Origin of the sequence: Pseudoalteromonas sp. GutCa3, assembly GCF_002836155.1 — a bacterium.
Classification (GTDB): domain Bacteria; phylum Pseudomonadota; class Gammaproteobacteria; order Enterobacterales; family Alteromonadaceae; genus Pseudoalteromonas; species Pseudoalteromonas arctica.
Genome location: NZ_PJBK01000090.1, coordinates 115,343 through 160,379, shown reverse-complemented (window position 1 = coordinate 160,379; position 45,037 = coordinate 115,343). Strand labels below are relative to the sequence as shown.

General features: G+C 38.6%; 43 protein-coding genes and 1 tRNA gene (1 of these 44 only partly in view). 12 read left to right on the top strand and 32 right to left on the bottom strand.

The features are described 5' to 3' along the window. Nucleotides 1-1,016, top strand: a 1,016-nt coding sequence (locus tag CXF64_RS16910) for a hypothetical protein (protein WP_157823675.1), incomplete at its 5' end; no start/stop codon positions are given. A gap of 94 nt (nucleotides 1,017-1,110) precedes the next feature. On the opposite strand, the gene CXF64_RS16905 is transcribed toward CXF64_RS16910, so the two are convergent. The 12 genes from CXF64_RS16905 to rppH all read right to left on the bottom strand — a co-directional run bounded on the left by CXF64_RS16905 (nucleotide 1,111) and on the right by rppH (nucleotide 11,504). Further along, a tRNA-Arg gene (locus CXF64_RS16905) sits at nucleotides 1,111-1,185 on the bottom strand. A gap of 72 nt (nucleotides 1,186-1,257) precedes the next feature. Then, a complete protein-coding gene (locus tag CXF64_RS16900) occupies nucleotides 1,258-1,926 on the bottom strand; it encodes a FlgO family outer membrane protein (RefSeq protein WP_024609029.1) in 669 nt (222 codons plus the stop codon). A 7-nt stretch (nucleotides 1,927-1,933) separates the two neighbouring features. Next, a complete protein-coding gene (locus tag CXF64_RS16895) occupies nucleotides 1,934-2,626 on the bottom strand; it encodes a FlgO family outer membrane protein (protein WP_007583141.1) in 693 nt (230 codons plus the stop codon). 13 nt (nucleotides 2,627-2,639) lie between these two features. Further along, entirely contained in the window at nucleotides 2,640-3,233 is a 594-nt protein-coding gene (locus CXF64_RS16890) for a FlgO family outer membrane protein (protein WP_007583140.1), read from the bottom strand. Nucleotides 3,234-3,281: 48 nt separating this feature from the next. Continuing rightward, on the bottom strand, nucleotides 3,282-3,872 hold the full coding sequence (locus tag CXF64_RS16885) for an SPOR domain-containing protein (RefSeq protein WP_101217580.1): 591 nt from the start codon (nucleotides 3,870-3,872) through the stop codon (nucleotides 3,282-3,284). A 112-nt stretch (nucleotides 3,873-3,984) separates the two neighbouring features. After that, on the bottom strand, nucleotides 3,985-4,668 hold the full coding sequence (locus tag CXF64_RS16880; protein ID WP_024589988.1) for an SPOR domain-containing protein: 684 nt from the start codon (nucleotides 4,666-4,668) through the stop codon (nucleotides 3,985-3,987). Between the two features lie 342 nt (nucleotides 4,669-5,010). Continuing rightward, nucleotides 5,011-5,889, bottom strand: a complete 879-nt coding sequence (gene galU / locus CXF64_RS16875; RefSeq protein ID WP_007583126.1) for a UTP--glucose-1-phosphate uridylyltransferase GalU — start codon at nucleotides 5,887-5,889, stop codon at nucleotides 5,011-5,013. 23 nt (nucleotides 5,890-5,912) lie between these two features. Beyond that, nucleotides 5,913-6,764, bottom strand: a complete 852-nt coding sequence (locus CXF64_RS16870) for a thymidylate synthase (protein WP_101217579.1) — start codon at nucleotides 6,762-6,764, stop codon at nucleotides 5,913-5,915. Nucleotides 6,765-6,774: 10 nt separating this feature from the next. Next, complete coding sequence (gene lgt, locus CXF64_RS16865) at nucleotides 6,775-7,578, bottom strand: prolipoprotein diacylglyceryl transferase (RefSeq protein ID WP_007583122.1); 804 nt, start codon at nucleotides 7,576-7,578, stop codon at nucleotides 6,775-6,777. Nucleotides 7,579-7,591: 13 nt separating this feature from the next. After that, nucleotides 7,592-8,401 (bottom strand): sulfite exporter TauE/SafE family protein, encoded by an 810-nt coding sequence (locus CXF64_RS16860; protein ID WP_024589991.1) that lies wholly within the window; start codon nucleotides 8,399-8,401, stop codon nucleotides 7,592-7,594. A gap of 90 nt (nucleotides 8,402-8,491) precedes the next feature. After that, a complete protein-coding gene (gene ptsP, locus CXF64_RS16855; protein ID WP_101217578.1) occupies nucleotides 8,492-10,756 on the bottom strand; it encodes a phosphoenolpyruvate--protein phosphotransferase in 2,265 nt (754 codons plus the stop codon). Between the two features lie 229 nt (nucleotides 10,757-10,985). After that, nucleotides 10,986-11,504, bottom strand: coding sequence for an RNA pyrophosphohydrolase (gene rppH, locus CXF64_RS16850; protein ID WP_002958704.1), 519 nt, complete (start codon nucleotides 11,502-11,504; stop codon nucleotides 10,986-10,988). 683 nt (nucleotides 11,505-12,187) lie between these two features. Here rppH and mutH point away from each other — a divergent pair. Beyond that, on the top strand, nucleotides 12,188-12,859 hold the full coding sequence (gene mutH / locus CXF64_RS16845; RefSeq protein ID WP_101217577.1) for a DNA mismatch repair endonuclease MutH: 672 nt from the start codon (nucleotides 12,188-12,190) through the stop codon (nucleotides 12,857-12,859). Nucleotides 12,860-13,049: 190 nt separating this feature from the next. Here mutH and eno read toward each other — a convergent pair whose 3' ends face one another. The 5 genes from eno to rlmD all read right to left on the bottom strand — a co-directional run bounded on the left by eno (nucleotide 13,050) and on the right by rlmD (nucleotide 20,548). Further along, on the bottom strand, nucleotides 13,050-14,348 hold the full coding sequence (gene eno / locus CXF64_RS16840) for a phosphopyruvate hydratase (RefSeq protein WP_024589994.1): 1,299 nt from the start codon (nucleotides 14,346-14,348) through the stop codon (nucleotides 13,050-13,052). Nucleotides 14,349-14,460: 112 nt separating this feature from the next. Then, nucleotides 14,461-16,095 (bottom strand): CTP synthase, encoded by a 1,635-nt coding sequence (locus tag CXF64_RS16835; protein WP_101217576.1) that lies wholly within the window; start codon nucleotides 16,093-16,095, stop codon nucleotides 14,461-14,463. Nucleotides 16,096-16,257: 162 nt separating this feature from the next. Then, nucleotides 16,258-17,055, bottom strand: a complete 798-nt coding sequence (gene mazG / locus CXF64_RS16830; protein WP_101217575.1) for a nucleoside triphosphate pyrophosphohydrolase — start codon at nucleotides 17,053-17,055, stop codon at nucleotides 16,258-16,260. A gap of 2 nt (nucleotides 17,056-17,057) precedes the next feature. Further along, a complete protein-coding gene (gene relA / locus CXF64_RS16825) occupies nucleotides 17,058-19,214 on the bottom strand; it encodes a GTP diphosphokinase (RefSeq protein ID WP_007583109.1) in 2,157 nt (718 codons plus the stop codon). Nucleotides 19,215-19,222: 8 nt separating this feature from the next. After that, entirely contained in the window at nucleotides 19,223-20,548 is a 1,326-nt protein-coding gene (gene rlmD, locus CXF64_RS16820) for a 23S rRNA (uracil(1939)-C(5))-methyltransferase RlmD (RefSeq protein ID WP_101164293.1), read from the bottom strand. 109 nt (nucleotides 20,549-20,657) lie between these two features. Between rlmD and barA the strand changes: the two genes are divergently transcribed. Beyond that, nucleotides 20,658-23,432, top strand: coding sequence for a two-component sensor histidine kinase BarA (gene barA, locus CXF64_RS16815; RefSeq protein WP_007583105.1), 2,775 nt, complete (start codon nucleotides 20,658-20,660; stop codon nucleotides 23,430-23,432). A gap of 245 nt (nucleotides 23,433-23,677) precedes the next feature. Here the strand turns inward: barA and pdxJ are convergent, their stop codons facing one another. From pdxJ to rpoE, 10 genes are all read right to left on the bottom strand, one after another. Continuing rightward, nucleotides 23,678-24,409 carry a pyridoxine 5'-phosphate synthase gene (gene pdxJ / locus CXF64_RS16810; protein ID WP_007581734.1) on the bottom strand — a complete coding sequence of 244 codons (732 nt, stop codon included), beginning with the start codon at nucleotides 24,407-24,409 and terminating at the stop codon, nucleotides 23,678-23,680. Nucleotides 24,410-24,431: 22 nt separating this feature from the next. After that, nucleotides 24,432-25,124: a DNA repair protein RecO gene (gene recO / locus CXF64_RS16805; protein WP_101217574.1), complete on the bottom strand. Its 693-nt coding sequence runs from the start codon at nucleotides 25,122-25,124 to the stop codon at nucleotides 24,432-24,434. A 20-nt stretch (nucleotides 25,125-25,144) separates the two neighbouring features. Next, nucleotides 25,145-26,077 carry a GTPase Era gene (gene era, locus CXF64_RS16800; protein WP_007581730.1) on the bottom strand — a complete coding sequence of 311 codons (933 nt, stop codon included), beginning with the start codon at nucleotides 26,075-26,077 and terminating at the stop codon, nucleotides 25,145-25,147. After that, entirely contained in the window at nucleotides 26,067-26,744 is a 678-nt protein-coding gene (gene rnc / locus CXF64_RS16795; RefSeq protein WP_007581728.1) for a ribonuclease III, read from the bottom strand. The genes era and rnc overlap by 11 nt, the downstream gene beginning before the upstream one ends. 2 nt (nucleotides 26,745-26,746) lie before the next feature. Beyond that, nucleotides 26,747-27,682, bottom strand: coding sequence for a signal peptidase I (gene lepB / locus CXF64_RS16790; protein WP_024589998.1), 936 nt, complete (start codon nucleotides 27,680-27,682; stop codon nucleotides 26,747-26,749). 16 nt (nucleotides 27,683-27,698) lie between these two features. Further along, nucleotides 27,699-29,486, bottom strand: coding sequence for a translation elongation factor 4 (lepA, locus tag CXF64_RS16785; RefSeq protein WP_007581724.1), 1,788 nt, complete (start codon nucleotides 29,484-29,486; stop codon nucleotides 27,699-27,701). 275 nt (nucleotides 29,487-29,761) lie between these two features. Beyond that, on the bottom strand, nucleotides 29,762-30,211 hold the full coding sequence (locus CXF64_RS16780; RefSeq protein ID WP_024589999.1) for a SoxR reducing system RseC family protein: 450 nt from the start codon (nucleotides 30,209-30,211) through the stop codon (nucleotides 29,762-29,764). 19 nt (nucleotides 30,212-30,230) lie between these two features. Then, the gene (locus CXF64_RS16775; RefSeq protein WP_007581719.1) at nucleotides 30,231-31,181 is read right to left on the bottom strand and encodes a MucB/RseB C-terminal domain-containing protein; all 951 of its coding nucleotides are present in this window, start codon (nucleotides 31,179-31,181) and stop codon (nucleotides 30,231-30,233) included. A 4-nt stretch (nucleotides 31,182-31,185) separates the two neighbouring features. After that, nucleotides 31,186-31,803, bottom strand: a complete 618-nt coding sequence (locus tag CXF64_RS16770; protein ID WP_101217573.1) for a sigma-E factor negative regulatory protein — start codon at nucleotides 31,801-31,803, stop codon at nucleotides 31,186-31,188. Between the two features lies 1 nt (nucleotide 31,804). Further along, the gene (gene rpoE / locus CXF64_RS16765; RefSeq protein WP_101217572.1) at nucleotides 31,805-32,386 is read right to left on the bottom strand and encodes an RNA polymerase sigma factor RpoE; all 582 of its coding nucleotides are present in this window, start codon (nucleotides 32,384-32,386) and stop codon (nucleotides 31,805-31,807) included. Nucleotides 32,387-32,632: 246 nt separating this feature from the next. Here rpoE and nadB point away from each other — a divergent pair, with 246 nt between their 5' ends. Then, nucleotides 32,633-34,243, top strand: a complete 1,611-nt coding sequence (gene nadB / locus CXF64_RS16760; RefSeq protein WP_007581714.1) for an L-aspartate oxidase — start codon at nucleotides 32,633-32,635, stop codon at nucleotides 34,241-34,243. Here the strand turns inward: nadB and CXF64_RS21010 are convergent. Both CXF64_RS21010 and CXF64_RS16750 read right to left on the bottom strand, forming a co-directional pair. Next, nucleotides 34,218-34,574 (bottom strand): hypothetical protein, encoded by a 357-nt coding sequence (locus CXF64_RS21010; protein ID WP_101217571.1) that lies wholly within the window; start codon nucleotides 34,572-34,574, stop codon nucleotides 34,218-34,220. The genes nadB and CXF64_RS21010 overlap by 26 nt on opposite strands. A 55-nt stretch (nucleotides 34,575-34,629) precedes the next feature. Then, nucleotides 34,630-34,881 (bottom strand): FAD assembly factor SdhE, encoded by a 252-nt coding sequence (locus tag CXF64_RS16750; RefSeq protein ID WP_007581709.1) that lies wholly within the window; start codon nucleotides 34,879-34,881, stop codon nucleotides 34,630-34,632. A 164-nt stretch (nucleotides 34,882-35,045) separates the two neighbouring features. Between CXF64_RS16750 and ygfZ the strand changes: the two genes are divergently transcribed. Next, a complete protein-coding gene (ygfZ, locus tag CXF64_RS16745; RefSeq protein WP_010553210.1) occupies nucleotides 35,046-35,957 on the top strand; it encodes a CAF17-like 4Fe-4S cluster assembly/insertion protein YgfZ in 912 nt (303 codons plus the stop codon). 12 nt (nucleotides 35,958-35,969) lie between these two features. Next, entirely contained in the window at nucleotides 35,970-36,455 is a 486-nt protein-coding gene (locus CXF64_RS16740; RefSeq protein ID WP_007581704.1) for an FKBP-type peptidyl-prolyl cis-trans isomerase, read from the top strand. 42 nt (nucleotides 36,456-36,497) lie between these two features. Here the strand turns inward: CXF64_RS16740 and CXF64_RS16735 are convergent, their stop codons facing one another. The 3 genes from CXF64_RS16735 to CXF64_RS16725 are packed head-to-tail and all read right to left on the bottom strand — an operon-like array spanning nucleotide 36,498 to nucleotide 38,181. Further along, nucleotides 36,498-36,980, bottom strand: a complete 483-nt coding sequence (locus CXF64_RS16735; protein WP_101217570.1) for a hypothetical protein — start codon at nucleotides 36,978-36,980, stop codon at nucleotides 36,498-36,500. A gap of 25 nt (nucleotides 36,981-37,005) precedes the next feature. Then, nucleotides 37,006-37,818, bottom strand: coding sequence for a DUF481 domain-containing protein (locus CXF64_RS16730; protein ID WP_010553209.1), 813 nt, complete (start codon nucleotides 37,816-37,818; stop codon nucleotides 37,006-37,008). A gap of 42 nt (nucleotides 37,819-37,860) precedes the next feature. After that, complete coding sequence (locus CXF64_RS16725; protein ID WP_007581697.1) at nucleotides 37,861-38,181, bottom strand: HI1450 family dsDNA-mimic protein; 321 nt, start codon at nucleotides 38,179-38,181, stop codon at nucleotides 37,861-37,863. 367 nt (nucleotides 38,182-38,548) lie between these two features. Here CXF64_RS16725 and CXF64_RS16720 point away from each other — a divergent pair, with 367 nt between their 5' ends. From CXF64_RS16720 to CXF64_RS16695, 6 genes are all read left to right on the top strand, one after another. Further along, nucleotides 38,549-39,340 carry a crotonase/enoyl-CoA hydratase family protein gene (locus CXF64_RS16720; RefSeq protein WP_101217569.1) on the top strand — a complete coding sequence of 264 codons (792 nt, stop codon included), beginning with the start codon at nucleotides 38,549-38,551 and terminating at the stop codon, nucleotides 39,338-39,340. Between the two features lie 71 nt (nucleotides 39,341-39,411). Continuing rightward, a complete protein-coding gene (locus CXF64_RS16715) occupies nucleotides 39,412-39,765 on the top strand; it encodes a CidA/LrgA family protein (protein ID WP_101217568.1) in 354 nt (117 codons plus the stop codon). After that, on the top strand, nucleotides 39,758-40,501 hold the full coding sequence (locus tag CXF64_RS16710; protein ID WP_024592978.1) for an LrgB family protein: 744 nt from the start codon (nucleotides 39,758-39,760) through the stop codon (nucleotides 40,499-40,501). Before CXF64_RS16715 ends, CXF64_RS16710 begins: the two co-directional genes overlap by 8 nt. Nucleotides 40,502-40,539: 38 nt before the next feature. After that, nucleotides 40,540-41,370, top strand: a complete 831-nt coding sequence (locus CXF64_RS16705) for a mechanosensitive ion channel family protein (RefSeq protein ID WP_008167991.1) — start codon at nucleotides 40,540-40,542, stop codon at nucleotides 41,368-41,370. A gap of 168 nt (nucleotides 41,371-41,538) precedes the next feature. Beyond that, nucleotides 41,539-44,793 carry an nSTAND1 domain-containing NTPase gene (locus tag CXF64_RS16700; protein WP_101217567.1) on the top strand — a complete coding sequence of 1,085 codons (3,255 nt, stop codon included), beginning with the start codon at nucleotides 41,539-41,541 and terminating at the stop codon, nucleotides 44,791-44,793. A gap of 16 nt (nucleotides 44,794-44,809) precedes the next feature. Beyond that, nucleotides 44,810-45,037 carry the 5' portion of a DP-EP family protein gene (locus CXF64_RS16695; RefSeq protein ID WP_024590008.1) on the top strand. 150 nt of this gene lie beyond the right edge of the window, so only the first 228 of its 378 coding nucleotides appear in the window; the start codon lies at nucleotides 44,810-44,812; its stop codon lies off the right edge, out of view.

The following is a 45,037-nucleotide window of genomic DNA, read 5'->3' as shown; positions in this document are numbered from 1 at the left end:
ATCTAATAGAGAAAAACTACAAAAGCTGTAGTGAATTAGATTTAAAATCAGTGCTTAAATTCGATGAAATTATAAAGTGGATAAATTTTTTAACTCAAGCCTCTGATATAGATAAAGAAACAGCTGACGGATTGATCCTATACTTTTTCATAAAAGGTGAAGATGATAAATTTGCTAAGCCTTTAGAGATAAAAATAAACAATCTTCAGAAGCTAGTTAACCTAGAAGATATTTCTCCTATTGATGATATTTCGATGCTTATTTCTAAGGATGATCATGGTAATTTACACCATCAGGATAGGCAATCATTTTTTAAATTGGCACTTGTAGATACACTACGAAAAGTTATTACTAGCGACACTAACGATGATTTGAAACCTCGCATACTATTTGAAAATTTAGATAAAATTAAAAACTCTTACTATGAACATTATGAAGTCTTCATACATAACTTTGCTATTGGTGAATTTCAACTACAAGTGGAAGAAAAAGGCTTTGAATATGCGGAGAAGGTAAGCTCTGTCTTAAATGATATACAAATAAGACTATACGCTATACCTATTGTTTTAGTTAGTTTAGGTGCATTAGCAAAAGTTGATGACATCTATAGTTATACTTTTGTGATTAGCGGGGTACTAATTACTGGTCTTTTCAATAGTTGGATGATAAACGACCAAATCCTGAGGTTAGAACAAATAGAAAAAAGTAGTGAATTTGCCTTTAATCGCCTTAAAGATGAATGCGAAGAAAAGCTTGAGACTCAACCGGTACTTAATAATTTAACAGATATTGTTAATAATATAGGAAATAGGATAGCAGACCGAAATACGAAGATTCGCTATTATAAAATTTTATGTTGGTTACCAACCTTGATTGCGACTGTGCTATTACTTTTAAAAGAAAGAGCAGCAATTTCTAACTTTTTTAATTTAGACTTCATAAATACCCCTGTATCACTCGATGATTTCCTCTGTGTATTCTCATCTCTATCGAAGGTAGTGTATTTTTTTCTCTAATAAGCTTATAACTCAAATAGCTTTCACGGTGCTACATATGTGCTACACAGAAATTAAATAGAGTGGAAGTTAAAATATAACTCATTGATTTAATTGGTAGCCCCTGCAAGAATCGAACTTGCAACTGCCCCTTAGGAGGGGGCCGTTATATCCATTTAACTAAGAGGCCACAAATAAGCTGTGTGCTTAGGAGTGTGAATTATAACGGCATCTGGTTTTTTATATCAAGCGACAACTGAACTTAATTGCTTGATAAGTATATATCTTCTTTATTTAGTACATAAATTGGGATTAGTTTTCGACTACTCGCGACGATTTTTTTTGTATGCGCGTTAATTACACGTGTATTTACAACAACAGCATCACTGCGATAAATTAATGTACCCGCTAATACATGGCTCGCCATTTGATCTTCACTAAGCTTTTCAATATCGCGCGAAAAAGCAAAATCACCACGACTATTTACATCTATTGTTTGAGTGGTTTTAAAATCAACCACGCCATAACCAAACTTTTGTAACTGATGAATTAACGTTTCAGAAATTTGATTACCTAATTGATTACTTTTAGTAAGCGATGAATCAAGATCGACCAAGGTAGTAACGGCAATATTAATATTGGCGTTGGTATCACTTTCAAACTCAAGCGTATCAACCAAATCAAGTGCCATTTGCTCTACATAGTTAGCAAGTGTTTTATGGTGCTGAAGTGGTGTAAATTGATTGCCGTTAGCATCATCTTGAGTTGATTTTTGCTCGGCTGTTTTAAGCATGCTTGCTAAGTCATAATTTACTTGTGTGGTTGAAGATGCATTCATTTCAGCACTTTCATTATTTTGAGTAAAGGCACAACCAGTTAAATTAGCTAAAGCAAAAAAAACGATAAAGCGGTTAAATAATTTACTATACATAATTATCTCACTTGCTTGCTTGTTTTAACATTATGCCATCAGTGCGATAGCTACTATTAAGCGCATCAACAACTGACTGTGGAATAAACCCTTGTGCAGAACCTACCACGGCCTTACTTTCTAGCCCAACAATACGTGCATTAACAAGTACACCACCTTGATGGTTTACAAGCGTACCGGCTAGTACATATTTAAAGTTTTGATCTTGATTTAGCTCTAAATAGTCGCGACTAAATACAAAGTCGCCTGTTGAGGTAACACGCATATAATCAGTTGTTTTAAAATCAATAACGGGTACACCAAAGCTGTGTAATTCATGCATGAAGCTTTCTGCAATTTGGTTTCCTAGTAAGCTACCATCGTTGTAGTCTTCATCTAAAAAAATAAAACTCGAAACAGCTAACGGTGTTTGTTCACTTACGTACTGTAAGTTTTCAACCATGTCTTGCATTATGCCGCGCACATAATGGTTAATATTTTTGCGCATTGGCGGTGTTGCTTTTGTGTAGTTATCTTGTGGAGCCATTCCTGACTGAAATAAGTTATCGTCAGAAACAGGCGCTGCAACGTCGCGTTGGTTACTCACCAGTTGGTTGCTTTGCTCACTTTGTGGTGTTGTGGTGTCTGTATTCATTGTGCCTAGTATTTGAGAGCAACCAAAGCCCAGTGGTAAGCATAATGTAATTAATAGGTTTTTCATTTTGTGCTCCAAATTAGTATTCGCTTCGGTATAAAAGTCCGTCACGCTGCTGAATTTTCTCATTGCCCCACATTACATTAATTGGGATCTCGGTACTTCCCGCAGAGAGCACCTGTTTATTTTCTATATTCACAAGCCGTGCATTAACTATGTATGCATGCTGCTGGCGAGTCACTGTTCCTGTGATAACTAAGTCAATATTTTGGCGATTACGTAATTTACTTAAATCGCGACTTAAAATACTGTCTGAGTTTTCTGATAAAGAGAGGTTATTCCCAAGTCTGTACTCAACGGTGTGATAACCCAGTTGAGTAAATTGTGTAAGCAGACTTTCTTGGATCTGCTGACTTAAGCCTGAGGCTTGCCCTGTCACTAATTTTGTATCTAGTGCATCTGCATAAAAGAAGCTACTAACGCCAACACGTGCATTAGCATTTAATGCTCCGTTTAGGTGGTTAAGTTGCGACGTTAAATTAACTACATAGTCATTAACCGTAAAAGGAGCCATGGCTGCTTTAGGTGCATCTGTAGGCACACTTGGTTCTGGCGGTGGCACCAAGTTACAAGCAGCTAAATTTAAAAATAATAAAGGCAGTAAAAGGCGCATAATTGCCATCCTCTTCAAAACATACTGAGGATGAAGCAATTTGTATGCCTATATCGTACTTCTGTAAGGTTGTTGAACATAATAGCTAACAAAACATGCTACTTGTTGCTTTATAAGAGCTAAACAATCATTTTTCGCATCCGCTGAATTGCTATAAGCACCTAACTTCAATCGATAAAAAGTTGTGTTATTAACACTTACGGTTTCTACATTTATCTCAGTGGATAAGATGATATTTTGTGGTATTTTTTTTTGGAATTCGCTGAGCTTCTTTTGCAATGCATTTTTATTTTTAAAAGCGGCAATTTGCAAAGCAAACAATGCCGGGTCGGTTTTTAATATACTTTCGTTATTAACTACATCATTTACACGAGTATTTAGAACATCAGACTCATTTAGTTGTTTTAGGTTAGTAGCAAGCTGCGTTAATTTATTTTCTAACTTGAGTAGCTGCTCTACTTTTGGTTGAGAGCTTTCCCATTGTGCCGCAGAGCTTTTGAGCTGCTCCAAATCAGACTTTTCAATAAGAATCGGTTGCGGGGTTGCTTGAGCCATTTTAACTTGTTGAGATGAGTTACATGCAGATAAAACAAGTACACCCATTAGCATCATGCATTCTAAGCTCCGTTTTAAAAGCATTTTCCTTCCCTGAAATGACGTTGTTTTATGGGGTCATATACCCCCTAAACGCATTTAATTATGAAGAGTGTATTTTATGGATAAACAGATTTTAAGCAAGTTTCTATTTTAACTACAGCTTTACTGGCTTATCAGTGTAGTTACTTACTATGCAATCGAGTTTGTACAGTTTGAATACGTCACAGTCTGCTTTTGCATTTTTAAAGTTTTGGTAAGAGCCAAGTTTCAGCCTGTAAAACATTTTGTCGTTTATTTTGGCGGTTTCTACGTTAGTCAATATTTTGTCTCTAAACAACGGCGCTGCTTTAGCATTTAGCTCTTGCCATGCTTTAGCCACACCTTGCTCTGAGTCAACCGAAGCTACTTGCAAAGCAAATACATGTTTAGGTGTATTTAATTTTACAGTTTGTTTTTTATCACTGTAGTTTTGTTTAGCTTGTTGGCGTGACTTAACATTACGTGTGTTTCGTGGTGAACGTACAGACTTACTGCTGTACCCTTGATTAGACTGCGCAATAGCTTTGCTGTTTATAATATCAATATGATTTACGAGGTAAGTTATTTCTTTTTCTAATCTTAAAATTCGCTCTATGCCTTCACGAGCTTGTTGCCACTGCATTGCGGCATCTTTTAGCTGAGCAAGTTCAAGGGCTGTAATTGATACGTAGTCAGGCGAGTTACTTTGAGGTTGTTCATCAATGGTTTTTATTTCAGGCGAGACGCTGCATGCTGTACCAAATAAAAGCATTAGCAAGCTAAGTAAAAGCCCAATGTTATTTTTTTTATATATAAACATGTATTAGTTGTCCTGAAAGCAGTGTTTTTACACTACATTTCAGTTAAACATTCTCACAAGAAAGCGTTTAACTTTATTTAAGCTGTGAGCCATAAAACTAGCTCTTCGCATGCTTGTCAGTGTTTCGTAAAACACAACGTTGCATACTCCATCCCTTCCTTGAGAGCATTATTTAATACAAATTCAATGCCAATTAACACAAACTTTACAACATAAATAACAATATGTCTGTAATGACTTAAAAACTTTTATTTTAGAGCTATTCCTTTTCTAATTTTGATCCTGATAAAACTCATAAAAAAAGGCGCCGATATAGGCGCCTTTCATGTTTTACGTTAACTGTTAAATCAATTTTTTAATAAATGATTTTAATTCATCGGCAAATTCATCGCGACGAAGTGCAAATTCAATCGTTGCTTTTAAGTAACCAATTTTACTTCCACAATCGTGGCTACGGCCTTTTATAGCGTATGCATCTACTTTTTCGTGTTCCATTAACATCGCAATTGCGTCAGTTAATTGAATTTCGTCGCCTGCACCTTGCGGAGTTTTTGCAAGTAACGGCCAGATATTTTCGCTTAATACGTATCGACCCACTACAGCTAAGTTTGATGGAGCTTCATCTACTGGCGGCTTTTCTACCATATTAAGAATTGGCGAGCTTTCACCTTGCTTTAAGTCAACATCACCTAAATCAACCACACCAAACTGGTTCACTTGTGCCATTGGTACTGGTTCTACCATAATTTGGCTGTGCTTAGTTTTCTCAAAATTAGCGATCATTTCTGCTAAGTTATCTTTTTTAAGATCGCTCTCTACATCATCAATAATTACATCTGGTAAAATAACTACAAACGGTTCGTTACCAATAATAGGCGCTGCACAACTAATAGCATGGCCTAAGCCTTTTGCTTCACCTTGGCGTACGTGAATAATGGTTACGTCTTTAGGGCAGATTGCTTGCACTTCGGCAAGTAGTTGCCGCTTAACACGCTTTTCTAAAGTAGCTTCTAGTTCAAAACTTGTATCGAAGTGATTTTCGATTGAATTTTTACTTGAGTGCGTTACTAACACTATTTCTTTAATTCCTGCAGCAACGGCTTCGTTTACTACATATTGAATTAAAGGACGGTCTACCACTGGAAGCATTTCTTTAGGAATTGCTTTAGTGGCTGGTAACATACGAGTACCAAGGCCCGCTACTGGGATCACTGCTTTCATTTTATGTTTTCCTTAATCTTTTATTATACTGAAAATGGATATTGAATCGCTTCATGGCATTGATAGCCTATTACTTCAAAGTCGTCTCGTGTTACCCACGTTTCTATGTCTTCTAATGATTTAATTTTTGGATTAATTTTTAACTGAGGTGATTCAAATGGCTCACGCGTTAACTGCACGTCTCGCATCAGTTCAAGTTGGTTTTCGTAAATATGTGCATTAGCAATTTTATGATACGCCTTACCCGCTTTGTGGCCGGTAATTTGAGCCACTAACGCAAGCAACACAAAACACTGAATTTGATTGAAATTAAGGCCGAGCGGTACATCACAGCTTCGCTGGTATGACGTTAAATATAGCGTATCGCCAAGTAGCGAAAAAGTGTGCGTATGCATACACGGCCGCAAACAACCAAGCTCAAACTCACCTGGATTATAAAACGTGATTATTTCACCACGGTCATCAATGCCATTTTTTAAGTTATTAATAACTTTGGAAAGCTGATCAAGCGTTGAGCCATCTGGACGTTGCCAACCACGGCCTTGTACGCCATAAACACGGCCCATATCGTCCTCGCCTTTACGGTGAGGATTATTAAGCCATGCATTGTTATCATTTGCGTTAGCATCCCACGTTTTACAGCCAATCTCACGAAACTGCTCAGCGCTGTCGTAACCACGTAAATATCCTAGTAACTCAGCAATCGCTGCTTTGTAGTAACTTTTGCGCGTCGTGATCATCGGAAACTTATTATTAGCCACATCGTATTCTAAATCGGCATTAATAACGGTTAAACAACGCGTACCTGTACGTTTGTTTTCGACCCACTGACCTTCGTCAACAATACGCTGACATAATTTTAAATATTGTTTCATGCTTTTCTTATTATGCCTTAGCTGTTTTAACGTGTTGTGGTTGCTTATATGCCCAAATTAATAAACCTAAACCACCCACTATCATAGGAAGTGAAAGTATTTGTCCCATTGAAATAAAGTCGGCAAATAAACCGAGTTGTGCATCGGGTTGGCGGAAATATTCAATACAGAATCTAAACACGCCGTAACCTAATAAAAATACACCGGCTACGCTGCCTGCTGGACGTGGTTTTTTAATAAACCATTGCAGGATTAAAAACAGCACTAAGCCTTCAAAAAATGCTTCGTATAATTGCGATGGGTGGCGCGCAAGCGGACCGCCCGTTGGAAATACCATTGCCCATGGCACGTCGGTAACTCGGCCCCATAACTCACCGTTTATAAAGTTACCAATACGCCCTGCTAAAAGCCCTACAGGAACTAGTGGTGCAACAAAGTCGCCTACTTGAAGCAGTGACTTTTTACGCGTCCACGAAAAAATTGCGACGGCGGTTATAACGCCAAGTGTTCCACCATGGAACGACATACCGCCCTGATCTATCCTAAATAAATACAGTGGGTTTTCTATAAAATAACTAAACTGGTAAAACAATACGTAGCCAATACGCCCACCTAGTATTACCCCTAACATGCCGTAAAACAGTAAATCGCTTACTTGGTCTTTAGTCCAACCCGAATTTGGCTTTGACGCTTGACGATTAGCAAACCACATCGCAAATGCAAAACCTATTAAGTACATTAAGCCATACCAACGTACGCTTAGCGGTCCAACAGAAAAAATAATTGGATCAATTTGAGGAAACTCAAGTGCCATAAAAAATAAACCTTTAGCTAAAAACCATTTTAATTGCGATAACTACAAGCAGCACCGCGAAAACTTTCTTAATTGTATTAACAGGTAAATAGTGAGTTGCTTTGGCGCCAATGGGCGCAACAAACCACGAGGTAATAACAATCCCGAATAATGCAGGTAAATAAACAAACCCGGCAAAACCATGCTCTAAATCGGTAACATGCCAGCCTGCGCTGATGTAACCAATAGAGCCAAATAATGCAATAACAATTCCGCACGCTGCCGCGCAGCCAATTGCTTTTTTTATATCAACCGAAAAATAATTAAGCATCGGTACTATTAAAGCTCCGCCGCCAATCCCTATTAAACCTGATAACCCGCCCATTATTGCAGAAACGCCCCCTAAAATAGGACCTGCCGGCAACGGTTTTTCTGACATCGGTTTATTACGCGCCGAGAGCACCATTCTTGCTGCAATAAATACAACACTTATAGCAAACACTGTACGTAATATTTGTTCAGGGATTAAACTTGCTGCAAAGCCACTAATTAGTGCACCTAAAGCCACACCCGACATAACCCACGGGGCGATTGCCCAAGGCACGTTATCATTTTTATGATGAGCCAGCGCTGAAGACGTTGAAGTAAATAAAATAGAAGCGAGTGAGGTTGCAATAGCAATTACTAATACATGATCAGCCGACGTTACATTAAATGAGAGTAGCAGAGTGCTTAGTACTGGAACGATAATTAAACCACCGCCAATGCCTAGTAACCCAGCTAAAAACCCAACAATACAGCCTAGTAGTGCGCAGCTTGCGACTAACAAACCTAAGTCATACATAGTAATCTCAAATACCCTTTTAAGGTTTATATATTAAAGGATTATAAAACTAATAGCATCTGTGTATTGCAATTAATTAGGTGTACAAGCTTATTTGGGGGTGTAAAACAAATCACCTAATTTATGCTCTAGCATAAAGCTTCGCGTTAAACGTAGTACTTGTTTGGCTGTGGATTGCGCTAAACATTCACTTAATAGTTGTTCCATGTCACTGACATTTAAACGCCTAAGTACCCACTTCACTTTATTAAGCGATGATAAGTTCATACTAAGGCGTCTGTAACCCATGGCAATAAGCAAAATAGCCCCTTCAGGATCGCCGCCTAGTTCACCACACAAACTAAATGGCAGTTCATATTGCTCACATTCGTGCGCCACTTTATTTAGTACTCTTAGTACACCTGGGTGATAAGGGTTAAAAAGTTCGGCTACACGTGCGTTAGCCCTGTCTACTGCTAATAAATACTGTGTTAAATCGTTACTACCTACTGAGCAAAAATCGACTTTTTTTGACCACTCAGGAAGCATAAATACACTTGAAGGTACTTCTAGCATTATACCTATGTCGGGTCTTTCTATGGTTTGCTCTGGGTATTTTTCACTTAACTCAAAATAAGCCTGTTCAAATAACGCAAGTGACTCATCAACTTCTTCAGTGCCACTGATCATAGGGAGCATTATTTTTAAATTACCCAAACCAATATTTGCTTTAAGCATCGCTTTTAGTTGATCTAAAAATAACTCTGGATGATCAAGGCTAATACGAATCCCACGCCAACCTAAAAATGGGTTTTCTTCGGTAATATTAAAGTAATCAAGTACCTTATCGCCCCCAATATCCAATGTACGCATAACCACAGGATTAGGATGATAGCTAGTTAGTACTTCTCGGTACCAATTTTCTTGCTCTGATTGCGAAGGAAACTGACCCTTTTGCATAAACCACGCTTCGGTTCGATAAAGCCCCACACCGTCACAAATATGAGCGCTACTTTGCTCAGTATTAAGCTCAAGGCCTGCGTTTAATAATAAGCTAACATGTTCACCGTCAAGCGTAATTGATTCTGAGTCTTGCTCAGCTAAAAAGCGGTTATTAAGTAGGTTATCTTGATGCTGTAACTCTGTGTATTCGTCCATCAGCATTTGTGAAGGCGATATATATAAACGCCCAGCAAATGCATCTAAAATCATCGATTTGCCATTAAACTGCAGTAGAGGTAAATCTTCTATACCCCAAATAGCAGGAATGCCCATCGCACGCGTTAATATAGAAGCATGGCTATTTGCAGAGCCATTTACGCTTACAACGCCTGTTAAGTGACCTTTTGGCACTTCAGCAAGCATGGCGGGTGTTAAGGTATTAGCAATTAAAATAGTGTTGGCCGGATAATTTTTAACAGCGTGCTCGGTATTTACAAGGTGGTGTAATACGCGAAGACCAATGTCTTTAACGTCAACAGCACGCTCTTTTATATAAGGGTCTTGCATGGCATTAAATTGAGATATTAAACGCTCTATTACAATTTTTAGGGCGCTTTTAGCACACCAGCCTTCTTGTAATTGCATTTCAACATTATGCCCTAAACTTTTAGCGTCAAGCAGTTGTTGATACACATCAAATACCGCAAGAGCTTCGTGCGGAATAGAATCGCTTAGCGTCATAGATAGGGTATTAAATTCTTTGCGCGTTGCAGCTACAGCTTGAGTAAATAAACGACGCTGCTCAGTGACGTCACTGTCTTTTAAAAGCTCAATAGATTTAAAATCAAGTTTTGGTAATACAACAAATGCTTGTCCTATACCTATTCCTGGCGCGCTCGATACACCTTTTAAAACAGACGTTTGATGAGATGATTCATCTTGGCGTAGTATTTCTTTAATTTCAGCATGCGCTAACTGTGAAGCAAGTTGAGCAGAAAGCGTTATTAAAAACGACTCTTCGTCTTGGCTAAATACACGTGCCATTTTTTGTTGGACAACAATAACGCCCAGTACTTTTTTTTGATGAACAACGGGTACAGATAAAAAAGCGTTGTAGCCTTCTTCGTTTACTTCGGGGGAGAGCTTAAAACGAGGATGCGATTTAGCAAATGCAATATTAATAGGTTCTTCGCGTTGCGCTACTAGGCCAACTAAACCTTCGGTAAAACCAATTCTAAACTTACCTACCGCATCGGGGTTTAGCCCTTCGGTTGCCATAAGTACAAAGTTGTCTTGGCTGTAATCTGCAAAATAAATGGAGCAGCACTGGGTTTTCATGGCATCTTTAACCATTTGCACAAAGCACACTAATGCGCTGTCTAAATTCGCTTGTCGCGATACAGACTCCGCAATAGATCTCAGTGTAGCCAGCATGTCCTGCTCCTTTATTTTATACTTAACCTGAACTCTGGTTAAGAGATTTACTAACATATTGAATCATGGTGATATTTAACTTTATTTTCTCTAGCCAGAGATTTTCAGTGAAAACAAGGCGAACTTACGCGTCAATAGCTGGCCTATTGCAAGTAAATTCAACGTAGTTAGCGCTGAAAATAGCTGCTCGAGATAGATTTATTATCCAGAGTTCAGGTTACCTAGTTAACTACCTTTTACTTCGCCAATGATCTTTATGTTGTTCTCTCTTATTAAAAGGCATGGCGAAAGGAGCAAACTCTTTCATTACACGTCGATAAACATCCCGTTTAAACGATACAACCTGTCTTACAGGATACCAATAACTTACCCAGCGCCAATCATCAAATTCAGGATGATGGGTTTTAAGTAAATTTACATCTTCGTCTTTACAGCGTAATTTTAGTAAAAACCATTTTTGTTTTTGCCCAATACACACCGGACTAGAGTCTCGGCGGATTAATCGTTTGGGTAATTTATAGCGTAACCAATGTTTTGAGCTTGCGACTATTTCTACATCTTCTGGTCGCAACCCTACTTCTTCGTGTAATTCACGGTACATGGTTTGTTCTGCAGTTTCGCCATCATCAACACCACCTTGGGGAAATTGCCAAGAGTGTTGACCATAACGTCTGGCCCAAAAAACCTGTCCCTGATTATTGCAAATCACAATTCCGACATTGGCACGAAAACCTTCGGCATCAATCACCTTAGTGCCTCATTTGTAAGTCGATTTTTAATGATTGTTCCACATTAGCCGCAATACGGCAAATACTATTATACCCAACCCGATTAGTAAGCTAAGTTTGAGCTTTTAGTACATTGATAAATTATGGAGAGTGGGTAAATATTTGGAAAATAACTTAACAAGGCTATTGCGGTTCTTGTTTTCCTCTAGTTACTCACAGTTTGTGCATAACTTTTGTAAAACACGCTCATTTTGCAAACAAATCCACAATATTAGATCTAAAAACTTGGCTTCTCCACAGATTCTGTGGATAAACATGTTCATATAGTTGTATTTATCCTTACAACTTTTAAATTGCTTAATCAAAACTGAATGTACAACATTAAAAAAACCAACTGAGTCAGTAACTTAAAGTAAAGCAGCTTAATTTCAATATGTTCAAAATTAACCCAAACAACAAGCGAGCAAAAAACACACAACTCTAGTGATATCCACGGCTTAGCCTATTTGCTATCATGGCTATGATATTTATACAACCGAAATTAAGAATACTAATTACGCTGAATTGATATTTATAATCGCAATAAAAAGTAGCTCAATAACAAAAAACTATCATATGCAGTTTCTCCGCATAAGTAATTTCAACGTAGTTAGTGAGTTGTTAAACCTCTATAATATTCATATTTTAATAAAATTGGCATGACATGCGACCTACAAAACCACACTCAATAAACGATTTAATGCAACGCGTTAATAATATTGCCGGATTAACCCTAGGGCAGCTTGCTAACAAGTATAATTTTAAAACGCCAGATGATTTACTGCGCGAAAAAGGTTGGACTGGTCAGTTAATTGAATATGTACTAGGTGCTACTGCGGGCTCAAAACCACTTCCGGATTTTGAAGATTTAGGAATTGAGCTAAAAACACTCCCTATTTCCTATAAAGGTAGGCCACTGGAAACTACGTTTGTATCGGTTACACCTTTAATGAACGTTACAGGAATGACTTGGCATACCAGCTCTGTACGTAAAAAACTAAATCATGTTTTATGGCTGCCAATTTTAAGCGAACGTGATATTGCCCCGTTTGATAGAACCATCGGCAGCGGCTTTTTGTGGCAACCCACGCCTGAACAAGACGCTTTATTACAGCGCGACTGGGAAGAGCAAATGGAGCTAATTGCACTAGGTAGAGTTGACGAAATATCAGGCCATTTAGGCGATGCGATGCAAATACGCCCTAAAGCTGCTCATAGTAAAATAGTGACTGATGCTATTGGTCCAAATGGGCAAATAATTAAAACCCTACCCCGTGGCTTTTACTTAAAAACCAGTTTTACAGGTGATATTTTAAAGCAGCAGTTTCAGCTTTAACTGTGTTATAAAATATTAATTGTTGAGCCATTTTGTGGGTACCCTCTTTTCGCACTGCGTGCGCGCGTCAGCAAGCTTAACGCTACAACTTATTCTCATCTCTTTGAAAAAGTATCAGGCATAAAAAATCCCCGCTTATGCGAGGATTTTATCATCTAAAATTAAAAATTAGATTCTATATAAAATAGAATTACTGACCTTTAACTTCTTTAAGACCGTTGTACGGTGCTTTATCACCTAATTGCTCTTCAATACGTAGCAATTGGTTGTACTTTGCAACACGGTCAGAACGGCTCAATGAACCTGTTTTAATTTGACCTGCAGCAGTACCAACCGCTAAATCAGCAATTGTTGAATCTTCAGTTTCACCAGAACGGTGAGAAATAACAACAGTAAAACCAGCGTCTTTAGCCATTTTTATTGCAGCTAAAGTTTCAGTTAAAGAACCGATTTGGTTAAACTTAATTAAGATTGAGTTAGCAATACCGTTGTCGATACCACGTTTTAAAATCTTAGTATTTGTTACAAATAAATCATCACCTACTAATTGGATTTTATCACCCATTAGTTTAGTTTGATGTGCAAATCCATCCCAATCAGACTCATCAAGACCATCTTCAATAGAAACGATTGGGTACTGATTAGTAAGATCTTGTAAGAAGAAGTTAAATTCTTCAGAAGTGAATTTTTTGCCTTCACCCTTAAGGTCGTAGATATTTGCTTCTTTGTCGTAGAACTCAGATGCAGCACAATCCATCGCTAAAGTAATATCTTTACCTAGCTCGTAACCTGCATTTGCAACAGCTACTTTAATTGCAGCAAGAGCCGCTTCGTTAGATGCAAGGTTTGGTGCAAAACCACCTTCATCGCCAACCGCTGTTGAATGACCATCAGCTTTAAGTACTTTAGCAAGGCTATGGAATACTTCAGCACCCATACGTAGGCCTTCGCGGAAGTTTTTAGCGCCAACAGGTTGGATCATGAATTCTTGAATATCTACAGAGTTATCTGCATGTTCACCACCATTGATGATGTTCATCATTGGAAGTGGCATAGAGTAAACACCTGGCGTGCCGTTTAAGTCAGCGATATGTTCATAAAGCTCAACTTTTTTAGACTGTGCAGCTGCTTTCGCAGTTGCTAGTGATACAGCTAAGATTGCGTTTGCACCTAATTTTTCTTTATTTTCGGTACCGTCTAAATCTAGCATCACTTTATCTACAGCGCTTTGATCTAATGCACTTTGGCCTTTTAAAGCATCAGCAATTTCGTTATTGATATAACCAACTGCTTTTAATACACCTTTACCTAAGTAACGTGATTTATCACCGTCGCGTAACTCTAATGCTTCACGAGTACCAGTAGATGCGCCTGAAGGTGCTGCTGCACGACCCCAAGAGCCATCTGCTAAATGTACGTCTGCTTCAACAGTTGGGTTACCACGCGAGTCCATAATTTCGCGACCGATTACTTTTACGATTTCTGACATCTTGATTCCTCTATATTCCCAAAATGGTGAGTTCAGCTAACTTTACTACGTTTTATATAGCTTAGTCAGCCCTTAAAACAAAAAAGCCGTGCAATATGCACGGCTTTTAAAATTACGAATTCGCTTTTTGGTGGATATGCGCGGCTGCTACAAACCCTTCAAATAACGGATGACCATCACGTGGAGTTGACGTGAATTCCGGGTGGAACTGCGCGGCAATAAACCATGGGTGATCTTTATTTTCGATAATTTCTACCAGTTTTTTATCTTCTGATAAACCAGTAAAGCTTAAGCCTGCTTTTTCAAGTATTTCTACAAAGTTATTATTTACTTCGTAGCGATGACGATGGCGTTCAACTATTTCGTCGCTGCCATATACTTCGCGTACTTTAGAACCTGGTGTTAAATGACATTTTTGTGCGCCTAAACGCATAGTGCCACCTAAATCAGATTTTTCGCTACGTGTTTCAACATTACCTTCAGCATCTAGCCATTCAGTAATTAAGCCAACTACTGGCGCTTCTGAATTTGCATTAAACTCTGTAGAGTTTGCATCCGTTAAACCTGCAACATTACGTGCATATTCAATTAATGCTACTTGCATACCTAAACAAATACCTAGGTATGGTACTTTATTTTCACGTGCGTATTTAGCCGCTAAGATTTTACCCTCAACACCACGTCCGCCAAATCCACCCGGTACTAAAATAGCATCTAAGTGTGAAAGTAATTCAACACCTTTGCTTTCTAAATCTTGTGAATCTACGTACTGGATATTAATTGTTAAACGGTTTTTAAGGCCCGCATGCTTTAATGCTTCGTTAACCGATTTGTACGCATCTGGTAATTCAGTGTATTTACCAACCATACCAATTGTCACTTCACCCGTTGGGTTAGACTCTTGATAAAGTACTTGTTCCCACTCAGCTAAATCAGCTTCTGGTGGATCTAAGTGAAAACGACGACATACGAAGTTATCTAATTCTTGCGTTTTTAATAGCGCTGGAATTTTATAAATGCTGTCTACGTCAGGTAATGAAATAACCGCTTTTTCTTCTACGTTTGTGAATAATGAGATTTTTGCACGCTCATTATTAGGTAGTTTACGGTCTGAACGACAAATAAGAATATCTGGCTGAATACCTACTGAGCGTAACTCTTTAACAGAGTGCTGAGTTGGTTTTGTTTTAACTTCACCGGCAGGGCCTAAAAATGGCACTAACGTTAAGTGAATAAATAGCGCGCGTTCGCGGCCAATTTCAGTTCCCATCTGACGAATTGCTTCAATAAACGGTTGTGATTCTATATCACCTACAGTGCCGCCAATTTCTACAATAGCAATATCATAACCTTCAGCACCGTCGTATACACGTTGCTTAATATCGTTAGTGATATGTGGAATAACCTGAATAGTAGCGCCTAGGTATTCACCACGGCGCTCACGACGTAATACGTCTTCATATACACGGCCTTGTGTGAAGTTATTACGACTAGTCATTTTGGTACGAATAAAACGCTCGTAGTGACCTAAATCAAGGTCAGTTTCTGCGCCGTCTTCTGTAACGTAAACTTCACCGTGTTGAATTGGGCTCATTGTGCCTGGGTCAACGTTGATGTAAGGATCCAGCTTTAAAATGGTAACATTTAAACCACGGGCTTCTAAAATAGCGGCCAGTGAAGCTGCGGCAATACCTTTACCCAACGAAGAAACAACTCCGCCAGTAACGAAGATAAATTTTGTACTCATGCGAACCCTAGAATATCAGGAATTAAAAGGAATATAACACCCAAAGAAGAGCCTAAGGGTATATCATCAAGACGGGGCGAAATTGTACCAAAACACTGCTTATCAATCCAGCTAAAATTAGCTAATACGCGCACAAAAAATGTGCACTATTTAACATTAAGCCTATTTTACTTTTTTAATCGCATCCCACGCACTATCCATCTCTTCAAAGGTTGCTGTATCTAAGCTTTTACCTTGCGCATGCAAATAGGCATTTACCTTTTCAAAACGCGCTGAAAACTTATCATTAGCGCTACGAAGCAGTTGTTCGGGATCTCGTTTAACATGGCGTACAACATTAACAGTGGCAAAAAGTAAGTCGCCGAGCTCTTCCGCTGTATGATCAGATAACGGGTCTTGCTCAATCGCTTCTTTTACTTCAAGCACTTCTTCGCTCACTTTATCAAGTGCACCATGATACGTTGGCCAATCAAAACCAAGTGCGGCAACCCGTTGTTGAATTTTTTTGGCTTTACTTAAACTTGGCATATTGGCAGGAATATCTTGCCAAAAAGAAGGTGATTCTGTTTGCGCTCTAGCACTGCGTTCTTGTGCTTTGATTGTTTGCCACTGCTGCGATAGCTGCTTATCTGTTAGCTCTTTTTTTTCACCAAACACATGCGGGTGACGACGGGTAAGCTTATCATTTAATTGCTCTACTACATCATTAAAATCAAATAGATTTTGCTCTTGTGCAAGCTGCGCATAAAAAATAATTTGAAATAACAAATCCCCCAATTCACCTTTAAGCTCATCTAAGTTGCCTGACTCAATACAGTCGGCAACTTCGTATGCTTCTTCTAGTGTATGCGGCACAATAGATTTAAAATCTTGTTTGAGATCCCACGGGCAACCGCCCTTGGGATCTCGCAGTGTTTTCATTATGCTAAGAAGTTGTGTAAGCGCTGCATTATCATTCATGATTAATGACCACGCTTGGCATCGTGTACACCTTCAATTTGGTGTAACTTAGAAAGAACACGGTTAGTACCCGATAAGTCATGTACTTCTATTTGCATCGTAAATATAGCTAACTGATTATCTTCAACCGTATTTACGTTCATGTTTAAAACATTTACTTTTTCGTTAGCAAGTACTGAGCTTATATCGCGTATTAGCCCTGAACGATCGGTTGCTTCTATTTTAATACTTAGTGCGTACGAGCCGTTGATATCTTCAGACCAACTTACCGAAATAACACGCTCTGGATGCTGATTTTTTAAGTTATTAAACGAATCACAGTCTTCCTTATGAACACCTATTCCTCGACCTTGCGTTATATAACCTATTATCTCATCGCCAGGTACAGGACGACAGCATTTGGCTACATGGCTCATTAAGCTACCAACGCCATCAACCACTATGCCGTTTTTGTCACCGGTTACTTTGCTAGGCGCTTTAATACGAATAACCGGTTCATCTTCTGTCCGATCACTTACAAAGTTAAGCATTTGATTGAGGCGTACATCGCCCGCACCAATTGCAACCATTAAGTCATCAAGTTCTTTAAAGTTAAAACGCTTAATGGCTGGCTCTAAATCTTTGTATGTTAAATTAAGCTTTTGTAATTCACTGTCGAGAATTTCTTTACCCGCACTTAAGTTTTTGTCGCGATCGAGCTGTTTAAACCAGTGATGAATTTTAGCTCTAGCGCGCGATGACTTAATGTATCCTAATGACGGGTTTAACCAATCACGACTTGGATTTGGTTGTTTTTGGGTCAGTATTTCTACCTGATCCCCAGTTGTTAGTTGATGCGTGAACGGCACTATTTTGCCGAATATTTTTGCACCAATACAACGATGTCCTACATTTGAGTGAATGTAGTAAGCAAAATCAAGCGGTGTAGCGCCAAGTGGTAAATCGATAATATCGCCACTTGGGGTAAATATGTATACGCGGTCTTCTACTACTTGGTTTTTAAGCTCTTCTGCTAAATCGCCACCATCGACTACTTCTTCTTGCCATTGGAGTAACTTACGTAGCCAGCTAATTTTTTGCTCATAACCCGAGCCGCGCCCTGGTAATGCACCTTCTTTGTACATCCAGTGTGCAGCCACACCCAACTCAGCATCTTGATGCATATCGCTGGTACGAATTTGTATTTCTACTGTTTTACCTTCAGGCCCAAATACCACGGTATGAATTGACTGATAGCCGTTTTGCTTTGGGGTTGCTACATAGTCGTCAAACTCTTTATTAAGATGACGCCAATTGGTGTGCACAATACCCAGTGCTCCATAACAATCTTGCAGGCGTTCAACAACGATACGCATTGCCCGAATATCAAAAAGCTGATCAAACTCGTAGTTTTTTTGCTGCATTTTTTTATAAATGCTGTAAATGTGCTTGGGGCGGCCATAAACTTGGGCCTCTATGCCCGCTTCACTTAAACGGTTTTTTACTTGCTCAACCATATCTTCCATATAGGCTTCGCGCGTAAGACGTTTATCGTCAAGTTGTTTGGCTATGCTTTTATAGGTGCCTGGGTGCAAATATCTAAACGATAAATCTTCCAGTTCCCACTTTAATTGCCCTATTCCTAATCTGTTTGCCAATGGCGCAAAAATATCAGCCGTTTCTTTAGCGGCAATGACGCGGTCTTCTTCATCCGCATTTTTTACATTACGTAAATGACATACCTGCTCGGCAAGCTTAATGACCACGGCGCGCACATCTTCAACCATGGTTAATAACATTTTTCGAATATTATCAACTTGCATAGTTCCTTTACCTTGATGCGATAAAGTACTAATAGTGGCCATTTGTGCAACCCCAGTTAACAGCATGGCTATATTACTACCAAGCTGCTCTTCTATGGTTTCTAGTGATATTAAATCGTTTAAAAAATACGGGGTTAAATACGCAGTAGCTAACGATTCGGGGTCGAGATTTAGCTCAGCTAAAATTTCAACCATTTCGATTGCAGTAGTTTGCCTGCTTTCATTATCACATTTTACGCAGAGCGCTTGCGCTTTAGTAAGTAGCTCTGTTTTTTCTTCAGACAAGGCAAGAAATGAAAGCCGAGTGCTAAAATCTGTTGTCTCATCTTGTTGATGTGATTGTCGTGTAGCTACCATAATGCGTTCTACCTCCGTTGAAATAACGCCATAGTTTCAATATGCCCTGTATGAGGAAACATATTCATTAGCCCAATTTTATTAAGATCAAAGCCAGCTTGTGAAATAATTGCGCTGTCACGGGCTAAAGTAACAGGGTCACAAGAGACATATAAAATAGTTTTAAACTGCTTTAAAGATAATTGCTCTAATACAGCCATTGCACCAGTCCTAGAAGGATCGAGTACAAGCACATCTAAGTTTTTACTAAACCATGTGGCGCTCTGTATGCTTTGCGTTAAATCAAAGCAATGAAACTGCGCATTGGTAATAGAGTTAGTTTGCGCATTTTGAGCAGCCATTGCAACCGCTGAAGTCACACCTTCTACGCCAATTACAGATTTTGCTTGTTTTGCCAGCACTAATGAGAAATTACCAATGCCACAAAATAAATCCAATAAATTTTCATCACCTTTTAAATCAAGCCAATTTGCAGCTTGCTTTAACATAGCTTCGTTAACTTGCGAATTTACCTGAATAAAATTACCTAAACCAAATTCAAATTTTAGATCAAACTCTTTAAGGTAATAAAACGGCATGGCTAAGTGTGAATGCGCAATTACATCGCTCTCGCTTTGCCATACAACTTCAAACTGTTGGCTTTTTGTTATGTGCTCAACCAAAGCCTTTGTATCATCGTTAATTGCTTTAGTGTGACGAATAACAACAAAGTTTTTCTCATCACTTTGGCATAACTGTAAATGGCTTATACTGTGCAGCGCTTTGTGTTGATTAATTAAACCATCAAAAAGTGTAAAAACATCCGCAAATACTTCATCAAGTACTGCACATTTATTAATACTCACAATATTTTTTGAACCACTTGCTCTATAACCCACACGCATTTTTTTAGCTGCTTTATCAAACATAACGGCTATGCGGGCGCTGCGCCTGTAATGCACAGACTTACTTAATAATGGAGCTTGCCAGTTTAAGGTATTTAATTTAGCAAACTTACTAAATAGCTGAGTAACTGCAGTTTGTTTTTCTACAACTTGTTGGCTTACTTCTAAATGCTGTAATTGGCAGCCACCACACTGATTATAGTGCTCACAAAAAGCGTCTACTCTTGATTCACTCGCTTTAATAACTTTAATTACTTTTGCACTGCTGTATTTAGCTTTATCTTCGACGAGCATTGCTTTAACTGTTTCATTTGGTAATGCACCGCTTACAAAACATACTTTATTATTATGCTTCGCAATGCCACGCCCTTGATGATCCATTCCCGTTATATTTAATTCTAATGTTTGTTGCTTAAGCGGTTTCTTTTTCGCTTTAAAAATTTGCGCCATTAGGCATTACCTTCAGTTTATTTATGAAGCACCTATATTTAGATGCTTTAGAATGCGTGTTGAACCGTATATACTCAAATCATACTAATAACGATAAAACGCTCCCATTATGACCAAATTAGGCTTACGCGATTCTGTTTTAACACTGACCCTGATCCCAACGGTGATCATAGGATTACTACTTGGTGGCTATTTTACAATAAATCGTTACATTGAGCTTGATGAAATTTTATATCAGCAAGGTACTACTATTTCTGAGCCACTTGCTATTGCGCTTGAGCAACCCATGCTCGAAAAAAACAAACAGCTATTGAATCGCCTTATAAGCTACACACATAACAAGCACTCCCCTACAATTAAGTCGATTGCAATTTTTGATAAAAATAATGCGCTATTAATGACGAGTAATTATCACCGCTCATTTGAAAAGTTAATTAATCAAAAAACGCTCATAAATTTAAAAACGACCCACGTGCAAAAGTCAGATGAGCTTGTTACATTCTTCACGCCCATTATTAACCATACAAGTCACGACTCTAAATGGGATCCATCTGCTTTTCAGTCATCTCTGGGCACCGTTATTATACAGCTAAACAAAGACCAAGCAGTTATAGGGCAGCAACGTGCTTTATTAATTAGCGGTATTGTAATTATTTTATCATTGGTATTTGCAGCAATTTTAGCTTTAAGGTTAAGCCGCATGTTTATGACGCCGCTTAATAAGTTAGTACTTGCAACCGACAAGTTAGTCGAAGGTAAAAGAAGTACTGGCCTTAACGACAACATGATAGGTGAATTTGAGCTATTGCGAGAAGGCTTAAATACCATTGCTCACACTATGGTGATGCAAAAAGATGAAATGCAAAAAAATATTGACCAAGCAACTAGCGACTACCGCGAAACACTAGAGCAATACGAAACTTCAAATATAGAGCTCTCATTTGCAAAAAAAGAAGCGCAAGATGCTAACCGCGTAAAATCAGACTTTTTAGCTAAAATGAGTCACGAACTTCGTACTCCGTTAAATGGTGTTATTGGATTTACACGCCAGCTTTATAAAACACCACTAAACAAGCATCAAAAAGATTATCTCGATACTATTATGCTATCAGCAAATAGTTTAATGACTATTATTAGCGACATTCTAGACTTCTCCAAACTAGAAGCGGGTGCAATGGAACTTGAGTCGATTCAGTTTCAACTTCGTGATGCTGTAAATGAAGTGATGACACTACTCGCTCCTAGCGCACACGATAAGCAATTAGAGCTATCCATTTACATTAACCAACAAGTACCAGATGACTTAACGGGCGATCCCACTCGCTTTAAACAAGTGCTGATAAACCTATTAAGTAATGCGATTAAATTTACTGAAAAAGGCTCCATTAAGGTCGACATAAGCCATCGGTTACTCGACGACGAACGTACTTCTTTACTTGTGTCAGTAACAGATACTGGCGTGGGTATACCTATGGATAAGCAAGACTCTTTATTTACTCCATTTGGGCAAGCAGACTCAAGCATTACACGTAAGTTTGGTGGTACAGGTCTTGGTCTCATTATTACTAAGCATATTGTTGAAGCGATGAATGGCCGCATAACATTAAACTCTGCACCAGGTAACGGTACCTGTTTTACATTCAATAGTGTGTTTAGTTTGCCCAATCATGTATTTACTAACGACTTACCGACTAAATCGCTCATTGGTAAGCGTATTTTGTATTTAGAGCCACACGAGCATACACATCACGCTGTACTTTCGTTATTGACTCAGTGGGAATCAAGCGTAACGGCATGTTTTAACGAGACTAGCTTTTTAGACGCTATAAAAAATACTGAACATAAATATGATGTTTGCTTAATTGGCCATATGGCATCAGTTGATGATATGCAGCAACTAAAAAGCTATGTAAAAGCCGTGCGTGAATCTACTGATTACTTATATTTAATGCTTAATACTGTATCGCACAATATGCGAGAAGCCTTTATAGGTAGCGGTGCTGATGCGTGTTTAAGTAAACCACTTAATCACCGTAAGTTATGTGAAGTACTTGCTGCACCTTATAGGCTTGACCACCCTACTCATAATATTGAACAAAACGATCAAGCTTTGCTGCCGTTAAAAGTATTGGTTGTTGATGATAACGATGCCAACTTAAAACTTCTCCATACTTTATTAAGTGAGCAGATTGAAGTAATAGAAACGGCACATAATGGTTCACAAGCATACAGCTTAAGTAAAAGTCATAAATACGACATAATTTTTATGGATATTCAGATGCCAATTATGGACGGTATAACCGCATGCAAGCTTATACAAGAATCATCACTTAATGAAGATACACCCATTATCGCTGTAACGGCACACGCCCTTCAAAGCGAAAAAGAGCAACTACTAAAAGATGGCTTTAAAGGCTATTTAACTAAGCCTATTGATGAAGATATGCTTAAACAAATTATTAGCGACCATAGTCCACAGACCCCAGTTAATCGCGATAAAGCTAAAACAGATACACCACAAAGTCCTGCACCATTTCAAAGTAGTCGAATTGATTGGGCACAAGCCCTGCAGCGTGCTGGCGGAAAGAGCGAGTTAGCACTAGAGATGCTTAATATGCTACTTCTAAGCGTCCCTGAAACTCTTACATTGCTTGCTAAAGCGATAGAGAGTAATGATTGTCAGCAAGTCTTAAGTATTGTCCACAAGTTTCATGGCGCATGTTGCTACACTGGTGTACCTAAACTTAAATCACTCGCAGAAACAATTGAAACATCACTTAAAAATAAATGCTTGTTAGAGAATATTGAACCTGAATTATTTGAGTTACAGGACGAGCTTGAAAACTTACTTGCTGATGCAAGCGTAACTGAGCTACAAAGATAAGCTTTGAATTTTAGATACAAAAAAACGCGGCATTAACCGCGTTTTTTTAATTAAGCTTTTTAAATACTTATATTGGCAGGTATTATACCAATTCGCTTAATTAAGTGATCTATTCTGAGGTGAGAAAATCGTGTTGATAACCAGGCAAAAATTTCGTTATTTAGTTGTTCTATATCAGAAATTTTTAACGCAGTTAGCGTCAGATTTAATCCCTCAAATTGATTAAGTATTATTGCGGATTGGTATTACATTCTTGCTTCAATCATTAATCGTTTCATGTCGCGTACGGCTTTATCGAGCCCATCTATCGCTGCACGAGCAATAATAGCGTGGCCAATATTTAGCTCATAAATCTCAGGCATCGCGGCAATGGGTTTAACGTTATGATAATGAAGACCATGGCCAGCGTTAACAATCAAACCTAAGCTTGCTGCGTATTTAACACCTTCACGAATATGCTCTAACTCTTTGTGTAAATCAGTATCATTTGTTGCATCAGCATACGCGCCTGTGTGTATTTCTACATAAGGAGCACCACATTCTTTGGCTGCATCTAGTTGTGCTTTATCTGCATCAATAAATAGCGATACTTTAATACCCGCGTCGGTAAGCGTTTTTGTTGCGGCTTTAATTTTATCTATATTACCCGCTACATCTAAGCCGCCCTCGGTTGTTAATTCTTCGCGCTTTTCAGGTACTAAACACACGTACTCAGGTTTTACTTCAAGCGCTATCTGTATCATTTCGTCGGTAACAGCGGTTTCAAGATTCATGCGAGTTTGGATAGTTTTAGCCATCACATAAACGTCGCGATCTTGAATATGGCGTCTGTCTTCACGTAAGTGAATCGTAATACCGTCTGCCCCTGCATGCTCTGCTACACTGGCTGCATGGGCTGGATCTGGGTAACTTGTTCCACGCGCTTGACGAAGTGTTGCTATATGATCTACGTTTACACCCAAAAGAATATCTTTCATTTTCTTACCTGTAAAATTACGTTTATTGAGAGGCCATAAATAGCTCACGGCTTTTTAATGGTTTACTACCTAATAAGGGTTTTAATAAATAGCGACTTAATTGCTTTGCTATATATAGCACATCACTTTGGCTAAAGTCATGATTTGCTATGGCGTTGAGTTGTTTGCCACTAAATCCAGAACGCGTATCTTCTTGTACTAAAAAACCAAGTTCGGGGAAATAACTATACGTCTGCTTTTCATCTATTGGTTCACCACTGGCATCAAAACTAAAATCCACGCCATAACCGAGTAATTCCAATAATTGAAATTCGTACGAGCGAAGCACTTCTTGTAAATTGGCTCCGCTGTTTAGGTTTCCTAGGTGAGATTTATATAGCTCGAATACTTGTTCAATTGGCTCATTAACAGGAACGATGCGGTTAGTCAGTTCGTTCAAATAAAAACCACAATAAAGCTCATCACCTTTTAAAAAGTGCGGGTTGCCATGCAGTTCAAACTTATTGATATATTTTAAATCGTACTTGCCACTGTAATTAACAAGGAGTGCCTGGAACGGCTGAAGTTGTGCTTTATGTTTAGTGGCCTGGCGACCACTAATTCGGGCCAGCATTCTTAACTGGCCAACGCCTTCTACAAGCATATCTAACATTACTTGGGAGTCACTATAAGGACGCCGATGTAATAAATACGCGGTGTAGAAGTCGCTATCCATTCACTAAGCTACTGCTTGGTTTAGTCTTCACTGTAACCTAAGCTTCTTAGTGCACGTTCATCATCAGCCCAACCCGACTTAACTTTAACCCAAAGCTCTAAAAATACTTTGTTATCAAGCATTTCTTCTATGTCTTTACGGGCTTCACGGCCAATGGTTTTTAGCTTTTCGCCTTTATTACCAATAACCATGCGTTTTTGTGTTTCGCGCTCAACAAGAATTAACCCATTGATGTGCCAAATACCGTTGTCTTGCCACTTAAACTGCTCAATTTCAACAGTCACAGAATACGGTAGTTCTTCACCCATAAAACGCATTAGCTTTTCACGAATAACTTCAGCTGCCATAAAGCGCATCGAACGGTCAGTTACATAATCTTCAGGAAAGTAAAATTCGCAAGGAGGTAAGCGTTTAGTTACCTCTGCTTTGATTAAATCAACGTTTTTACCTTGCGTTGCTGATACTGGCATAATTCCAACAAAATCAAACTTGTCACTTAACCACTTCATATGAGGCAATACAAGATCACGGTCTTTAACTTGGTCAATTTTATTAATAACTAATAATACAGGCTTACCACTTTGCGATACTTTATTAAGTACCATATCGTCATCTGCATTCCAATGAGTGCCTTCAACGACAAAAATAATAAGCTCAACATCGCCGATAGAACTAGACGCTGCTCGGTTCATTAGACGGTTAATAGCACGCTTTTCTTCAACGTGTAGACCCGGTGTATCTATGTATACCGCTTGGTGTTTATCTACGGTATGAATACCCATAATACGATGACGTGTAGTTTGTGGTTTACGTGAGGTAATACTCACTTTTTGCTCAATGATTTCATTAAGCAAAGTCGATTTACCTACGTTTGGTCGACCGACAATCGCCACCATTCCACAAAATGTATCTACATCACGTTCATGAGGCTGTATTAAGGTATCAAGGTTCATTTTTAAGTATCTTCAATGCTTTTTCGGCAGCTTTTTGTTCGGCCTTACGGCGCGAGCTACCAACAGAAATTATGCTATCCATTCCATCAACAATACATTCAACCGTGAATGTTTGATTGTGTGCTTGGCCTTGTGTATCAACCACTGTGTAGCCCGGTAACGATAATTTACGGGCTTGCAAATACTCTTGCAGCAGGGTTTTAGGATCTTTCTGGTTAAGCCCTGGTGAAATAGCATCCAAACGTGATTGGTACCACGCCAATATAAGATCGCCACAACTGTCGATACCTGAATCTAAAAATGCAGCACCTATAATAGCTTCTACTGCATCAGCAAGCGTTGACTCGCGACGAAATCCGCCACTTTTAAGCTCGCCCGGCCCTAAGCGTAAATAATCGCCTAGACCAAATTCAAGACCAAACTCGGCAAGTGTTTGACCACGCACAAGTGTTGAACGCATGCGGCTTAAATCGCCTTCACGCGCTTTAGGAAATTTGGCATAAAGTGCATTGGCAATCACAAAACTTAAAATCGAGTCGCCTAAAAATTCTAGTCGCTCATTATGTTGGCCTTTATGGCTGCGGTGCGTCATTGCTTGTTCAAGTAAACCTTGATCAGCGAATTCATAGCCAATTTTTTTATATAATTCTGTTACATTTTTTTTCATCGTTACTGAATATTACCTAGGCGTTCAAAGCGAACACCAGTTGGAACCCATCCTGGTAAAATATCATCAGGGCCATTCTCAAATTCAAAACTCATCCATATAAAGACAGCTTTACCCACCAAGTTTTCTTTTGGTACAAAGCCCCAAAAGCGACCATCTTGGCTGTTGTCGCGGTTATCACCCATCATAAAATAATGATCAGCAGGAACAGTCCATTCATCAGAAGGCGTGCCCGGTTGCTGATAGTAACGCCCTTTTCTTTCAGGCGCTTGTGGGTTGATTAATATATCATGCGTAACTGTTGTTAAATTTTCATTCACACGAGCTAGAGGCATTGGGCCTTGTTTAAATTCGTTATCATTAATTAGTTTAAAATCAATTTTATTGAATTCATTACATAAAAGCTCACCCTGTTGGGTTTCGCCTTCTTTACAGTTTGGCTGAATATATAAACGTTTATCACGATAAACAATTTTATCGCCAGGTAAACCAATCGTACGTTTAATATAGTCAACACTTTCATCTAAAGGGTATTTAAAAACAACAATATCACCACGTTCAGGCTCACCGACATCAACTAACTGAGTGCGCCAAACTGGGTCTTTTATTCCATATGAATACTTTTGTACTAAAATAAAGTCACCCACTAACAGTGTAGGCATCATTGAACCAGATGGAATTTGAAACGGTTCAAAAATAAATGATCTAAAAATAGTAATTGCTGCAATCATCGGGAAAATCGACTTTGCTGTTTCTGTTAGTACTGGTTCTGGTGCAATTAATGCCGCAGTTTCTTCATCTAACGGAGCTCCAGCAGACGTTTGCGCTATAGCTAAGCGCTCCTGTCTTTTAGGTGCATACATTAAGTGATCTATTAACCATATTAAGCCTGAGCCTAAGGTTAATAGCACCAATAAAACTGAAAAATAACCAGCCATTTATAATCCTTTGTTTTTATTTACCAACTTTTAAAATAGCTAAAAACGCTTCTTGAGGCACTTCAACATTACCTACTTGCTTCATACGTTTTTTACCATCTTTTTGCTTTTTAAGTAGCTTTTTCTTACGACTCACATCGCCACCGTAACACTTAGCAATTACGTTTTTACGTAACTGTTTTACCGTAGTACGTGCAATAACGTGTTGTCCAATAGCTGCTTGAATCGCAATATCAAACATTTGACGAGGAATAAGCTCTTTTAATGCATCAGCTAATTGGCGACCACGAGACTGTGCACCGTCTCTGTGAACAATAATCGCAAGTGCGTCAACACGCTCACTATTGATTAAAATATCAACACGCACCATATCTGATGTTTGAAAGTGTTTAAAGTTATAATCAAGCGATGCAAAACCACGGCTTGTTGATTTTAATTTATCAAAAAAGTCCATTACCACTTCAGCCATAGGTAGCTCGTACGTAACAGCTACTTGCTTTCCGTGATAGGTCATTTTTGTTTGGCTACCGCGTTTTTCAATACACAAAGTAATAACATTACCTAAGTATTCTTGTGGTACCAAAATATTAGCTTCAACAATCGGCTCACGAATTTCTAAAATATCGTTTACTGCAGGTAAATCAGACGGGTTATCAATCTGGAATGTACCTTCTTTAGTAACTATCTCATAGATTACCGTAGGTGCCGTTGTAATTAAATCAATATCGTATTCACGCTCTAAACGCTCTTGAATGATTTCCATGTGTAGCATACCTAAAAAGCCACAACGGAAACCAAAACCTAATGCAGTTGAATTCTCTGGTTCAAAGAATAACGACGCATCGTTTAAGCTTAATTTATTAAGCGCATCACGGAATGATTCATACTCATCTGATGCAATTGGGAACATACCTGCATAAACCTGAGGCTTAATTTTTTGAAAACCAGGTAAACGAAGTGGAGCCGCATTTTTTTGATGAGTTATAGTATCGCCTACTGGCGCACCATGTATCTCTTTGATGCCAGCAATAACAAACCCTACCTCACCTGTTCTTAAAATACCGGTGTTAGTTTGCTTAGGTGTAAACACACCCACTTGGTCGGCAGTATGTATATGCTCATTCGACATTATTTTTATTTTGTCGCCAGTGCGTAATTCACCGTGCTTAATACGCACTAATGATACAACGCCTTGGTATGGGTCAAACCAAGAATCGATAATAAGTGCTTGTAGAGGTCCATCTGTATCGCCTACTGGCGGCGGAACATCTCTAACAATCATTTCAAGAACTTCGGCAATACCTACACCCGTTTTAGCGCTACATTGCACTGCATCAAGGGCATCAATACCAATAATTTCTTCAATTTCTTCTGCAACGCGCAAAGGGTCCGCTTGCGGTAAATCGATTTTGTTAAGTACTGGAATTACTTCTAATTCCATTTCAATAGCGGTGTAACAGTTAGCTAATGTTTGTGCTTCAACGCCTTGGCCTGCATCAACAACGAGTAGTGCACCTTCACATGCAGCTAAAGAACGCGATACTTCATACGTAAAATCAACGTGTCCTGGAGTATCAATGAAATTAAGTTGATAAGTTTCGCCATCGTTCGCTTTGTAATTCAACGTTACACTTTGCGCTTTAATGGTAATACCACGTTCGCGCTCAATATCCATTGAATCCAAAACTTGTTTTTGCATTTCACGGTCGGTTAAACCGCCACAAACTTGGATCAAACGATCTGAAAGGGTCGATTTACCATGGTCAATATGGGCGATGATCGAAAAATTACGGATATGCTTCATAAACTGGATTCTATACTTCTATTTTAATGGACTAAATATGAATACCTAAGTGACTTGAAAATACTTGCTGTAGGATGCCATAAGCTCAGTTTGTGAATTACAAAATTTACTCACGCTTATTAATATTGATTAAAACCATTTTATTTATTGAATAACAATAAGTTAAACTTATTTAACTTAAATAATTCAGCTAGATAAAATAATTTAAAAAACCACTATTCCCTGTATTTCCAAGTTACTTTGGTATAAAACGGCAATTTTACATTTAATTGGCGTCAATCACCATCTATTTGAGTTAAAGGGATACTAATTGGGTGAATTTTTATAACTTTTATATCGTGCTTTAGCGATTTCACGCGAGTTTTAGCTATAAAGAAACCTGTAACACCACCTAAAGCTGCAGCTAAAATTTGCCAACCTTCACAAGCCATAAATAATTGCGCTGCAATCAGTGCAAAAACCAGACTTAAAAGCAGTGGTAGCATGTATACCGCAAATGCATGCTTAACGACGTGACTATCATCAAGTGACAAGGTTACCTTTTGTCCTACTTCAACAGAGGATTCAAATTTATAAGGGAAGGTTTTTTTTGCAGTGCCAAACAGCTTACCAAACACTTGTGAGCCGCAACGACCATTGCAGCCTTCACAAGCTTGTTTTTGTTGTGCTTCTAAATGAGCAATGTGGCCATCGAGGGCCACAACAGTGAGGGTTTGTTCAATCATAACAATCCTTACGAATCGTTTATAATGCGCGGGTAACTGACTCAGCAATCGCTTTTGCGGTCATACTCGGTACATTACCAACAACCGATACATCAAAATTACCGCCATTATGCACATATACTGTCGTTGCACCAGAGGTTAGTGCACCACTTAAACGCTTACCCGGTAATGGACGCTGAATAAATACCGAAATTTCAACAAAACCATCAGAGAACAAGTAATAGTCTGTTAATTCGTTATTTAAATCGAGCTTATGTCTGTCTGATTTTAGTAATTCAAAGCCATCCGGTAACCAACTAATTTGCCAGTTAGTAGCTGTACTGTCTTCGTTTATAAGTGCATCGTTTGGTAAAGGCGTTGGAAAGTTTCGATTGAGCACTTCAAGTAACATACCTGCTGGCTGCTCTGTCACACTAATGTGAGTAAGCTGTAACTGCTCTAAGGCCTCACCTTCATGGTTAACGTACGCGGCTTTTAGTAATAACGACGATTCCATATCCAGCCAAATCCAATAATTATATTTATACTCGTCTTTAGATTCTATGCGAACTAGTTGAGCAGCACGCCCTGCAATACGACCTTTCCCGCCTAATACAAAATCATAGTGCGCGCTTAAGCGATCTATATCTTTAAAAAGCACTTCAGGAATTGGACCCGCTATTGAATCTGTTTTTAGGGAGTATGGTTCTGACTGAGGTTCAAAATAAGTAACTTGGTTGTCAATACGGACCATTTCAAGCCCAGCACCGTTAAGTAAACTTAAATGCTCAAGTTCTGTGTCACCTTGTAAAGCATGCACCCATCGGTAGGGTTCCATTGTTTTACCTTTGACAACCACAAACGAAGCGTCAAAATTACGGGTGTGAACGGCATTAGCCATTTTTAGTAATAAATCTTTGGCAGGATTTGTGTCGTTGGCAAATGCATTAAAGCTTACTACCAACGACAGAACAAAAGTGATTACTTTCATTTAATTAGTTTTTTTCCTCAGACGCTTTGGTATTAGTTTGCGCTGTTTCTAAAGAATTCGCAACTCGTGCTTGGCGTTGATGCTCAAGAACTAATGCACCAATACGTTGTTGCTGTAATTCACGTAAACCTTGCTCTGCATTTTCAAGCGCAGGCTCAGATGAGTAACTTACTGGCGATGCCATACCTGTCAGCGGTGTGGTTTGTAGTAATGGAATTTCGCTTTGTTGCTCGTTGTTGCTTTGAGGAAGCGTATTAACTCCAACAATAGCAAACATTGCCACACTGGCTGCAATTGCTAGTTGAGCAACTGGCTTGCGCCAATTAAAAGCCACTACTTTATTATCTTGTACCGTCTCAGTGATTGCTTGAGGCTGTGTTTTTGACTGACTAAAGTCAGCATAAACAGGCTCGCTTTCAAGTGCTAATGCAACGCGATCGCTAATATCAATATGTATGTCGTTATTATTTTTTTGAGCACGCATCGCATCACCAATTAACGCATAACGGCCAAACGTAGTTACATCTTGCTCTGCAATTTTTGCATCAGTCAGATGTTGCTCGCCATCAAGTAATGCCGATAACGCTTCGTTATCTAACTTGTCAAGGTGTGCTTTTGTCATACTAAGACTCGCCTATTAATGGGTTTAATTTGTTATCTATTGCTTCACGGGCACGAAATATACGCGAACGCACAGTCCCGACCGGGCAATCCATTACCACTGCTATTTCTTCATAGCTCATCCCTTCGATTTCTCTAAGGGTGATTGCGGTTTTAAGATCTTCAGGCAAACTATCAATCGTATTAAAAATAACAGCGCGTACTTCTTCGCTTAAAAGTAGGTTTTCAGGAGATGCATTAGATCGCATTGAATCTGCACAATCATAAAACTCGGCATCTTCAGCGTCTATATCATTTGCTGGCGGCTTACGCCCCTGGGCTACTAAGTAATTTTTAGCACAATTAACGGCAATACGGTATAACCACGTGTAAAAGGCGCTGTCACCTCTAAAGTTTGGAAGTGCACGGTAAGCTTTAATAAAAGCCTCTTGTGATACATCAGCAATATCGCCTTGGTTTGATACATAACGTGAGATCAAACCTGCAATTTTGTTTTGATACTTCTTTACTAATAGGTTGAAGGCGTTTTTATCTCCTTGCTGGACCCTTTTTACTAGCACTAAATCTAATTCCTGCTCGCTCATTCGAGCCGGTACTCCTATGTCTGATTTTTGCTTGTTATTCATATTGTCGTCATTGTTCACAAATACTCTGACCTCTTTATGAATAAAAAGTTCTGCTTAATATTATTTTTTTATAAAATAGATGATAAATAACGGCGCTAAGCCTTTAAAATCACTACGTAGTAGTATGACAAATATGGTACAACTACAGATATTAAAAACAAATATTGCTCTATACGAGCATTGTAACCGCAAAGTACCTCTGACATGAACCAAAATAAACATCACATTGCAGATGTCGCTATTATAGGTAGCGGCGCAGCAGGCTTATCACTTGCATTATCTCTAGCTAATTATTGTAACGTTACCGTGATCAGTAAAGGAGCGCTTACAGAAGGTTCTACTTTATATGCTCAAGGTGGTATAGCAGCTGTATTTGATAAACAAAACGACAGCATAGAATCTCATGTTGAAGATACACTCGATGCGGGCGGCGGTTTATGCGACAGAGACGCTGTTCATTATACTGCCAGCAATGCTCACGATTGCCTACAGTGGTTAATCGACCAAGGTGTTCCCTTTGATATGGAGTTTGATAGCAAAGGAAAAGAGCGTTTTCATTTAACACGTGAAGGCGGTCACAGCCATCGTCGTATTTTGCATGCAGCCGATGCTACTGGCAAAGCTGTGCAAACCACGCTTATTAGCCAAGTTAAAATTCATAAGAATATAACGCTCTTAGAGCAATACAATGCTATTGATTTAATTACAGATAAAAGCGCCGGAAAAACAGGCTCACACATTGAAGGTATGTATGTGTGGAACAAAAAAGCTAAAAAGGTAGAAACCATTTCAGCTAAATTTGTTGCTCTTGCCACTGGTGGCGCAAGCAAAGTGTATTTGTATACATCTAATCCAGATGTATCAAGTGGTGATGGCATTGCAATGGCATGGCGCGCAGGCTGTAAAGTTGCCAATATGGAATTTAATCAATTTCATCCAACGAGCCTTTATCATCCAGAGCTACAAAACTTTTTAATTACAGAAGCTATGCGCGGTGAAGGGGCTTATTTAAAACGACCTGATGGCACTCGTTTTATGAAAGATTTTGACAGTCGTGAAGAGCTCGCTCCACGCGATATAGTGGCACGCGCAATCGATTTTGAAATGAAGCGTTTAGGTGCTAATTGTGTTTATTTAGATATTAGCCACAAAGATAAAGACTTTATTATTGAGCACTTCCCTACTATTTACGCAAAATGCCTAAGTGTAGGGCTTGATATAACAAAAGAAGCAATCCCAGTTGTACCTGCTGCGCATTACACTTGTGGTGGCGTAATGACCGACTTTAACGGTAAAACAGATCTCGATAACTTGTATGCTGTTGGCGAAGTCGCTTACACAGGCCTACATGGTGCAAACCGTATGGCAAGTAATTCATTATTAGAATGTATTGTATTTGCCCACGCTGCAGCTAAAGATATTTTAAGTAAAATTGAACATGCACCAGAGCCAATGGCTCTACCTCATTGGGATGAAAGCCGTGTTAGTAACTCTGATGAAGAAATTGTTATTACCCATAATTGGCATGAACTACGTTTATTTATGTGGGATTATGTAGGTATTGTACGCTCTACTAAACGCTTAGAACGTGCACTGCATAGGGTTGAGTTGCTGCAGCAAGAAATACACGATTATTATGCAAACTTTAGAGTAAGTAATAACTTGCTTGAGCTTCGTAACTTAGTACAAGTGTCAGAACTCATTATTAGAAGTGCAATGGAACGAAAAGAAAGCAGAGGCCTACATTATACAATTGACTATCCTGAACAAAATGAAAATCCAACACCGACTATTTTGACTCCAAAACGCAATTAACCGCGCTTAAAGTAGCACGTTTTAGACGCGCATAGCTTTGTTCATTAACACCATTGGCTGAAATTATAAGCCAATGGTTGTTACTAAAACCTTTAATATGTAGCCATATATTATTGCCATAAAAACGGCTTTTTTTACTAATTTCACCCTGAATTTTTAAACCTTCACCCTCAAACCTAAATAGCTTGGGTTCTAGAATTATAACGCCATGGTTTGGATGAATTACCAACACTTTTTGCCACACTAAAAAGCCAGCTAATATATTAATTATCAAACAAAAAAGCATAGCTAGTAGCGAATCTAAAAATAAACATAATATTAAAATGAGCATGCAAAAAAAGACCACAATAGGTTTGTGGTCAGCGTTATTATTAGTAACTGTAAACCTATACACGAACTCGGTCTAAGATCAGCGAAACCATACCGTTTAACTGCTCATCTTTACATTCTTGATGACCCATAAACCATGCAAATAAGTCAGGGTCTTCTTCTGTTAGCAAACGCTGAAAAATAGCCTGTTGCTCTGCGCTTAAAGAGTCGTATGCTTCTTCAACAAACGGCATAAACAAAACATCAAGCTCTAACATGCCACGACGGCAAGCCCAACGAATACGTGCTTTACTATGAATTTCAACCATTTTAAACCTCATACTTAATTGACTCGAGTTTAACAAACACAAGCCTATTTAGCAGCTATTAATCTCTCATTAAAGAATAAACCCGCACCAATAAGCGCTTGTCTGTACCATACGTAACAACTGCGTTATTATGTCACTTCATTTATATTGCAAAGAAGGTTTTTATGTCGAGCGTTTATGCATGTCCGTTATCTCATCAACTTATTAGCCTCTGCGGTGCTGATAAATTATCTTATTTACACGGGCAAATCACTCAAGATCTAAATAAATTAACCAGCAGTAATTATTTGTGGGCTGGCCATTGCAGCGCTAAAGGTAAACTTTGGGGCGTATTTAAATTATTTTCTTATCAAGACAGCTACTACCTTACAGGCAGCGAAAACGAAGTAGAAAAATCGTTAGCTGAGCTAAAAAAGTATGCCGTATTTGCAAAAGTTGACATTAGTGCATGTTCAAAGCGATTAATTGGTCTCATTGGTGATGATTTATCGGATGTACTCGCACAACTTGATATTAACTTTGAAGGTGATGCGAGCGCGTGTGACTTTGAAAGCGGTAAAGCACTAAAATTAGCTGATAACCGTGTTTTATTGATGGTCGATAGCCAGTTTAGTATGCCTGATGACGTATCTACACTTGATAACGAAGCTCCTTGGCAACAAGCATCTATGCTTGCAGGTGAACCTCAGTTAAGTGCAGATGCAATTGGCGAGTATGTTCCTCAAATGGTAAACCTACATGCTATTGACGGTATAAGCTTTAAAAAAGGGTGTTATACCGGTCAAGAAACTGTGGCTCGCATGAAGTACCTAGGTAAAAATAAGCGTGCAATGTATATAGTCTCAGGTCAAAGCGAAGGGATACTTTCAGAGCCCGATTTAGAAACCCAATTAGGCGAAAACTGGCGCCGTGCGGGTAAACTTATTGCACAAAGCTTTAATGAACAAACAAATAAATTAACAGGCCTCGTTGTGTTGCCAAACGATACTGATGTAACTCAGGTACTTCGTGCAAAACACACACCTCAGGTGGAGCTAAGCATTCTGCCTCTACCCTACTCTCTTGAAGATGAATAAATAGGAATGACTATGATCGTTGCGGCAAACAAAGTGGTAAAAATGCATTATTCGGTAATGGATAATGATGGCAATAGCATTGATAACTCGTTCGGTGGTGAGCCACTACACTTTATCATTGGCACAGGCTACTTAATTTCAGGCCTAGAAAATGCTTTGCAAGGCAAGCAACCAGGCGACACACTTAGCGTAAAAGTTGAACCTGATGAAGGTTATGGCGAACGCCACGATAACCTAATGCAAGCTGTACCTAAGTCGATGTTTGAAGGTATGGAAATTGAAGTCGGCATGCAATTTCGTGCATCAACAGATGATGGTGACCAATCAGTAATGATCATCGATATCCAAGATGAAGAAGTTATTGTAGATGGTAATAACCCGCTTGCAGGCATAACACTTAACTTTGATGTAGAGATACTAGAAGTACGTGATGCAACCGAAGAAGAACTCACTCATGGTCATGTACATGGTGAGGGTGGATGTGGTCACGACCACTAATACACTGTTAAACCAAGTAAAAAAGCGCCTAGGGCGCTTTTTTTATATCATATTGTTGCGCTTAACCGTTTCAGTTTCTGCCTTACTAGGCAGCGCGATTGATACATTCTTTTCTTTTAGAGCGGCTAGTAAACCTTTTTGATCGTTTGTGCCAACTCGATACAAAGTGCCATCTTTAAGCGTTAGCTGTATTGCACTAAAGCCAGATACTGTATACACCCAACCATCGTGAGTAATTCGCATACCAATACCGTGCCTGTAAGAGTTTTGAACTGCCTTAGCTTCTACTACTTCGCCAAGCTCAATGCTTTGCCCTGCAACACCTGGACCAAACGCCCAGCTAATTTTTTTATCATCTACTTTTACTGTTAGACCATGGAACAAAAAGCCCACCAGCACTAAAATCCCAGCAAATATAATTAAAGGTCCATCAGCGCCTAATAAGTTCCATGCAAGCGCTACAAAACCGCCTATCCACGCTAATACAAAAAAGATAAACACCGCATACTGTTTATGCTGATACATAATATTCTCTAAATTAAATAAATACTTAAAAGCTGTACACCAATGTAGCACTCAGCTCTGAGTCAAACTTGAGTTTATCATCTTCGGGTTTTGAATTATAACGATACATGTAGGTAAATTTGAGTGATACCGCACCAATCACTTGGCTTATCAGTGCGGTTTCCGATTTTAAGCGAGAATTAAGACCTGAAAGCGACTGCTCTATACTCACATCTTGGTTAAAACGAGTACGCTTAGAAACCAAACGTTCCCACTGCATTGCAACACGTACTAAATAACCAGTTTTATTAATTTCATCTTCGCTCACATCCGAATCTTCATCGGCTACTGAACGGTATAAGCCAGGTCCTATATCAATATCTACTTTGTTTTTAGAGCCTTGATATACACGCGCACCATAGCCTGTCGCCACCGTACTTTTAAAATCAAGTCCACTAAACTCATCTTCTTCGTAATCACCGTAAATAAAAAATGAGGAGTTTTTAACACCTACTTTATAGTTACCTTGCGCTGATACAAAAACACGATTAGCTGTAACATCAGTGCCACCGCTTTCATCGTTCTCATCACGCTTATAAAGAGAGTCTATTTTAAATTGGTTACGCCACTTTTCAAAGTCTTGGTATAAATTACCTTTGAGCTTAAAACTGGTCGAATTGGTGTTACCTTTACTTAGAATAAAGCCAAATTCAGTATCACCGTAGAACATGTCACCTTTGTGTAACTCATGAATTTCTTCATCAGAGAGCTTGCCATATTCATGAAAATCTTCAAATGGATCAACGGCCCAACTTGGGCAGCTAATTATTAAAAAAATTAAAAATAAATACTTACGCACAATACTCTCTCTGCACACAATTATAAAAATAAGCAGTATTGCTTATTCAGTTTCTTTCCATAAAATATGACAAAACGGAGCATCTTTATCACGACTAATCAAAATTTTAGCAAACAAAACATCATCATTTTCAAATTCTAAACCAACCAACACCTGAATAAAGTGCTCTGGCTCTATTTCAAGGGCTACAAAGTCTTGCCACTGGTCATCTGGCTCGTCTTCTTCAATAAAGCCTAGGTCTTCTCTAAACTCATTAAAGTCTTCAACATCTTTTTCACTCAAGTTATTTGGCGCTAACTCTAAAAAAATATCATAAGCTTGGTGAGTAGCTTCTTCTACCGTATATAAACGTGGACCCGACATATGTGCTTAACCTTAAGCTTTTAAGTTGCGCTATATTATCAAATCTCATCATCATTTTGATAAAAAAAAGCGTAAAACACTGACTTTTTTGTAACCGAGTCATGCTTTATTCATCATACAACTAAAACGATAAATAACAACTTACCTAACCTATTGAATATAAAGATTACTTTTATTATTTTAGTTAAAATAACAACGTAAAATATTTTTATTATCTTAGGTTCGAATTGTTTAGCTTTTTCTCATCTAAAACCAATCCTTTAAGACTACGGCTTTAGCAATAAATTCCATTTATTTAAAAAATACCGTCACTTTACTTAATTCCTATAACAACATAAGCTCAAGCAACAGGTCAGAGGAGTGTGTAATGATAAAACTAGAAAAACAAAATGGCATTGCAACCGTCACGCTTAGCAGAGCAAAAAAACAAAATGCATTAAGCTTTGAAATGTTTGTAGAGCTAAACAAAGCCATTAAAAATATAAAAAGAGATCGCAGTATTCGTGCTGTGGTAATCAAAGGCGATGGCGAGCATTTTTGTGCAGGCCTTGATATATCTGCAGTAATGGCTACACCAATGAACATAGTGAAATTATTGCTTAAATGGTTACCTGGCAATCAAAATTTAGCGCAAAAAGTAGTATTAGGCTGGCAGTCACTGAGTGTGCCCGTTATTGCACAAATTGATGGCAACTGTTTAGGGGGTGGTTTGCAAATAGCTTTGGGGGCAGATTACAGGGTTGTTCATATTGATGCCAAACTTGCCATTATGGAAGCGCGTTGGGGATTGTGCCCCGATATGGGAGCGAATGTAATGATGAGCGGTTTAGTTAAGCGTGACCAAGCACTTTGGCTTGCGAGCCACGCAAACCCAATCACAGCACACCAAGCAAATGAGCTAGGTTTGGTTACTCAGCTTACCGATGATACTCAACAAGCCACGCAAAACATGCTCAATACATTACTTGAGCGTTCACCAGATACGCTTGCTGCTATTAAACGTGTTACACAACTTAGCTATAAACCAAACCAACGAAAAATACTCGCTAAAGAAACCTTCAGCCAAATTCGCTTATTGCTAAACCCAAACACTAAAAAAGCAATTGCTAAAGCAAAAGGAAAAGCGGATATAACCTACGCAAATACAAAGCACTGGTAGACTATTGCACAATGCATAAAAGAGTTTGATTTGTTAAAGTTAAGCTCTTATCTTTTCTGTGAGCCACTTTGATGAAATATCTGCTCAGTAGCGCTATTATTTTACTATTTTTAGCCTGCGCTAAACTCATTATGCACTTTATTGGTGGAAGCTTTCCTGCACCGTTACTCGCTATGGTTATTTTATTAGTTTTACTCTTATCGGGTATTGTAAAAGAGCAATATATAAAACCATGCGCCTCCCCTATTTTAAATATTATGCCTATCTTTTTCATTCCTGCGGGTGTGGGATTTATTGAACATCTCGGCCTTATAAAATCGCACTGGGCATTTTTAGCCTCAGTTGTGGTGCTAGTCCCTATAACTACCTTGTTGCTTGTTAGCAGTGTAATTGCGTACTTTAAGGGAAGAGAAAATAATGACTGATTTTACTTTTTCCGCTATTTCAGAGCTACAGCCTAATTTATGGTGGCTAAGTATTCCTTTTATTATTGTATTGTTTTTAGCACTAAGGGCCGTAAACCAAAGTATAAAAAACAGCGTATTTAAATCGCTCACTAACCCCGTATTTTTAAGTATTAGTATTATCGCTTTATTACTAATTAACCTAAATTTGCCTTATACGCAATTTGCCTCGCACAGCAAATTACTAAGCTGGTTATTAGAGCCCGCGATTGTAGCTTTAGCACTTCCTTTATATCAGCAGTTTACACACGTACGAAAAAATCTATTACTCATAGTCGCAACATGTAGCTTAGGTATTGTTAACGCAACCGTTGTGGCATTTTTGCTAAGCATATTATTTAATGCGCCTGCGCAGCTAAGTGCATCTGTTGCCGCACTCAGTGTCACAACCCCAATATCTTTAATTGTTACTGACTCATTAGGGGGGATTAGCTCTCTTGCTGCGGCTTTAGTTATTTTTATTGGTTTACTAGGCGCTTTATTTGGCTTTATGCTTTTTAAACTCATTAATATTTTTAATCACGAATCTCAAGGTGTTGCAATGGGCACAGCTTGTCATGCAATTGGGACTGCTGCTGCTATTGCTGAACATCCAAAAGTAGGCGCTTACTCCTCAGTTGCAATGGCGCTAAGTGCTTTATTAACAGCAATTATAGTGCCGCTGTTATATCCATTTTTAGTCAACATTTTGCTATAGTTGGAAAAATACAACATAGCCCTAACATAGAGCGCTTTATGATCAGTTCTGAAATCGAACAGTTTGAAAAATATTACACCATGCTTACTGAGTATATGGTTACCTACAGTATGCAAATTGTTGGCGCTATTTTTATCGTCCTCATTGGTTTGTGGATAGCACAAAAGCTTGCCAAATTTGTAGCAGCCTTAATGACCCGTCATAACGTTGACATTACGCTTACTAACTTTGTCAGTAGCGTGGTAAAAGTACTGCTAATTGTAATGGTTATAATTATTGCACTTGGCAAAATAGGTATCAGCGTTACGCCATTTGTAGCAGCCATTGGTGCTGCATCTTTAGGTGCTGGTTTAGCGCTGCAAGGAATGCTCTCTAACTATGGTGCGGGCCTTGCCATTATAGCCACTCGACCTTTTGTTGTTGGTGATACTATTGAAGTTAAAAATGTAAGCGGCCAAGTTAAAACAATTGAGCTTGGCTACACTATTTTAATCAATGAAGAAAAAGTAGAAATCACCATTCCAAATAAGCATATAGTAGGTGAAATACTTCATAACTCATTTAGTTACTCATTGGTCAAAGGTGAAATAGATATAGCCTATAGTGCTTGCTCTGATAATGCGATTAGCCTTATTGAAGACGTACTTAAAGCACACGAATTAGTCGCACAAAATCCGTTATCACAAGTGGGTATTGAACGCTTTGCCGATAGCGGTGTTACAATAAGCTACCGATATTGGGTACCTACTACTAAAATTATTGAAACCAAGCTGGCTATTAATGGCGGTGTTTATAAAGCAATTAATAACGCTGATATTGAAATCCCATTCCCTCAACGCGTCATTACTATAAATAAAAGCGATATATAGTCATAAAATCCAGTGGGTAATTCAATATTGAATTACCCACATCAATAAACTTCTTTTACTGCGTAAAAACTCCTTATCTGTTTGTTATTTTATCTGTAATATAAAGACTTGGTTAAAAAAGTCGGCTAATCACTCGCTTTAATTACATAATAACAATAATGAGCCATTATGAATCGCAGCCCTTTTTATTTAGGTGATTGGCAAGTCAATCCCCAGTCAAATACTCTTCAGCGTGCAGAAAAAAATAAACAGTTAGAACCAAAAGCCATGGATGTGTTAGTTCATCTTTGCTTCCAAAAAGGCGAAATTGTTACTACTGACGAGCTATTAGATCAATGCTGGAAAAATGTTGAGGTAGGCGATAACCCGCTGCATAAAACAATTACCCAGTTACGAAAAGCCCTCGGTGATAAAGCAAGTGAACCCACCTACATAGAAACTATTCGCAAACGTGGTTACCGCGTTATTGCAAAACTTGAGTTTCCTCTGGCTGAAGATATAAAAAAAAGTGAAAACACATGGCAAGGTGGCTCTCCTTTTTTAGGATTAAGCGCCTACAACCCAAGCGATACACACCTATTTTTTGGCCGCAATCAATCTATAGAAACGTTACTCAATAGAATATCGAGCCAAGTTAAATTTGGTCGTGCTTTTTGCTTAATACTTGGCCCTAGCGGTACGGGTAAATCTTCGCTTGTTAATGCTGGGATTTTACCAAAACTGCTAGATGAGCGAGGCTATAACGGCATTGGGGTTATTTCTTATAGCCAACTCGACTTTGCAGATGTTCATAAAAATAGACTTTTTTTAGATTTAGCTTCTGCATTGCTTGATTGGGATATAAATGGCCTTCCTGTATTTGAAGGATTAAGCGCGCAAACACTGGCAGAGCAACTAGAATTGGCAATCGATGGCGTAATCAACGCCATACAAATTGCACTTAGCAAAGCCTCTACACAACTTAAAACACCACAGTTATTTTTATTTATTGACCGCTTAGAAGTACTGCTTTCTTCTCCTTTATTTAGTAGCGAAACACGCAGCCATTTTTTATCAGTTATTGAGCGCTTAGCAACCTCTAAAACTGTGATTGTATTTAGTGCGTGTCGTAACGACTTTTACCCTTTAGTGGTTGAACAACCAAGTCTAATGGCAGGCAAAGCTCATGGCGCGCACTACGATTTAACACCGCCAAATCGCCAAGAGCTTCAACAAATTATTCGCCTGCCAGCGTTAACCGCTAATTTAACGTTCTCCAATGACCCACAAACCCAAACACCACTGGATGAAATATTGTGCGCCGATACAGCCAATAACCCTGACGCACTGCCCATGCTGCAATACACATTGCAAGAGCTGTACTTACAGCGCAGTGATAATAACGAGCTACTGCACAGTGTTTACACAAAACTCGGGGGTATTGAGGGAGCCATAGGCAAAAAAGCAGAAGATATATTTATTGACCTCAGCAACGAGCAACAACAGCAACTAAAAAGCGTATTATCACAGCTGATCACTTTAAATCCAGATGGTAAAACCATTACGAGCCGCGCTGCCCGCTGGCAAACATTAACGAACACAAGCCAAAAAGAGCTTGTGCAAGCCATGGTCGATAGCCGTTTATTTGTATCGCATTTACAAAATCAAGAAGCCTGTTTTAGCCTTGCTCACGAGGCATTATTACGTCAATGGCCGCGAGCAAAACAATGGATTAATGATCATAAAGATGCCTTAGCAATAAAAAGCCGCTTACAACACCAAGCGCAAAATTGGATAGATGAAGGTAAAAGTAGTGCTTACCTCCTAGCGCCAGGTAAACCGCTACAAGAAGCGCAGCTATTACTAAACGACAAACTGTTTAAATTAGATGATAACGAGCACACTCTTATCAAAAGCTCTATTAAAAAAACAAAAACAAAAATAAGAGTAAAACGGGTGACCGTTGCTTTATTGTGCTTACTTACATTTACCGCGTTATTAATGAGCTTTACTAGTTTTAAGGCCCAGCAACATGCGCAAAAAAAACAGCTTGAGGCCGAAAGCTTACTGGGGTTTATGGTGGGTGACTTTGCCGACAAACTGCGTAGCGTAAAGCGTATGGACTTACTTGATGGTATTAGTAATAAAGCACTTGAATATTTTACAAATCAAACAGACGAATCAGGTTCACTCTTTAGCTTTAGCGATGATAAAGCACAATTTAACAACCGTTTCCAGTACGCACAAACCCTCGAAGCAATGGGTGAAGTAGCTTATTCACGGGGTAAAACCGATGAAGCCTTTACCGCCTTTGAAAACGCCCGCACCCGCCTTGAGGCATTATTAAAAATACAGCCTAACAATATAGAATTACTAACGCTTGCGGGTGCCAATGCCTTTTGGTTAGGCCAGCTTCATTATGATAAAAGTGATTACGCTGCCACTGAGCCATTATTTAAAAAGTACCATATGTATAGCGAAACCATGTATTCATTAGCAGCGAATGATTTTAATTCCATTATGGAGTTGTCGTATTCACATAATTCGCTGGGATCTTTGTATTTAAAACAATTTAATTATAAAGCGGCAAAACAGAGCTTTACCGAATCACTTACTCTTAAAAACGAAGCGCTTGTGCTAAAGCCCAACAATAAAAACTTATTGCGTGATAAAGCAGATACCCTTAGTTGGCTTGCAAAAACTGAAGGTATGCTTGGTAACTTCAACACTGCAGTGTATATATTGGACAATGCAGTTGCTGTGGTCAAAAAGGTGGCTAATCACTACCCTGATGACGCGAGTCTTTTTTATATGTCAGCAAATATATATATGCAACAAGGCTATTTACTAAGCTATTTACCTGATAAAAAAATGGCCTATTTAAAAGCTCGCTTTGCGAATGAAAATATAAATGAGGCTTTAAAGCAAGATCCAGAAAATAATGAATTTCAACATATGTATTATCGCTCTTTAGCGCAATTAATAATGTTGTCTTATGACAAAAAAGTAGATTCAAGAATAGGAAAAATTATTAGCTTCTTAAAATCACAAGGTTTTAATAGTATCAATTCTATTAATACACAAATTAGTCTGGCTCGCTATTTTATTGACAGAAACTTCCCTCTTAAAGCGCAAGAGTTATTAACAACCCTTGAGAATGATGGCGAATATAAACGTTACATAACCAATAAAATGAAGAATAGAGATAACTTAGCTCCCATAAATATAAACCTGCTCAAAGCTAAATTAGCTTCGACCAGCGAACAGCGAGAGCAATTTTGCGTAAATGCGCTTAAAGCTATTACTCAAACAGTAAAAATAAACCAAAGTATTCACGTAAAGTACCCGCAGGTACAAGCATATACCTGCTTAAACCGAGCAAACGAAATACCAGCAATAACAGCAAGCCTGATAAAACTAGGCATTACTGACTTTAAACTATAAATACAAAGGAAATAACATGAATACCACCTTAGAAAAAGTCGATTTTCAAGTACATATTGAGTTTAACGATAAAAAAGAGGCCGTTTTTAGCTATACAGAAAATGGTAAAGCCGTTGACGGCGGCGGTACAGTAAGAGCCGAAACTGCAGGTACTTACACTTTAACTCCTGTAACAGTTGGGCTAGGCTTTTTTTTCACGGGGGCTACAATTACTAATAAAATCGGAACATGTGCCCAAGATTTC

Bases quoted from the DNA above. Each gene is read 5' to 3' on its own strand.
- CXF64_RS16900 (WP_024609029.1), bottom strand. From the start codon at position 1,926: ATGTATAGTAAATTATTTAACCGCTTTATCGTTTTTTTTGCTTTAGCT.
- CXF64_RS16895 (WP_007583141.1), bottom strand. From the start codon at position 2,626: ATGAAAAACCTATTAATTACATTATGCTTACCACTGGGCTTTGGTTGC.
- CXF64_RS16890 (WP_007583140.1), bottom strand. From the start codon at position 3,233: ATGCGCCTTTTACTGCCTTTATTATTTTTAAATTTAGCTGCTTGTAAC.
- CXF64_RS16885 (WP_101217580.1), bottom strand. From the start codon at position 3,872: ATGCTTTTAAAACGGAGCTTAGAATGCATGATGCTAATGGGTGTACTT.
- CXF64_RS16880 (WP_024589988.1), bottom strand. From the start codon at position 4,668: ATGTTTATATATAAAAAAAATAACATTGGGCTTTTACTTAGCTTGCTA.
- galU (WP_007583126.1), bottom strand. From the start codon at position 5,889: ATGAAAGCAGTGATCCCAGTAGCGGGCCTTGGTACTCGTATGTTACCA.
- CXF64_RS16870 (WP_101217579.1), bottom strand. From the start codon at position 6,764: ATGAAACAATATTTAAAATTATGTCAGCGTATTGTTGACGAAGGTCAG.
- lgt (WP_007583122.1), bottom strand. From the start codon at position 7,578: ATGGCACTTGAGTTTCCTCAAATTGATCCAATTATTTTTTCTGTTGGA.
- CXF64_RS16860 (WP_024589991.1), bottom strand. From the start codon at position 8,401: ATGTATGACTTAGGTTTGTTAGTCGCAAGCTGCGCACTACTAGGCTGT.
- ptsP (WP_101217578.1), bottom strand. From the start codon at position 10,756: ATGCTGGCTACACTGAGATCTATTGCGGAGTCTGTATCGCGACAAGCG.
- mutH (WP_101217577.1), top strand. From the start codon at position 12,188: ATGCGACCTACAAAACCACACTCAATAAACGATTTAATGCAACGCGTT.
- eno (WP_024589994.1), bottom strand. From the start codon at position 14,348: ATGTCAGAAATCGTAAAAGTAATCGGTCGCGAAATTATGGACTCGCGT.
- CXF64_RS16835 (WP_101217576.1), bottom strand. From the start codon at position 16,095: ATGAGTACAAAATTTATCTTCGTTACTGGCGGAGTTGTTTCTTCGTTG.
- mazG (WP_101217575.1), bottom strand. From the start codon at position 17,055: ATGAATGATAATGCAGCGCTTACACAACTTCTTAGCATAATGAAAACA.
- relA (WP_007583109.1), bottom strand. From the start codon at position 19,214: ATGGTAGCTACACGACAATCACATCAACAAGATGAGACAACAGATTTT.
- rlmD (WP_101164293.1), bottom strand. From the start codon at position 20,548: ATGGCGCAAATTTTTAAAGCGAAAAAGAAACCGCTTAAGCAACAAACA.
- barA (WP_007583105.1), top strand. From the start codon at position 20,658: ATGACCAAATTAGGCTTACGCGATTCTGTTTTAACACTGACCCTGATC.
- pdxJ (WP_007581734.1), bottom strand. From the start codon at position 24,409: ATGAAAGATATTCTTTTGGGTGTAAACGTAGATCATATAGCAACACTT.
- recO (WP_101217574.1), bottom strand. From the start codon at position 25,124: ATGGATAGCGACTTCTACACCGCGTATTTATTACATCGGCGTCCTTAT.
- era (WP_007581730.1), bottom strand. From the start codon at position 26,077: ATGAACCTTGATACCTTAATACAGCCTCATGAACGTGATGTAGATACA.
- rnc (WP_007581728.1), bottom strand. From the start codon at position 26,744: ATGAAAAAAAATGTAACAGAATTATATAAAAAAATTGGCTATGAATTC.
- lepB (WP_024589998.1), bottom strand. From the start codon at position 27,682: ATGGCTGGTTATTTTTCAGTTTTATTGGTGCTATTAACCTTAGGCTCA.
- lepA (WP_007581724.1), bottom strand. From the start codon at position 29,486: ATGAAGCATATCCGTAATTTTTCGATCATCGCCCATATTGACCATGGT.
- CXF64_RS16780 (WP_024589999.1), bottom strand. From the start codon at position 30,211: ATGATTGAACAAACCCTCACTGTTGTGGCCCTCGATGGCCACATTGCT.
- CXF64_RS16775 (WP_007581719.1), bottom strand. From the start codon at position 31,181: ATGAAAGTAATCACTTTTGTTCTGTCGTTGGTAGTAAGCTTTAATGCA.
- CXF64_RS16770 (WP_101217573.1), bottom strand. From the start codon at position 31,803: ATGACAAAAGCACACCTTGACAAGTTAGATAACGAAGCGTTATCGGCA.
- rpoE (WP_101217572.1), bottom strand. From the start codon at position 32,386: ATGAGCGAGCAGGAATTAGATTTAGTGCTAGTAAAAAGGGTCCAGCAA.
- nadB (WP_007581714.1), top strand. From the start codon at position 32,633: ATGAACCAAAATAAACATCACATTGCAGATGTCGCTATTATAGGTAGC.
- CXF64_RS21010 (WP_101217571.1), bottom strand. From the start codon at position 34,574: ATGCTCATTTTAATATTATGTTTATTTTTAGATTCGCTACTAGCTATG.
- CXF64_RS16750 (WP_007581709.1), bottom strand. From the start codon at position 34,881: ATGGTTGAAATTCATAGTAAAGCACGTATTCGTTGGGCTTGCCGTCGT.
- ygfZ (WP_010553210.1), top strand. From the start codon at position 35,046: ATGTCGAGCGTTTATGCATGTCCGTTATCTCATCAACTTATTAGCCTC.
- CXF64_RS16740 (WP_007581704.1), top strand. From the start codon at position 35,970: ATGATCGTTGCGGCAAACAAAGTGGTAAAAATGCATTATTCGGTAATG.
- CXF64_RS16735 (WP_101217570.1), bottom strand. From the start codon at position 36,980: ATGTATCAGCATAAACAGTATGCGGTGTTTATCTTTTTTGTATTAGCG.
- CXF64_RS16725 (WP_007581697.1), bottom strand. From the start codon at position 38,181: ATGTCGGGTCCACGTTTATATACGGTAGAAGAAGCTACTCACCAAGCT.
- CXF64_RS16720 (WP_101217569.1), top strand. From the start codon at position 38,549: ATGATAAAACTAGAAAAACAAAATGGCATTGCAACCGTCACGCTTAGC.
- CXF64_RS16715 (WP_101217568.1), top strand. From the start codon at position 39,412: ATGAAATATCTGCTCAGTAGCGCTATTATTTTACTATTTTTAGCCTGC.
- CXF64_RS16710 (WP_024592978.1), top strand. From the start codon at position 39,758: ATGACTGATTTTACTTTTTCCGCTATTTCAGAGCTACAGCCTAATTTA.
- CXF64_RS16705 (WP_008167991.1), top strand. From the start codon at position 40,540: ATGATCAGTTCTGAAATCGAACAGTTTGAAAAATATTACACCATGCTT.
- CXF64_RS16700 (WP_101217567.1), top strand. From the start codon at position 41,539: ATGAATCGCAGCCCTTTTTATTTAGGTGATTGGCAAGTCAATCCCCAG.